Origin of the sequence: Pseudomonas brassicacearum subsp. brassicacearum, from assembly GCF_008801605.1 — a bacterium.
GTDB lineage: Bacteria > Pseudomonadota > Gammaproteobacteria > Pseudomonadales > Pseudomonadaceae > Aquipseudomonas > Aquipseudomonas brassicacearum.
This window is the reverse complement of sequence record NZ_VZPJ01000016.1, coordinates 1-55,788: the sequence shown is the minus strand read 5'-3', so window position 1 is coordinate 55,788 and position 55,788 is coordinate 1. Positions and strand designations below refer to the sequence as shown.

Here is a 55,788-nt window from a genome sequence, read left to right as displayed (position 1 = left end):
GGTCGATGCGCTGCAGGTGCAGTTCGGCGCCAATGCCGCGGCCAAGGGCCTGGACTTCAAGGTCGACGTGGCCCCGGGTTTGGCGGACCGGTTGCTCGGCGACAGCGGCAAACTGGCCCAGAGTCTGGAATGCCTGCTGGACAACGCCATCAAGTTCACCCGGGTTGGCGGCCTGGCCCTGCGAGTCAACGGCAGGCCGACGGCGCTTGATCGGCTGGTGCTGTCCTTTGCCGTCATCGACACCGGAATCGGTTTTACCGACCTGGGGGAAGCGACCTTGTACCAGCGCTTCTTCCAACTCGACGGCTCGATGACCCGCGAATACGGCGGCCTCGGCGTGGGGCTGGCTATCTGTCGGCAACTGGTGGAACTGCTGGGCGGACGCCTGACCCACACCTCCGAGCCCGGTCGCGGCAGCCGTTTCCAGTTGGACGTGGAGTTTGACGTGGCCTTGCCAGCGGCGGTCCCGACGCCGTTTTCCTTCGGTGGCCGCCAGGGTTCGCGCCAGCCGCAGGATTGCACGGTGCTACTGGCCGATGACAACAGCATCGATCAGTTGGTCATGCGCGGCATGTTGCTCAAGCTCGGTTATCGGGTGCGCACCGCCGACAGTGGCCGCGCTGCGCTGGATCTGCTGCACGGTGAGCGCTTTGATGCGGTGCTGCTCGATTGCCAGTTGCCGCCGCTGGACGGCGTGTCGCTCTGCTGCCAGATCCACACCTTGTCCGGCTGCGAGGAACTGCCGGTGCTGGTGGTCAGCCCGAACGTGGGGCGCGAGTGCTGTCCTGCGGGCGCGCCGGTCGATTACTTGAACAAGCCAGTGAAGTTCGAGGCGCTACAGGCGATGCTCCAGCGCCGGGTGCTTTGCCCAAGACAGGGTGAAAGCGCCGACATTTAGGCGCATATGACACTTTGTTCGGCCTGGAGGCGGTGCTTAACTGAATCCCTGGCCGATCGAGGAGCCCTGTCATGAACCTGCACCAGTTCGCTGAAACCCACGACGTCACCAATCAGCCGCCGTCCCTGGATGGCGCCAACCTGTACCGCATCGACCTGCCGCTGCAGCAGTGGTCGCAGCGCTTTGGGGCGGGCTGGGCACAGGCGCGGATCGATGCGTATGGGGCGCTGGCCGGCGGGCCGTTGATGGAAGCGGGCTTCCTGGCCAACCAGAACAAACCGGTGTTCTCCAGCCATGACCGTTACGGCCATCGCATCGACCTGGTGGAATTCCATCCGGCTTATCACCAGTTGATGCGCACTGCCGTCGAGCACGGCCTGCCCAGTTTGCCCTGGGCGCACCCGCAACCCGGCGCGCATGTCGCCCGGGCGTCGATGACCTATTTGCATAGTCAGGCCGAAGCCGGCACCGGCTGCCCCCTGACCATGACCTTCGCCAGTGTGCCGGCGCTGCGCTTGCAGCCGGACCTGGCCGAGCACTGGGTGCCCAAGGTGCTGGCCACCGAGTACGACCCGCGCAACGTCGGCATGGCCCACAAGGCCGGCGTGACCCTGGGCATGGCGATGACTGAAAAACAGGGCGGCACCGATGTGCGGGCCAACACCACCAAAGCCTATCCGGTGGGCGCCAGCGGCCCGGGCCAGGCCTATGAGCTGGTGGGCCACAAATGGTTCTGTTCGGCGCCGATGTGCGATGCCTTCCTCACCTTGGCCCAGACCGACAAGGGCCTGACCTGTTTCCTGTTGCCGCGCCATCGCCCCGACGACACCCGCAATCAGTTCTACATCCAGCGGCTGAAGAACAAGCTGGGCAACTGTTCCAACGCCTCCAGCGAAGTCGAGTTCCGTGGCGCACTGGCCTGGATGGTCGGTGAAGAAGGGCGGGGCGTGCCGACGATCATCGAGATGGTCGCCATGACCCGTTTCGATTGCATGGTCGGCTCCAGCGCCCTGATGCGCCAGGCGCTGACCCAGGCCAGCCATCACTGCGCGCACCGCAAGGTCGGTGGCAAGTTGTTGAGTGAACAGCCGCTGATGCAAAACGTCCTGGCTGACCTGGCGCTGGAAAGCGAGTCCGCACTGGCTTTGAGCCTGCGCATGGGCCGGGCGCTGGACCACTTGAATGACGAGCATGAGGCCAAGTTCGCCCGGTTGGTGACGGCAGTGGGCAAGTACTGGATCTGCAAGCGCGCCCCCGCGATGATCAATGAAGCCGCCGAATGCATGGGCGGTGCCGGCTACGTCGAAGACAGCATCCTGCCGCGCCTGTACCGCGAAGCGCCGGTCAATTCGACGTGGGAAGGCTCCGGCAACGTGCAATGCCTGGATGTGCTGCGCGCCTTGTCCAAGGAGCCCGGCATGCTGGAGGTATTGTTCCGCGAACTGGGCGATGGCCACGGCGACAAGCGCCTGGCTGGCCACATCCACCAATTGCACGCCGCGTTCAAGGACACCGACGACATCCAGTACCGCGCCCGGCAATTGACCGAAGACATCGCCGTTGGCCTGCAGGCCAAGCTGTTGCTCGAAGCCGGGAACAGTGAGGTCAGCGATGCCTTCATCGCCAGTCGCCTGGGTTCGGTCGGCCGGGTGTACGGTGCCTTGCCTCGGGGCTTGAATGTCGAGGCGATCGTGACGCGCTCCACCCCACACGGCTTTTAGACACGACACGTACCCTGTGGGAGCGAGCCTGCTCGCGAAGGCATCGGTACATCCAACATCTGTGGTGCCTGATACACCGCTATCGCGAGCAAGCTCAGCTCTCACAGAGCATCCCAGAGTCCATGTGGGAGCAAGGCTTGCCCGCGATGACGGAGGTACATCCAACATCTGTGGTGCCTGATACACCGCTATCGCGAGCAAGCTCAGCTCCCACAGAGCATCCCAGAGTCCATGTGGGAGCAAGGCTTGCCCGCGATGACGGAGGTACATCCAGCATCTGTGGTGCCTGATACACCGCTATCGCGAGCAAGCTCAGCTCCCACAGAGCATCCCAGAGTCCATGTGGGAGCAAGGCTTGCCCGCGATGACGGAGGTACATCCAGCATCTGTGGTGACTGATACACCGCTATCGCGAGCAAGCTCAGCTCCCACAGAACATCCCAGAGTCCATGTGGGAGCAAGGCTTGCCCGCGATGACGGAGGTACATCCAGCATCTGTGGTGACTGATACACCGCTATCGCGAGCAAGCTCAGCTCCCACAGAACATCCCAGAGTCCATGTGGGAGCAAGGCTTGCCCGCGATGACGGAGGTACATCCAGCATCTGTGGTGCCTGATACACCGCTATCGCGAGCAAGCTCAGCTCCCACAGAGCATCCCAGAGTCCATGTGGGAGCAAGGCTTGCCCGCGATGACGGAGGTACATCCAGCATCTGTGGTGACTGATACACCGCTATCGCGAGCAAGCTCAGCTCCCACAGAACATCCCAGAGTCCATGTGGGAGCAAGGCTTGCCCGCGATGACGGAGGTACATCCAGCATCTGTGGTGACTGATACACCGCTATCGCGAGCAAGCTCAGCTCCCACAGAACATCCCAGAGTCCATGTGGGAGCAAGGCTTGCCCGCGATGACGGAGGTACATCCAGCATCTGTGGTGCCTGATACACCGCTATCGCGAGCAAGCTCAGCTCCCACAGAGCATCCCGGAGTCCATGTGGGAGCAAGGCTTGCCCGCGATGACGGAGGTACATCCAGCATCTGTGGTGACTGATACACCGCTATCGCGAGCAAGCTCAGCTCCCACAGAACATCCCAGAGTCCATGTGGGAGCAAGGCTTGCCCGCGATGACGGAGGTACATCCAGCATCTGTGGTGCCTGATACACCGCTATCGCGAGCAAGCTCAGCTCCCACAGAACATCCCAGAGTCCATGTGGGAGCAAGGCTTGCCCGCGATGACGGAGGTACATCCAGCATCTGTGGTGCCTGATACACCGCTATCGCGAGCAAGCTCGCTCCCGCAGGGAATCGATCGAGTCCACTACGCCACTGTTCCCGTCGGGCGGCGATGCAGGCAAGATGAAGGCCTGCAAGTCAGAACACAGGAAGCTGATCGTGACCGAAGCGTTTATTGTCGTTCAAACCGCCGAACAAGCCGTGGATCGTCTGGCGGCCCTGCACGAGCGTGCGACCACCGCGTTGAACCAGGCGCTGATGCGTTATCTCAAGGACCGCGTCGAGCCGGATGCCGAACAGCGTGCGTTGTTTCGCTATCCGGCCTTGCGGCTGACTTATCACTGCCACGGCGAAGTCCCGCAAACCACGCGAGCCTATGCCAAGGTCCAGTTGCCCGGCACCTACAGCGTCACCGTCACCCATCCCGCCGCCTTCCGTAAGTACCTGCTGGAACAGCTGGTTCCATTGATGCACGACTTTACCGTCACCGTGGAAGTGGGCGTCAGCGAGCAGAACATTCCGTACCCGTACGTGGTGGAGCAGGGCGACGAACTGGCCGGCTCCGGCGTGACCGCCGCCGTGCTGGCGCGGGTGTTCCCCAGCACCGACCTGTCGGCGGCCACCGATGGCATTGCCGACGGCCTCTATGACTGGGAAAACACCGACCCACTGCCCTTGGCGCTGTTCGACGCCGCGCGGGTGGATTTTTCCCTGCGCCGGCTGGTGCACTACACCGGCAGCGACTGGCGCCATGTGCAGCCGTGGATCCTGTTGACCAACTATCACCGCTATGTCGACCAGTTCATCGTCCATGGCCTGGAGCAACTGCGCAGCGACCCGCGCTTTGTGCGCATGGTCTTGCCGGGCAACGTGATCATCGACAAGAACATGGAGCACAGCGAAGCATCGGCCATCGCCGCCGGTGTGGTCTGGCACCGCTACCAGATGCCGGCCTATCACCTGCAGACCAATGATGGCCATGGCGTGACCCTGGTGAACATCGGCGTCGGCCCTTCCAACGCCAAGAACATCACCGACCACCTGGCCGTGCTGCGCCCGCATTGCTGGCTGATGATCGGCCACTGCGGCGGGCTGCGGCAGTCCCAGACCATCGGTGACTACGTGCTGGCCCACGCCTACATGCGCCGCGATGGCATTCTCGATCGGGTGGTGCCGCCGAACATTCCGATTCCGGCCCTGGCCGAAGTGCAGATGGCGCTTCAACAGGCCGCGGCGAACATCACCGGCGAAAAGGGCGACGAGCTGAAAAAACGCCTGCGCACCGGTACCGTGCTGACTTATGACGACCGCAACTGGGAACTGCGCTGGGCCCAGGAGCGTCCGCTGATCAACCTGTCCCGCGCGGTGGCGGTGGACATGGAAAGCGGCACCATCGCCGCCCAGGGTTATCGCCTGCGGGTGCCTTACGGCACGTTGCTTTGTGTCTCGGACAAACCGTTGCACAGCGAAATCAAGCTGCCGGGCTCGGCCAACGCGTTCTATGAGCGAGCGGTCAACCAGCACCTGAAGATCGGCATCGAGGCGTTGGACCTGTTGCGCACCGAACTCAACTCGTTGCATTCGCGCAAGCTGCGCAGCTTCGACGAGCCGCCGTTCCGCTGATGCCCCGTTGAAGGGGGTGGTGGTTATTTAACGGTCGGGCCACTAGCATGGTGGGCCCGAACGTTAAATGTTGTATTCGCCATGCCCCGTCCTCCACGCCCTGCTTCCCGTCGCCCTGGCGCGAAGCTTCCAGCCTCCGCCCCGCGCCGTATGGCCAAGGCCCCGCCGGCCGAGCCGAAGCTGATCCTGTTCAATAAACCCTTCGATGTACTGACGCAATTCAGTGACGGTGAGGGGCGGGCGACGCTCAAGGATTTTATCGACGTACCGGGCATCTACCCGGCCGGACGACTGGACCGCGACAGCGAAGGCTTGCTGTTGCTGACCAACGATGGGCAGTTGCAGGCGCGGATTGCCGACCCCAAGCACAAGCTGGCCAAGACCTATTGGGTGCAGGTGGAGGGCGAGCCGAGTGCCGAACAGTTGCAGCGATTGCGCGATGGGGTGGAGTTGAACGACGGCATGACCCTGCCGGCCGAGGCGCGCTCATTGGATGAGCCGCAATTGTGGCCGCGCAACCCGCCGGTACGTTTTCGTAAAAGCGTGCCCACAAGCTGGGTGGAGCTGGTGATACGCGAGGGGCGCAATCGCCAGGTACGACGCATGACCGCCGCCGTGGGTTTGCCGACATTGCGCCTGGTGCGGGTCAGGATCGGCGACTGGACGATCGAAGGGCTCGATCAGGGCCAGTGGAAGGAAGTGCCAGCGCGCTTATAACGCTCCGGACTCGATCAGGCCGATCACCACGCTCTTGATGACGAACGCGGCCACACCGAGGCCCAGCACGAAAAACAGGATGAACGAGCCGAAACGTCCGGCCTTGGACTTCTTCGCCAAGTCCCAGACGATGAAACCCATGAAAATGATCAGGATGCTGACCAGGCCGGTCATCATCCACTCTTCGAAAACAGCAGGATCCATCAGGACACTCCGGCGTGCGCGGGGTTGAAAAGGCGCGGCGAGTATAAGGCATGGGGCGCGGGCGCGGGATTGGCCTGCGGCGGTGTGTCGCAGCTATTCATCGGCTGGGCTGACGCCATCGCGAGCAGGCTCGCTCCCACAGTGGATCTGTGTCAGGGCGCAATTCCTTGTGGGAGCGAGCTTGCTCGCGATGGGGGTTTCAGTTACGCAGGTGAGTCAACGGCAGTTCGGTGCTGTTGAGTACCTGGTTCAGCACAAAACTCGAACGCACGCTGGTGACGCCATCGATCCGGGTCAGGTGCCCCAGCAGCAGTTTCTGGTAGTGGTCCATGTCCGGCACCACCACCTTGAGCTGGTAGTCCGCGTCCATCCCGGTCACCAGGCTGCACTCCAGTACTTGCGGCAAGTTACGGATGGCGGCTTCGAAGTTCTCGAAACGCTCGGGGGTGTGGCGGTCCATGCCGATCAGCACATAAGCCGTCAGGCTCAGGCCCAGCAGCTTGCGGTCGAGCAGGGCGACCTGGCGGGTGATGTAGCCGTCATCCTCCAACTGCTTGACCCGTCGCGAGCAGGGGGAGGGCGACAGGCCGATGCGTTCGGCCAGTTCCTGGTTGGAGATGCGCGCGTCGCGCTGCAATTCCGCCAGAATGCTCAGGTCGTAACGGTCGAGTTTGCTCATCGGTCGGGCCTTTATCTTGATAATTGCGGCAGATTATCTATCCGAGGTTAAAAATTGCGCAAGTGGTGTTTATTTCCGCAATCTTCGCAATCATCTGTCGGCACCTCAGGTTTACTCTTATCACCAAGATCACTGCTCGGACAAACAGTCCAGTGCAGCCCGCCCAATCAGGCCGGCTGCGGTCGCAGTACCCACCGGTACTGGCAGACCCCCGAGCTGCACACTGTCCAGAAGACGGCGTGAGGTGAGCCGACGTCATAAGCGTCGGGCACGGACGAAATTCTCAAGGGGAGGCCGACGGGCCTCCCTTTTTTAATGCCTGCGAAATAAACCCCGTGGCTGATAACCTATCGCAGAACCGGCCTGGGCTTTTCCAGTCTTACTATCAGGCCCTGAACCGTTGTGAGGAATTTCATGAAGTCGCGCATCTGGCGTTTGGCAGGTGTTGGTCTGTTGTGGGCAAGTGTCAGTGCGCAGGGAATGGCCGACGATCAGCAAAACCGTGGCGGCCCCGACGGCGGTCGTGGTCAGGACGGACGCGGCGGCAACGGCCAGGGTTACTCGGGCCAGCCGCGGCCGCAGAGCAACGAAATCATTCGGGGCGACAACAGTCGTCAGTTCGAGGTCAAGCCACAGCCGCAATACCAGGGCGGCCAGCGCTATGATCGTGGCCCCCAAGACCCCAACGACCATGGTCGTCCGCAGCCGCAACCCGGCAACAACCTGCCGATCCAGGGCCGGCCCGACAGCGTGACCCAGACCCGCGAACCGCAACCAGGGTATTACCGCGATGTCCCGCGTCGCAACGACGGTTATCCAAACGGCGGGCCACGCCCAAGCCACGACAATCGTCCCGAGCAGCATTGGCCCGGTCGACCGGACGGCCATGGCAACGGCTGGGGGCCGGGGCCGCAGTATCGCCCGGGTTACGTGATCGACCGTTTCCCGGATCGCAACTACCGCGTGCCCTATCGCGGCCAGGATTATTTCTACTCGGGCGGCTACTGGTATCGCCCTCAAGGGCCGCGTTACATCGTGGTCGAGCCACCGCGGGGCATCCGTACCCGTTACCTGCCCGATTACGCCAGGGAAGTGTGGATCGGCAGCTCGCTGTTCTTTCTCGCTGCCGGCGCCTATTACATCTACGAAGCCAGCACCCAGGACTACGTCGTGGTCGAGCCGCCCGTGGCCAACCCGCAGCCACAACCGCAAGGCAACAGCTTTGACGTGGTGGCCTACCCGGCTAACGGTCAGTCGCCCGAGCAGGTCAACCAGGATGGCTACGACTGCTATCGCTGGGCGGTGCAGCAGAGCGGTTTCGACCCGCGCAATTACAGTTACCCACCGGCACCGGAAGTGGTGCAGACCTATCGCCAGGCCCAGGGCAGTTGCTTGAGCAGTCGTGGGTATCAGGTGACGTACTGAGATGCGGTAAAGATCGTGCGGACGCTGCTTCTTGTGGCGAGGGGATTTATCCCCGCTGGACTGAAGCAGTCCCAAAGCAGCCGACTCAACTTGTCTGGTGCTCCGAGTCGTGAGGTTTCAGGGCTGCTTCACGCAGCCCAGCGGGGATAAATCCCCTCGCCACAGGTTATGCGCTGACGCTTTTGACCACTTCCGACGGATCGGCATGCACCAGCACTTCGGCCTTCGGATAGGCATGATGGATCGCATCGGCGGCCTGGTCGCTGATGCCGTGGGCCACTGACAGGGTCAGTTCCCCCGGCAACTCCAGGTGCAGTTGCACGAACCAGTGGTTGCCGGAGATCCGCGTACGCAGGTCATGGGCACCGAGCACGCCGGGCACGGCGCAGGCCAGTTCCAGCATGTGCTGGCTGACGTCGGGCGGCAGTTCCTGATCCATCAGCACGGCGAAGCTTTCCCGGGCGATCTGGACGGCGCTCCACAGAATGTAAATGGCGATCCCCAGGCCGAACCAGGCGTCGAGTTGATACCAGCCAAACCCGGCCAGCACTAGCGCCACCAGGATGCTGCCGTTGAGCAACAGGTCGGAGCGATAGTGCAGCGAGTCGGCGCGCACGGCGTTGGAGCCAGTGGCGCGGATGACCCGATGCTGCAACGCCAGCAGCGCCAGGGTCAGCCCCAGGGAAAACACGATCACGCCGACGCTCAGCCAGGGGGCATCGACCGGCACCGGGTTTTTCAGCCGCTCGAAAGCCTGCAAGGCAATCAATACCGCACTGCCGCCGATAAACAGCGCCTGGGCCATGCCGGCCAGGGATTCGGCCTTGCCATGACCGTAGCGATGATCATCGTCGGCGGGGCGCAGCGCGTAATGCACCGCCAGCAGATTGAGCAGCGAGGTGACGCCGTCCAGTGCCGAGTCGGTCAGGCCGGCAAGCATGCTCACCGAGCCACTCAGCCACCAGGCCAGGGCCTTGGCGACGACCAGGGTAAGCGCCACGGCCACTGACGCCCGGGTGGCCAGGCGCAGCAGACGGGCGTGTTCGATGCTGGTGGTCATGGTGCGGTCGTTCCTTGGGCGGCGCCTGTCATGCGGAAGGTTTGAGGCCGAGGGCGGCCAGTTGTTGCGCGCTGCCCTTGTGCTGGATCAGCCGAGGATCGTCCAGCGGGAAGCTGCGGCCCAGTTCGCGTTCCAGGATCGCCTGCAACACGTGGTTATTGACGGTGCCGTCGGGGTTGATGGCTGGCTTGAGTTTCTCTGGTTCGATCTGGACGCTTTTGCCCGGCTCGAAGTAAATGGCACCGGTGGCAAAGTCCACGGCGAACGCGATCAGGCCGGGGATGATGTAGAACAGCAGGCCGACGGCGTCGAGCGCGGCAATCGCCGGGTCGATCTTGCCATCGATCTGGCCGCGACGGTCCGGGTAGAAGATTGAGCCACAGGCGCTGATTTGAGTCAGCAAGGAGGCGACCAGGACGCCACCGATCACGCGAAAGGGAATACGCATAGCAATCTCCTGAACAGGTAAAGGCGTTGCTGGTTGGAGTCCAGACCACGCTAAACAGTTCGCCGTTATACTCGGCCCTCTGTTTTGGAGCCAGCATGATTTCTTTGCCGATTGATGAAGTTTTACCCGCCCTGCGTCAAGCCTTGGCATCGCGCCACGAAGCCGTGCTCGAAGCGCCGCCCGGTGCCGGTAAAACCACCCGTGTTCCCCTGGCCTTGTTGCACGAGCCCTGGCTGGCCGGGCAGACCATCCTGATGCTCGAACCCCGGCGCCTGGCGGCACGGGCGGCGGCCGAGCGGCTGGCCAGTGAACTGGGGGAAAAGGTCGGTGAAACCGTCGGCTACCGGATTCGCCTCGACAGCAAGGTCGGCCCCAAGACCCGCATTGAAGTGGTCACCGAAGGCATCCTCACCCGGCGCTTGCAGGACGACCCGGCGCTGGAAGGCGTGGGGCTGCTGATTTTCGATGAATTCCATGAACGCAGTCTCGACGCCGACCTGGCCCTGGCCCTGAGCCTCAACGGTCGGGAGCTGTTTCGCGAAGACCAACCACTGAAGATCCTGCTGATGTCCGCCACCCTGGAAGGTGAGCGCCTGGCCGGGTTGCTGGACAACGCGCCGATCCTGCGCAGCGAAGGCCGCATGTTCCCGGTGACGGTGCGTTGGGGCCGGCCGTTCCAGCCCGGCGAGTTCATCGAGCCGCGGTTGGTGCAGACCGTATTGGATGCACTGGGGGATGAAACCGGCAGCGTCTTGGTGTTCTTGCCCGGGCAGGCCGAGATCCGCCGGGTCCATCAGCAACTGGCCGAGGCCTTGGGCGAGGGTGGCAATGTGTTGCTCTGTCCATTGCACGGCGAACTGGACCTCGCCGCCCAGCGCGCCGCCATCGACCCCGCGCCACTCGGCCAGCGCAAAGTGGTGCTGGCCACCAACATCGCTGAAACCAGCCTGACCATCAATGGCGTGCGGGTGGTGATCGACGCCGGACTGGCCCGGGTGCCGCGTTTCGACCCGGGCAGCGGCATGACCCGACTCGACACCCAGCGCATTTCCCGAGCCAGCGCTACCCAGCGGGCTGGTCGGGCCGGGCGTCTGGAGCCTGGTGTCTGCTATCGATTGTGGTCCGAAGACCAGCATGAACAATTGGCCGCCTACGGCAGCGCGGAGATTCTGTCGGCGGACCTGGCTGGATTGGCCCTGCAGTTGGGACGCTGGGGCGTGACGCCGCAGCAATTGGTCTGGCTCGACATTCCGCCCACCGCTGCGTATGCCCAGGCCCAGGACCTGCTGCAACGCCTGGGCGCGTTGGAAGGCGAGCAACTGACTCGCCATGGTCAGGCCATGGCCGAGCTGCCGGCCCACCCGCGTATCGCTCATTTGCTGTTGCGCGGTCAGGCGCTGGGGCTGGCGGACATGGCCTGCAACGTCGCCGCACTGTTGGGCGAGCGCGATATTCTGCGTGGCGCCGGCGCGGATCTGCACAGTCGCCTGGCCTTGCTGTCCGGCGAAGAACGCGCAGCGCGCGGCGCCCAGGGCGGGGTGCAGCGGGCGCGACAACTGGCCCGGCAATATCGCGGTTACCTGCGAGGTAAAGCCGAAGAAGCCGTGGCCGATCCCGATCATCCGCGCTGGCTTGGTGCGTTGCTGGCGCTGGCCTACCCGGACCGCGTCGCCCAGCAACGCCGGCCCGGCGGCGCCGAATATCGTTTGGCCAACGGCCGTGCGGCGCTGTTTGCCGAGGCTGACAGCCTGATGAAACAAGCGTGGCTGGTGATCGCCGACCTAGGCAGCCGTCAGGGCCAGCGCGAAGAGCGGATCTACCTGGCGACGGATTTCGACCCGGCGCTGTTCGATTCGGTATTGGCCGAACAAGTCCGTGTTGTGGATCAACTGGATTGGGACGAGCGCGAAGGCGTGCTGCGCGCCGAGCGCCAGCGCAAGGTTGGCGAACTGGTGCTCAGCCGTGAACCGCTGACCGGCCTGGATGAGTCGGCCCGTAGCCAGGCCCTGGTGAACCTGGTGCGGCGCAAGGGCCTGGAGTTATTGCCCTGGACCCCGGAACTGCGGCAATGGCAGGCGCGGGTGGCGCTGCTGCGTCGCCTGGACCTGGACGCCAAGGGCGAGAGCGAATGGCCGGATGTCAGCGATGGCGCATTGCTGGGCAGCCTAGAGCATTGGTTGATGCCGTATCTGGGCCGAGTCTCGCGCCTCAGCCATTTTGCCAACCTGGATTTGTCGAGCATCGTTCACAACCTGTTGCCCTGGCCCCTGCCGCAACGCTTGGATGAATTGGCGCCGCACCATTTGAGCGTGCCCTCGGGGTCGTCGATCCGCCTGGACTACAGCGAGCATCCGCCGATCCTGGCGGTGCGCTTGCAGGAGCTCTTCGGCCTGGCCGACACCCCGCGCATCGCTGGCGGGCGCCAGGTGGTCAAGTTGCACCTGCTGTCACCGGCGCGCCGGCCGGTGCAGGTCACCCAGGATCTGGCGAACTTCTGGCGCAGCACCTACGCCGAGGTGAAGAAGGACCTCAAGGGGCGCTATCCCAAGCATTACTGGCCGGACGATCCGCTGGTGGCGGAGGCGACGGCGCGGGTCAAGCCGCGTAAGTGAGCTGAGGATATTCAGGATATGAAATACAAACTCTGTGGGAGTCGAGCTTGCTCGCGATAGCGGTGTGTCAGTCAATGACCGTGCTGCTGATCCACCGCAATCGCGAGCAAGCTCGGCTCCCACAAAGGGCTAAGGCGCTGCCGGCAACAGGAACCGCGCAATCACCGGCAAGTGATCGGAGATACGCAAGGTGTCGTCCTGCCTTACCTGGGCTTCGACCCGTTTGAGGCGCGGACTGTAGAAGAGGTAGTCGACGGTGCGGTCGGGGCCGTTGAGGCCGGGGTCGTTCGGGTAGTGGGTCAGCCAGTGTTCGCGGTCGATGCCGCTGGCCTCGTTGTTGGTGGGGATCATCGGGTATTTGTCCCACAGCAGGTGCAGAGGGCTGTCGGCGGAGTAGGGCGTGCGTTGCTCGGCCGGCAGGCGCCGGTACTGGCCCAGGGGCAACAGGTTGAAGTCGCCGCCGATCAGCCAGGGTGTGCCAGCGGATTCGAATTTATCCAGGGCCTTGGCCACGGCGGTGATTTGTCTGGGCAGGGTTTCGTCCGGCTCGGTGGCCCGTTCCAGGTGGGTGTTGAGCACCGCCAGTTGGCCGCCGCCGCTCAGCGGCAGATAGCTCACCAACAAGGCATTTTTCGGCTGGAACTGACGGCTGATGATGTTGGTGTCGGCCACCGGCAGTTGTACCCGTTCGGCATGGTCGATGCGGTAGCGACTCAGGGTCGCCAGTTGTCGGCCGACGCTGCCGAAGATGTGCGGATCGGGGACGAAATCGGCCTTCCAGTCGAAGGCACTGGTGCCGCACGGATAGAGGTCGGCCAGCCGCTCCTGCAACAGCTTGAGCTGGTCCTGGTAATCGCTGGCCTTGGCGCCCTTGTCCAGTTCCTGGAGCAGCACGACGTCTGGTTGCTCGTCGCGGATGACCCGTGCCACTTCGTCGAGGCTGAAGGCCATGTCTTCCAGGGTCGGGCTTTCGTCGTTGCCCTGGGCCAGGTCGTGCCAGAACACGTAGCGTTTGCCGGCGAGGAACTGGACGTTCCAGGTCATCACCTTCAAGGCCTGGCCGGGCGCCAGCGGTGCTGCGTTGGCGGTGCAACTGACCGGCAAGGTTTCCCGGGGCTGTGGCCGCCAGGTCAGGCCGTAGATCGACAGGGCGGCCAGGCTGAGGATCAACAGCAGGCCCAGCAAGGTGTAGCGCAGTAGACGGGTCATGGCTCGGCTTATGGGCGAAACGCGAAAGTGATCCCGAGCATAACCGAGAGCGGTTCTCAAGCCCAAGCCCAGGGCCTTCGCAGTGTGCGATCAGCGGTTGTCAGGCTTGGCTTCGATCAGCATGAACATGCGGAACAGCACCACGCTGGTGAACAGCTGCAAGAAGCTGTGGACGCTGTCGATCAGCAGGCTGAGCACAGGGTTCTGAGGCGGTGGATACACCGAGACGCTGACGCCCTTGAGCAGCCACAGCGGGCCCATCACACAGAGAATACACAGCAGGACCCGCCAGAAGTTGCCGCGGGACATGTTCAGGCTTTCCTTCATCGCCGCCAGGGGTGTCAGGCCCCTGAGGACCAACAGGTATTCACTGAAGGCCAGGGTCACCATCAGCCACAGGCCCGGCAGGAAGTACAACGACAGCCCCACCAGGATCAACAGTGTGTTGAGGGCCGTCAGCAAGGCAAAGCGTGGCCACAGGGTGAGGGCCGTTGCGAGCAGGTCACGGGTGCGTGGTGCTTCACCGCGGCTGCGGGCGTCGAGAAACAGGATCAACGCGGCGGTGTACAACGGGTACACCAAGAGCCCGACGATCACGCTGTAGCCGGGGAAACCCTCGGGGCCGACGGCGCTGTCCACGCCTTGCTGCAGCAAGGCCTCGAGTATGACCAGCGGCAGGCACAGCTGGGCGATCCGGCCCAGATGGCGCTTGAAGAAATACAAAGAGTCGCGCAGCACGTCAAACGGATTCATGAGTCGGTATCGCAGTTCAAAAGCGGTCCGACACTTTAACCGATCAAGCGCCCGCACAAGCAAACGTAAACATCAGGTAAAGACCATTGAAACCTTTGCGGCGAGCCCCATTACTGGTGGGCACCGGTCTTCTGGACCGGAATGGTTTCTACCCGGCAATCTAATGAGGTCGCCATGAACAGCGAAGAACAAACCCTGATCGATGGACTGTTTTCACGGCTGCAACAGGCCGAAAAGGATTCAGCCCCGCGCGACGTCCAGGCCGAGGCGCGGATCAAGGAACACCTGGCCAGCCAGCCAGCGGCGGGCTATTTCATGGCCCAGGCGATTCTGGTGCAGGAGGCCGCGATCAAGCGCCTCGATGAACAGAACAAGCAACTCGCCCAGCAGGTCGAGCAATTGCAGGCCGAGCTGCAACGGGCCCGTTCCCAGCCATCGGCACCCAGCGGTGGCGGAGGCTTTCTGTCGAGCATTTTTGGTGGCAGCGCCCGGGATTCACGCCCGGCAAGCACACCGACGTCCAGTGGGGGAGGCTGGCGCGAACCGGCACAGCCGTCCTTCAATGCCCAGCCCCAACAGGGCTTCGGCGCGCCGCCCGGCAATTATGGCGCACCGCAACAGCAGGCCCCGGCTGCGGGCAGCTTCCTCGGCGGCGCCCTGAAAACCGCGGCAGGCGTGGCCGGCGGTGTGATGCTGGCCCAAGGCATCAGCAGCCTGTTCCACAGTAACCAGCAACCCCAGGAAATCGTCGAGGTCATCAAGGAGGAGCCGGCTCAACCGGTCAACGACACCGCCAACAGCGGCGACAACGGTTGGGGCGATGACCAACGGGTGGCCGATAACGACGGCTATGGTAATGACCCGGGCGGTTTCAGCGACGCGGACTACAGCGACGATTCATCTTCCTTCGGCGACGACGACTCCTTCGTCTGAGCTGCCATTCGTCCGGGGCGCACAGGCGCCTCGGGGCGATTATTCGCGGAACAATCCTTCGGGCTGGCATACTGGGCGACTTTTCGGCCCAGGTGGTCTGCGTGCGTGTGCATCCAAGAGGAAACGCGGTGAAAAAAATTGCAGTGTTCGCCGATGTCCAGAACCTCTACTACACCGTGCGCCAAGCCTACGGTTGCCATTTCAACTATGCCGCGCTGTGGGCTGATGTCAGCAAGCAGGGGCGGATCGTCGAGGCCTATGCCTACGCGATCGATCGCGGTGACAGCAAGCAGCAGCAGTTCCAGCAGATCCTGCGCAACCTGGGCTTTATCGTGAAGCTCAAGCCCTACATCCAGCGCAGCGACGGCTCGGCCAAGGGCGACTGGGACGTGGGCATCACGCTGGACATCATGGACGCCGCCGACCACGTCGACGAAGTGGTGCTGGCCTCCGGCGACGGCGATTTCGACATGCTGCTCGAACGCATCATCCAAAAACACGGCGTACAGGCCGTGGCCTATGGTGTGCCGGGGTTGACCGCCAACTCGCTGATCCGCGCTGCCAGCCGCTACGTGCCCATCGAAGGCGCGTTGTTGCTCAAGAATTGATTTTCACGGAGTTCAAAAGGTTTGGAACGCATCGCAGTCATCGACTTTGAAACCACCGGGATCACCCCGAGCAGCAGTTGCCGGGCTACTGAAATCGCGGTGGTGATGCTTGAGCAAGGCCGGATCGTCGACCGCTACCAGAGCCTGATGAATGCCGGTGTGCGCGTCCCTGCGTTTATCGAGCAACTGACCGGCATCAGCAACGCCATGCTGCGCAGCGCCCCGTCGGCGGAAAAGGTGATGAACGAGGTCAACGAGTTCGTCGGCATCACGCCGCTGCTGGCGCACAACGCTGCGTTCGACCAGAAGTTCTGGGATTTCGAACTGGGGCGAATCAAGCGCACCCGCCTGCAGAATTTTGCCTGCTCACTGTTGCTGGCCCGGCGCCTGATGCCAGCGGCGCCGAACCACAAGCTCGGCACGCTCAACACGTTCGCCGGCCTGCCCCATACCGGCCAGGCTCACCGGGCCATGGCCGACGCCGAAATGGCCGCCAACCTCACCGCGCACCTGGCTTCGCAATTGCGGCAAAAGCATGGGCTGCGGGAGTTGTCCCATGATCTGTTGTGCAGTTTGCAGAAAGTGCCGGCGGCGAAGATCAACGAGCACCTCAAGCGGCATCGCGGGTTCTAAACACACCACAAAGCAACTGTGGGAGTGATGTGTCAGACAGGCCGCTTTCGCGAGCAAGCTCGCTCCCACACCAGATCCCGGCAACACCCAGACCCTGTGCCCACTGAAGATCCAATGTGGGAGCGAGCTTGCTCGCGATAGCGGTGTGTCAGTCGACATTGAGGTTGGCTGATCCAAAGCTATCGCGAGCAAGCTCGCTCCCACAGTTTCGATCAGTGTTACTTCCCGTTGCCTTCCAACTGCCCCAGCGGCACGCGCTTTTCAATGGCGCTGGACAGCACGATCGAGGTCTTGCTGAAGCCGAACTTGGCGATGCGGTTGATCAGCTCTTCCAGTTCCGGCATCGAGCCAACCGCCGCTTGCATGATCACGCACGGGTCTCCGGTGACCCGGTGGCACTCGGTCAGTTGCGGGATCTTGCACAGTTCGTCGTAGGTCTTCTGGTTGCCATGCTGGTTCATCCGCAATTCGATGACGCACTGCACCGGCAGGCCGATCTTCGCCATGTCGACTTTGGCTTGATAACCGGTGATGACGCCGCTGGCTTCCAGTTTGCTGACCCGCTCGGCTACGGCCGGGGCTGACAGGTTCACTTTGCGGGCCAGTTCGGCGTAAGACGCACGACCGTTTTCCAACAGGGCGCTGAGCAGCATGCGGTCGTATTTATCCACGGTATGGCTTCCTGTTGGTGTGACTTTCGAAAACACGATTTATAGCGTTGATATCCGTGTTTTGAAAAGTGTACGGCTCGGATAAACAGGTTTTGTAACTTATTTTCCGTCTGTCGCCTTTCTAGAATAACGTCTCTCATTGTCCTGACTTCGAGCTGAACATGCCCGGCCCACGCCGTTTTCCCTTGCCATTGATTGCTGCCTTTTTTGCCTTGTACGTCATCTGGGGTTCGACCTACCTGGTGATTCGCATCGGTGTGGAGCATTGGCCGCCGCTGTTGCTGGCCGGGATTCGTTTTGTGCTGGCCGGTTCGCTGATGTATGGCTTCCTGCGCTGGCGCGGGGCACCGGCGCCGACCTGGGCGCAATGGAAGGCCGGGGCCATCATCGGTGTGTTGTTGCTCAGTTTCGGCAACGGCGCGGTCAGTGTGGCCGAGCACACGGGCGTGGCGTCCGGGGTGGCGGCGTTGGCGGTGGCGACGGTGCCTTTGTTTACCTTGCTCTGCGGATATTTCTGGGGGGCGCGTAATACCCGTCTGGAATGGGCGGGGATTGTGCTGGGGTTGATTGGCATCGCGATGCTCAACCTGGGCTCCAACCTGCAGTCCAGCCCGTTGGGTGCGACCTTGCTGGTATTCGCGGCGGCGTCCTGGGCCTTCGGTTCGGTGCTGAGCAAACACGTGCCGTTGCCGGCAGGGGCGATGGCCAGTGCCGTGGAAATGCTGGTAGGCGGCGTGGTGCTGTTGATCGGCAGCGTGGCCAGCGGCGAGCACCTGGACAGCATGCCGCCGCTGGAAGGTTGGTTTGCCTTGGCTTACCTGACCTGCTTCGGCTCGATCGTCGCCTTCAATGCCTACATGTACCTGCTCAAGCATGTGCGCCCGGCGGCGGCCACCAGTTATGCCTACGTCAACCCGGCAGTGGCGGTGTTGCTGGGGATCGTGTTCGCGGGTGAAACCATTGGCGCTGAAGAAAGTCTGGCGATGCTGGTGATCATCAGTGCCGTGGTGCTGATCGGTTTGCCGCAGTGGCGCAAACCCAAGCCTGCGCCGGCCGCTTCCTGATTTAGGGTAAACTGCCGCGCATTGCACACCTTGCGCTGATTTTTCCTACGGTACTTCCATGACTTTCGCCACCCTTGGCCTGATCGAACCCTTGCTGCGCGCCCTCGAGACGCTCGGTTACCAGACCCCGACCCCAGTGCAGGCCCAAGCCATGCCGGCGGTGCTGGCCGGTCGTGACCTGATGGCCGCGGCCCAGACCGGCACCGGCAAGACCGCCGGTTTCGCCGTGCCGCTGTTGCAGTTGCTGACCACCGAAGGGCCGAAGGTCGCGGCCAACTCGGTGCGAGCGCTGATCCTGGTGCCGACCCGTGAGCTGGCTGAGCAGGTCCATGAAAGCGTGCGTCAGTACGCGCAAAACCTGCCGCTGAGCACCTACGCTGTGTACGGCGGTGTCAGCATCAACCCGCAAATGATGAAGTTGCGCAAAGGCGTCGACCTGTTGGTCGCCACGCCAGGGCGTCTGCTCGATTTGTTCCGCCAGAACGCGCTGAAGTTCAATCAGCTGCAGACCCTGGTGCTGGACGAAGCCGATCGCATGCTCGACCTGGGCTTCTCCGAGGAACTGGCGAATATCTACAAGGCACTGCCGAAGAAGCGCCAGACGCTGCTGTTCTCGGCGACCTTCTCCGACGCGATCCGCCTGCTGGCCGGGCAGATGCTCAACGATCCGCTGAGCATTGAAGTGAGCCCGCGCAACGTCGCCGCCAACACCGTCAAGCAATGGGTGGTGACGGTGGACAAGAAGCGCAAGCCGGAATTGTTCGTGCACCTGATGCGCAAGAACAAGTGGAAGCAGGTGCTGGTCTTTGCCAAGACCCGCAATGGCGTTGATGCGCTGGTGGAGAAACTCCAGGGCCTGGGCGTCAACGCCGACGGCATCCACGGTGACAAACCCCAGGCCACCCGCCAGCGCGCGCTGGACCGCTTCAAGGCCAGCGAAGTGCAGATCCTCGTGGCGACCGACGTCGCCGCCCGTGGCTTGGATATCGAGGATTTGCCGTTGGTGGTGAACTTCGACCTGCCGATCGTCGCCGAGGACTACATCCACCGCATCGGCCGTACCGGTCGGGCGGGCTCGACCGGGGAAGCGATTTCCCTGGTCTGCGCCGACGAAGTGAACCTGCTGTCGGCCATCGAGATGCTGACGCGCCAGACGCTGACTCGTCAGATGGAACAGGATTTCGAGCCTGAGCATCGGGTTCCGGACACCGACGCCAGTGGCCAGGTGATCAAGAAACCGAAAAAGCCGAAGAAACCGAAAACCTCCGGTGGCGGCGGCAAGCGCAACCTGGGCAAGTGGGTGGACAGCGGCGACTCCTCGCCTGTGGAACCTTCGGTCAAGCCTGTGCGCAAAGTACCGGTGTTCAATACCGGGCCGCGTAAGCGTAAGCCTTGATGATCTGCTGCGCCTGATACACCGCTATCGCGAGCAAGCTCGCTCCCACAGGAGATCTGTGGTGGACACCGGATCTGTGAACACCTGAAAACCACTGTGGGAGCGAGCTTGCTCGCGATGGGGGCGCCTAAGCTTGTAACCACTCCAGCATCCCCAACCCCGCTGCGCGGCCACTGGCAAAGCACGCCGTGAGCAGGTAGCCGCCGGTCGGTGCTTCCCAATCGAGCATTTCCCCGGCGCAGAACACGCCGGGCAATTGCTTGAGCATCAGGCGTTCATCCAGGGCCTCGAAGGTCACGCCACCGGCGCTGCTGATGGCTTCGTCCAAGGGGCGGGTCTTCACCAGGGTGAGTGGCAGGGTCTTGATCGCCTGGGCCAGCCGCGCTGGGTCAGTGAAGCACTCGGCCGGTGTGAGCTCGCGCAATAGCGCGGCCTTGACGCCGTCGATCCCCAACTGGCTGTGCAAGTGCTTGGCCATCGAGCGGGAGCCGCGTGGCTTGCTCAGGGCTTGCTGGATCTTATCCACAGGCCGGCCCGGCAGCAGGTCCAGATGGATCGTCGCGCTGCCGTGTTGGTTGATAGCTTCGCGAATCGCTGCCGACAGGGCGTAGATCAGACTGCCTTCGATGCCGGTGGTGGTGATCACACATTCGCCGAGGCGCGGTACATCGTCGTTCAGGCCGATGGCGATGTTCTTCAGCGGGGCGCCAGCGAATTTGCTGATCATCAGGTCGCTCCAGGCCTCTACCTCGAACCCGCAGTTGCTCGGTTGCAATGGCGCCAGGGTCACACCGCGTTGTTCCAGCGGCAGCATCCAGGCGCCGTCGGAGCCCAGGCGCGACCAACTGCCGCCGCCCAGGGCCAGCAGTGTCGCGTCGGGGCGTAGCGTTTTCTCACCTTCCGGACTCGCTATGCGCATGCTGCCATCGGGGTTCCAGCCGAGCCAGCGGTGGCGCGTGTGGATCGCCACGCCGGCATCGCGCAGGCGCTTGAGCCAGGCGCGCAGCAGTGGCGCGGCTTTCATGTCGGTAGGAAATACCCGCCCGGAGCTGCCGACAAAAGTGTCGATGCCCAGCCCGTGAATCCATTCGCACAATTGCTCGGCGCCGAATGCCCGCAGCAGCGGGGCAATGTTCGGCGCACGTTCGCCGTAGCGAGAGAGGAAGGCCGGGAAGGCTTCGGAGTGGGTGATGTTCATGCCGCCCACGCCGGCCAGCAGGAATTTGCGGCCCACCGAGGGCATGCCGTCGTACAGGTCGACTTGAAGGCCTGCCTGGCTTAGCACCTCGGCCGCCATCAGACCGGCGGGGCCGCCGCCGATGATGGCGACGTTTGGGGCGGAAGGCTTGGCGGTCGAGGTCATGATTTGAACTGGGGGCTGGGGTAGGCGGGGCATTCTACCAGCACAATTCTTTGTGGGAGCGAGCTTGCTCGCGATAGCGGTGTGTCAGTGACATTCATGTAGCTGACCCTCCGCTATCGCGAGCAAGCTCGCTCCCACAGGGGGTGGGTGGTGCTTTCAAAGAGGTGATCAAAAAACAGCCAAGCCTCTGTACGCTACAGGCAGCATAGCCTGTAGGTCGTTTCGCTCAGGTTATCCACAGGCCGCTCCACAGGCATTGTGGGTAAAGCCCAGGTTTCAGTGACAACCTGATGATGTCCAGACCCTTTGTGCGCTGTGGTGCAGGATTCCGTGGCGGCGGGCGAGGGCCTGGCGGTCCTTGCTGTAGCCGCCACCGATCACGCCGACCACCGGGATATCGCGCCCCAGGCAATGGCGCATGACGCTCTCGTCCCGGGCGGCGAGGCCTTCGTCGGTCAGTTTCAGGTAGCCGAGGGCGTCATCCTTGTGTACGTCTACGCCGGCGTCATACAACACCAGGTCCGGCTGATAGAGCGGCAGCAAGTAGTTGAGCGCATCGTCCACCACCTTCAGATAAGCCGCGTCTTCCATGCCCATCGGCAGGGGGATGTCCCAGTCGCTTTGCGCCTTGCGTGCAGGAAAATTCTTTTCGCAGTGCAAGGAAACTGTCACGGCGTCCGGGGTGTCATGGAGTATTCGGGCGGTGCCGTCGCCCTGGTGCACATCACAGTCGAAAATCAGCACCCGCGAGACTCGGCCGCTGGCCAGGAAATAGCGGCTGATCACCGCCAGGTCGTTGAAGATGCAGAACCCGGCCGGGTGGTCGTAGTGGGCGTGATGGGTGCCGCCGGCCAGGTGGCAGGCCAGCCCATGCTCAAGGGCTTGTTCGGCGGCCAGGAGCGAGCCGCCCACGGCGCGCACCGTTCGGCGGGCCAGGGCTTCGCTCCAGGGCAGGCCAAGTCGCCGTTGGTCCTCACGGGACAACTCGCCGCCCATGTAGCGTTCGATATACGCACGGTCGTGGGCCAGGGCGAGGATGTCCGGCGGACACAGCGACGGGCGCAACAGGTCGGCGTCGCGGGTCAGCCCGCTGTCCACCAGGTGATCGCGCAACAGGCGAAACTTGTCCATGGGGAAACGGTGTTCCGCCGGGAAGTCAGGGCTGTAGTCTTCGTGATAGATAAGCGGCAGCGACATGGTGTTTTCAGTAGTGATTGAGTGACGGATCCTACCAGCGATGTAGACTCTGGGGCATGGAAGGGGAGTGAAAATGGAGCCGATACTGGAACTGGAAAGCGCGCGGCTGCTATTGCGGCAGTGGCACGATGATGACTTGCCGGAATTTGCCGCCATGTGCGCAGACCCGCAGGTGATGCGTTATTTCCCGGCGCGCCTGAGCCGCCTGGAAAGCGCTGCCCTGATCGGTCGCGTGCGGGGGCATTTCGCCGAGCATGGTTTTGGTTTGTGGGCCCTGGAACGCAAGGACACTGGCGCCTTCATTGGCTTTACCGGGCTGGGTGTGGTCGGGTTCGATGCGCCTTTCACACCGGCTATCGAGATCGGTTGGCGCCTGGCCCGGGAACACTGGGGCCTGGGGTATGCCAGCGAAGCGGCCTGGACCGCCCTGCGTTGTGCTTTCGACCAGTTGACGCTGGACGAAGTGGTGGCGTTCACCGCCGTCGACAACCTGCCATCGCAAAAGGTCATGCAGGCCATTGGCATGCAGCACGACCCGGCTGACGATTTCGAACACCCGACACTCGCCGTCGGTCATCCATTGCGTCACCATGTGCTCTATCGCATCAATCGTGAGCAGTGGTTGCAGACCCTGCACGGTTAGCCGACACGGACGTTTACAATGCCCGCCAAAATGGCCCGGGCCACTATCGATCCGCCGCCGCAGCATAGACTGCGCGGTTTTTGCGCTGTGTGAGGAAAGTCTGAATGAGCCACGTGTTGGAAGATCTGGTCGACCTGCTGACCCTGGAACCGATCGAAGAGAACCTGTTTCGCGGGCGTAGCCAGGACCTGGGATTTCGCCAGTTGTTCGGCGGCCAGGTCCTGGGCCAGTCGTTGTCGGCGGCCAGCCAGACCGTGGAAGAGGCGCGCCATGTGCATTCGATGCACGGTTACTTCCTGCGTCCGGGCGACGCCGCGCTGCCGGTGGTCTACCAGGTGGACCGGGTGCGCGACGGTGGCAGCTTCAGTACTCGCCGGGTGACGGCGATCCAGAAGGGCAACCCGATTTTCACTTGCAGTGCGTCATTCCAGTACGACGAAGAGGGCTTTGAGCACCAGAGCAGCATGCCGCAAGTCGTCGGGCCGGAGAATCTGCCATCCGAGCTGGAACTGACCCAGCAACGTGCGCACCTGCTGCCTGAGCACATGCGCGAAAAACTGCTGTGCCCCAAGCCGATCGAGGTGCGCCCGGTCACCGAAAAAGACCCTTACAACCCGCAGCCGGCCGATCCGGTCAAATATGTATGGTTCCGCGCCGATGGCGCCCTGGCGGATTCGCCGGCCCTGCACAAATACCTGCTGGCCTACGCGTCGGACTTCGGCCTGTTGACCACTTCGTTGCTGCCCCACGGCAAATCGGTCTGGCACAAAGACATGCAGGTCGCCAGCCTCGACCACGCCTTGTGGTTCCATGCCGACCTGCGCGCCGATGACTGGTTGCTCTACGCCATGGACAGCCCGTGGGCCGGAAATTCCCGCGGGTTTTCCCGTGGCAGCGTGTTCAACCGCGCCGGGCAACTGGTGGCCTCGGTGACCCAGGAAGGCTTGATCCGCCATCGCAAGGACTGGGCATGAGCCTGGCCGAGGTTCGTCACTGGGTATTCGACATGGACGGCACGCTGACGATTGCCGTGCATGACTTCGCGGCGATCCGCGTGGCCCTGGCGATTCCGGCCGAAGACGACATCCTCACCCACCTGGCGGCGTTGCCGGCTGATGAAGCTGCGGCCAAGCATGCCTGGCTGCTGGAGCATGAACGGGACCTGGCGCTGGGCTCCAGGCCCGCGCCGGGGGCGGTTGAACTGGTGCGAGAGCTGGCCGGGCGCGGTTATCGCCTGGGCATCCTCACCCGCAACGCCCGCGAGCTGGCCCACGTCACCCTCGAAGCCATCCGCCTGGCGGACTGCTTCGCCGTGGAGGATGTACTGGGCCGCGACGAAGCACCGCCCAAACCCCACCCCGGTGGCCTGTTGAAGCTGGCCGAGGCCTGGAACGTGGCGCCCGAGACGATGGTGATGGTGGGCGATTACCGCTTTGACCTGGACTGCGGGCGCGCGGCGGGTGCACGGACGGTGCTGGTGAACCTGCCGGACAACCCGTGGCCGGAGCTGACGGATTGGCATGCGCGCGATTGTGGGGAGTTGCGGCGGATGCTGTTGGCTTGAGCGCTGGGTTGACTGATCGATCGCTATCGCGAGCAAGCTCGCTCCCACAGTGAATTTGTGTCGAGCACAGATTTTGTAATCGACAGAGACCCCCTGTGGGAGCGAGCTTGCTCGCGATAGGTCCCTGTCATTCGCTACAAAACTCACTGACCAAACAACACCTTCAACCCCTCGGGCGAAGTCAACATCCCATCCCCGTTATGCCCCACCCCCGGCACTTCGATCAGCCGCTGGTTCAACCCCACGGGATGGCGCCGGGTCAGGTAGTCGAAAAAGAAATGCCCGCGCAGTAACCGATACGGCCCCTGGGTTTGTGCTTCACAGCTTTTATCCAGCGCCGGATGTTCCGGGTCGGTGTCTTGTTGTCCGAGCAAATAGACGATGTCGCGCTTGGCGTAGTTATCTTCCAGTTGCGCGGGTGTTTGCCCCGCCGCGTAGGCTGGCAAGTTCTGTAGGCCGTACTTCCAATGATTGAAGCCAGGGCAACTGGCAGGGTCGAAAGCCATGGGCCGTTGCGCATCGAAGTAGGCATAGGACGACGGGTTGGCGATGACAAAGCGTGGGTTGATCCGGTACTGGCCGTGGGCGAGCAGGGCATAGCGCTGCACGACCTGGGCGCCGCCGGAATGGCCGGCGATGACGATCTCCTTCACTTCGGGAAACTGTTGCCGGTCACTGACTCGCGCAACGATGTCGTCGAGTACCTGGTAGGAACTGACCGGGTTCGGCCCTGTGGATAAACCACCGGCCATCCAGTCGTTGCCTTGCCAGCGCAGGATGTCATTGGGCAATTGATGGCGCGCCACGTCCTGTTCATTGAGGAACTGCGGGGCGATGATCAGGGTGGTGCCCAGTTGCCCGGCCTGCCCGGCAGCCTTTTCGGCGCTGTGCAGGTAGGTGTCGGCATTGCGCAGCCGACCGTGGAGGATGATCAACACGCGCTGGATGGACGCCGGCGGTGGGCTTACGCCGACGGCCAGGGCACCACCCTTGAACTGCAGTCGCCCTTGGGCGACCACGTTGACGCCGTGTTCCTCGGCCTGGGCAACGGCGCAGCACAGCACCAGCCCGATCAACGCCCCCCACTTCATCTACAGGGTTTTCGCCGCGAACGTGTCGCACTGGCTGACCTGGCCCTGGGCGAACCCGGTCTTGAACCAGCGCACTCGCTGCGCCGAAGTGCCGTGGGTGAACGAGTCCGGCACCACGCGGCCCTGGCCTTGTTGCTGCAAGCGGTCATCGCCGATGGCATTGGCGGCATTCAAGGCCTCTTCGATGTCTCCCGGCTCCAACCAGTTCAGGCGTTTTTGCGCATGGTTGGCCCACACACCCGCCAGGCAATCGGCCTGCAACTCCTGGCGTACCAACAAGCCGCCATCGCCCTCCATCTGCCGCCCTTGCTGGCGTGCTTCCTGGATTTTCGCCGACACGCCGAGCAGCGTCTGCACATGGTGTCCGACTTCGTGGGCAATGACGTAGGCCTGGGCGAAGTCTCCGGCGGCGGCGAAGCGTTGGGACATTTCCTTGAAGAAACTCATGTCCAGATAGACTTGCCGGTCTGCCGGGCAATAGAACGGACCGGTCGCCGACGAGGCAAGGCCGCAGGCCGAGTTGACCCGGCCGCTGAACAACACCAGTTTCGGTTGCTGGTATTGGCGTCCGGCCTGTTGGAAAACCTGGCCCCAGGTGTCTTCGGTATCGCCAAGGATCGAGCGCACGAACTCGGCCTGTTCATCGTTGGCCGGTGGCGCCTGGCGGGTCTGTGAAGAGGTGGGTGCGGATTGATCCATCTGCCCGGCCAGTTGGCCGAGAATCTGCATCGGGTCCTGGCCGGTGATCCAGCCGATGCCGACGATCAGGAGGACGGCCGTCAGGCTCAAGCCCTTGCCGCCGCCGAAACGCATCCCGCCACCGCCCCCACCGTCACCGCGAGCGTCCACCACGTTGTCACTGCGGCGACCTTTTTTCCATAACATGTGGGCGTTCCTCTGATTGGCCGGGGTGTCACTGTATTGTCGTTGCGGTGAGTCTAGCTTTTGGGGCGTCAGGATGCGCGTGATGCCTGAGCTTTCAGGCAACCGTCGCGGGGTTTGGTTCATCAGCGCATGAATGAATGGCGCATCGGTTCCAGAATTTGCATTACACTTTGCATATTCTAGAATCGACGAACTTACCTTTGGATCGCTCATGGCCGGCAGTCAAATCGAACGGGTTTTCAATGTGCTGGAAAGCCTCGCCAGCGACCCTCGCGGCTGGCCGCTGCTAGGCTTGGCCGAACAGTTGCAGATTCCCAAGAGTGCCACCCACCGTTTGCTCGCCGAACTGATGCGCCTGGGCTATGTGCGCCAGAGTCCCGAGAACCTGCGTTATCACTTGTCGACTCGCCTGGTCGCCATGGGCTTTCGTTATCTGTCGCGAAGTGGAGCCGACATCGTCCAGCCAGTGCTCGATCGCCTTGCACAGCAAACGGGTGAACTGGTGCGCCTGGGTGTCATCGAAGGGGAGTGCCAGACCTGGATCGCCAAGTCTCAGGGGGCCCGTTCCGGCTTGCGCTACGACCCGGACATGGGGCGTGAGACGCCGTTGTCCTATACCGCGTCGGGCCATGCCTGGCTGGCTTGCATGAGTGACGCCGAGGCGTTGGCACTGGTGGCGCGCCAGGCTGTGCAAGTGCCGGCGGACGCCGGGCCAAACGCACCACGCAGCCCGGCTGAACTGCTCCAGTACCTGCACCAGGCCCGCGAGCAAGGCTATGCCTGTGTCGAGGAAAGCTCGGCGATCGGCACGTCGGCCATTGCCGCTGTGGTCCGTCATCCATTGGATGGCCGAGTCATCGGCGTATTGAGTGTTGCCGGCCCCAGCGCACGGATGACGCGGGCGCGGTTGCATGAGCTGGCACCGACCTTGCTGGCGTTTGCCGAGGAGCTATCGCAAGCCAGTCAGGCCTCGGAGTTGTTCAGCTGAATGCGGTCTCATCCGTCACAGGCAAGCCTTGCTCCCTACATCACGCAACGCAGGATTCCTACATGACCGTCAGCACTCCGCTTTCCGGCGTCAATCAGGCTTTCAAGGGCATCCTGCTTATTCTGGTGGCGACGTTTCTGTTCTCCAGTCATGACGCCTTGTCGAAATATCTCTCGGGTTTCTACCCTATCATCATGGTGGTCTGGGCACGTTACGTGGTGCACACGTTGTTGATGGCGGGTATTTTCCTGCCGCGCTCGGGGTTGCGGGTCCTGCGGACCAAGCGTCCTTTGTGGCAACTGGCCCGGGCGCTGTGCCTGCTGGGCACCAGCCTGTTCTTCACCACGGCGCTGTTGTATATCCCGCTGGCCGAGGCGACGGCGGTCAACTTCCTCGCGCCCGTGCTGGTCACCGCGTTGTCGGTGCCATTGCTGGGCGAACACGTGACACGCGGCCAATGGATCGCGGTGATCTTCGGCTTTATCGGGGTGTTGATCATCGTCCATCCGGGTGGGGATCTGTTCACCCCGGCGGTGATATTGCCGTTCTGTTCGGCGCTGTTCTTCTGTTTCTACCAACTGCTCACACGCAAGCTCAGCGAGATCGACAGCCCGACCACCAGCAACTTCTTCGCTGGCCTGTGCAATACGTTGGTGATGAGTGCGCTGGTGCCGTTCTTCTGGCAAGTGCCGAGCCTGTTGCACGGTGCGATGATGCTGGCGCTGGGTGCCTGCGGGATGACGGCGCACCTGATGCTGACCCAGGCCTTCCGCTTTGCCGCCCCGGCGCTGCTCGCGCCATTCGGGTACTGCCAGATCGTGTTTGCCGGGCTGCTGGGCTGGTTGTTGTTCAACCACACGCCGACGCTGACCACCGTGGTGGGCATCACCTTGATCTGCTTGAGTGGGTTGGCGGCGGCGTGGCAGCAGCGGCGGGCTTAACACCGATTGTGAAGGGGGCAATTGTGGGAGCAAGCCTTGCTCCCACAGTGGGATAAATAATCCCGGGCTGACTGGAATCAGTTTTCCAGCGTAGGCACCTTGCGCGGTGCCATGAAGTACAACCAGGTCAGGGCAATGAAGTACATCGCCGGGATCAGGGTGAACAGCACGGTGTAGTTGTTATTGGTGATCGTGAGGATGTGGCCCACCAGTTGAGTCATGAACATCCCGCCGATGGCCGCGCACATGCCGCCGAAGCCGAACACCGTGCTCATCATGTGCTTGGGCGTGTAGTCCATCACCAGGCTCCAGATGTTGGCGGTCCAGGCCTGGTGCGCGCCGATGGCCAGGGAAATGGCGAATACCGCCATCCACAGGCTGCTGGAGCCCGCGGCCATGATCACGCCGATGATGCAGCAGGCGAACAGCAGCATGGACACCAGTCGCGCCTTGATCGGATTGAGACCACGGCCAATCAGGAACGAAGACAGGATGCCGCCGCCCACGCTGCCGAAGTCGGCGGTGAGGTAGATGATGATCAGCGGGATGCCCATCTGGGTCACGTTGATGCCCAGGTTGTATTGCTGGTTCAGAAACGGCGGCAGCCAATAGAGGTAGAACCAGAACACCGGGGCGGTAATCGAGTAGGCCAGGGCGAACGCCCAGGTGCCGCGCATGCGCAGGATGCGTGAGAACGGCACGCGGACCTGGTCCGGTTCCTCCTGGGCCTGGATGTAGTCCAGTTCCGACTGTTTGACGCTGGGATGGTCTTCGGGGTTGAAGTATTTCAGGCCCCAGAACAGCAGCCAGATCCCGCCCAATGCCGACATGCACAGGAACGCCGCCTGCCAGCCCCACACGTGCAGGACCAGTGGCAGCAGCATCGGGGTGAACATCGCGCCGACGTTGGTCCCGGCGTTGAAAATGCCAGTCGCCACGGCCCGTTCACCGGCCGGGAACCACAGCCGCGTAGTCTTCACGCAGGCCGGGTAGTTGGCGGCTTCGGTCAGGCCGAGGATGAAGCGGCAGACCATGAAGCCCACCGCCGAGGTGGCCAGGCCGTGGGCGCCGGTCGCCAGGCTCCAGAGCAGCACCGCGCAGAAGAACACGCGCTTGACGCCGATCCGGTCGATCAGCCGTCCTTGCAACACGAAGCCGACGGCATAACCGACCTGGAACCAGAAGTTGATGTTGGCGTAGTCCATCGCCGTCCAGCTCATTTCCTTGGCCAGGATAGGCTGCATGACGCCCAGGGCGGCACGGTCGATGTAATTCAGGGTCGTGGCAAAAAACACCAGGGCGAGCATGCCCCAACGGGTCTTGCCCACGGCCATGGCGCCGCGGATCTTGTCGCCGATGCCGCTGGAGGAGACTCCCAGGCTGGGGGCCAGGCGGGAACTTTGGGAAGGGATCATAGCGTGTACCCGTTTTTGAAATTCTTATGGTTGGTCTGGGTCTGTCCATCGAGGTCGGCAGGGCCGGCGTCAATGTGGGAGCGATGGTGCGCAGTGAGCAAAAAATCGTCAATTCGGCAATGGCCATTTTGTTCGATAATCGCCCAAAAAACTAACTGGATGGTACATATTAAATTGCTGAAAGAAACCGGCAGCTCAATAATCGGCTGACTCTTTAAAAAGCGGCGCACCTTTTGTAGCCGATGCCTGTCCCGGGAGCCGAAGTCATGCAGCGTTCCATTGCCACCGTGTCCTTGAGCGGTACCTTGCCGGAAAAACTCGAAGCCATTGCCGCCGCCGGGTTTGACGGGGTGGAAATTTTCGAGAACGACCTTCTCTACTACGATGGCAGCCCTCGGGAAATCAGGCAGATGTGCGCCGACCTGGGCATCGCCATCACCTTATTCCAACCGTTTCGCGACTTCGAAGGCTGCCGCCGCGATCGCCTGTCGCGCAACCTGGAGCGGGCCGAGCGCAAGTTCGACCTGATGCAGGAACTGGGCACCGACCTGGTGCTGGTGTGCAGCAACGCCTCGGCCGACAGTGTCGGCGATGAACGGATTCTCATCGATGACCTGCGCCTGCTGGCCGAACGCGCCGGTGCGCGCGGCTTGCGGATCGGTTATGAAGCGCTGGCCTGGGGCCGGCACGTGAATACTTATCAACAGGTCTGGAACATTGTGCGCCAGGCCGATCACCCCAGCCTCGGCGTGTTGCTCGACAGCTTCCATACCTTGTCCCTCAAGGGCGATCCGAGTGCGATCGCCGAGATTCCCGGCGACAAGATCTTCTTCGTGCAAATGGCCGACGCGCCGATCCTGGCCATGGATGTCCTGGAATGGAGCCGGCATTTCCGTTGTTTCCCGGGGCAGGGCGAGTTCGACTTGCCGGGTTTCCTGGCGCCGATCATCAAGAGTGGCTACACCGGACCGCTGTCGCTGGAAATCTTCAACGACGGTTTCCGCGCCGCGCCGCCACGGGCCAATGCCGCCGACGGCCTGCGCTCGCTGCTGTACCTGGAAGAAAAAACCCGTCAGCGGCTGGCTGAAGAAGTGCCCTCCATGGGCAATGCCGACATCCTGTTCGCCACGCCGCCGGCCAGCGAATACAACGGCATCGAATTCCTCGAGTTCGCCGTGGACGATAACCTCGGCGCCAAGCTGTCCCATTGGCTGGAACGGCTGGGGTTCGTCAAGGCCGGCCAGCATCGTTCCAAGAATGTCAGCCTGCTGCGCCAGGGTGATATCAACCTGATCCTCAATAGCGAGCCGTACTCGTTCGCCCACAGTTTTTTCGAAGCCCACGGACCTTCGTTGTGCGCCACCGCCGTGCGCGTGAAAAACAGTGCCAGCGCCCTGGAGCGGGCTGTTGCCTACAAAGGCCAGCCTTATCGGGGGTTGGTGGGCCCCAATGAGCTGGAGCTGGCCGCGGTGCGGGCACCGGACGGTAGCCTGATTTACCTGGTGGACCAGCAGGCCGATGTCTATGGCACCGATTTCAACCTGCAGCCGGGTGCGGTCATTGGGGCCGGGCTCAAGCGCATCGACCACATGGCGATGGCGCTGCCGGCCGACAGCCTCGACAGTTGGGTGCTGTTCTACAAGAGCCTGCTGGATTTCGAGGCTGACGACGAAGTGGTCTTGCCCGACCCTTATGGCCTGGTAAAAAGCCGTGCGTTGCGTAGCCGCTGCAGTTCGATCCGCTTGCCGCTGAACATTTCCGAGAACCGCAACACTGCGATCTCACACGCGCTGTCGAGTTATCGTGGCTCCGGCGTGCATCACATCGCCTTCGACTGCGACGACATCTTCGCCCAGGTCAGTCGTGCCAAAGAGGCGGGTGTGCCGTTGCTGGACATCCCGCTCAATTACTACGACGACCTGGCGGCGCGTTTCGATTTCGACGACGAGTTCCTTAGCGAACTGGCCTACTTCAACGTGTTGTACGACCGTGACGCCCAGGGTGGCGAGCTGTTCCACGTCTACACCGAGCCGTTCGAAGGGCGGTTTTTCTTCGAAATCATCCAGCGCAAGAATGGTTACGCCGGTTACGGCGCAGCCAATGTCGCGGTGCGGCTGGCGGCCATGGCCAAGTCCCGCAGCGGTGGTTTGCGGCACGCCAAGTTGTAGGAAAATCGTAAACGTGGCGGTAATGGGCCGTGTCCTGGCTTCCTTCAGTGCACGGTGCGGCCCATAATCGCCAGCCTGTGCAGTGATGGCCGTGAGCCCCGCAATGACTATGAATCCAGAGCTTTCCGCAGCGCTCGACGAACCCGTCGCCGCGCCGCGCAAGAGTCGCAAGAACAACCCGGAGAAGACCCGGGAAAACATTCTTCAGGAAGCCATCGTCGAGTTCGTCCAGCAAGGCCTGGCCGGTGCCCGGGTCGACGCCATCGCCGAGCGCATCCACACCTCCAAGCGCATGATCTACTACTACTTCGGCAGCAAGGAGCAGTTGTACGTCGAGGTGCTGGAGAAACTCTACGGTGACATCCGCACCACCGAGAGCCGCCTGCACCTGGCGGAACTGACCCCGGTCGATGCGATCCGGCGCCTGGTGGAGTTCACCTTCGACCACCATGATCGCAATGTGGATTTCGTGCGCATCGTCTGCATCGAGAACATCCACAACGCCGAGTACGTGAAGCAGTCAGGTGCGATCAAGGCGATGACCAATACCATCCTCGATTCCCTGGGCGTGATCCTGCGGCGCGGTGCTGAAGAGGGCGTGTTCCGTGCCGGCCTCGAGCCGCTGGATGTGCATCTGCTGATCAGTTCGTTCTGTTTTTACCGGGTGTCCAATCGCCAGACGTTCGGTGAGATCTTTCAGATCGACCTGTCGGATGAAGCTATCAAGCAGCGGCATCGTGAGATGGTCTGTGAGTCGGTGTTGCGCTATCTGCAAGTCTGACCTCGACCCCTTGTGGGAGCGAGCTTGCTCGCGATAGCGGTCGATCAGCCAGCATCGATTGCGACTGACACACCGCCATCGCGAGCAAGCTCGCTCCCACAAGGGCTTATCACCAGGCTTTAGTGATTCATGCTTTGGAAATGCGCGAGCATCCGCTGCGCATCTGGTGCCACGCCGCTGAACAGTTCGAACGCCTTCACCGCCTGGAACACGGCCATGTTGCCGCCATCCAGTGTGCGGCAGCCGACCGCGCGGGCGTTGCGCAGCAGTTCGGTTTCCAGTGGGAAATAGACGATTTCCGCGACCCACAAAGTGCCGCGCAACAGCTCGACCGGCACCGGCATGCCCGGTAGTTTTGCCATGCCCATGGGCGTGGTGTTCACCAGGCCATCGGCCTCGGCCATGGCGGTGGGCAGGTCATGCCCGGCGCGGGCGCGGCCAGCGCCGAAGTGTTGATTCAAGTTGTTGGCCAGCGCCTCGGCACGGCTGACCTCGACGTCAAAAATGCTCAGGGTTTCTACGCCTTCCATCAACAGCGCGTGGGCCACCGCCGCGCCAGCGCCACCGGCGCCCATCTGGACCACGCGCTTGCGCGCCACATCCCCCAGGCCGCGACGAAAACCTTCGGCGAACCCGAGGCAGTCGGTGTTGTGGCCGATGCGCTTGCCGTCCTTGAGCACCACGGTATTGACCGCGCCGATACCACGGGCCTCGGGTGACAACTCATCGAGTAGCGGGATGATCGCCTGCTTGCAGGGGAAGGTGATGTTCAGGCCGGTGAAGTCCATGCGCTCGGCGGCCACCAGTAGATCGGCCAGGGCGCCGCTGTCGAGTTTCAGCGCATCGAGGTCGATCAGCCGATAGAGGTAACGCATGCCTTGGGCATCGCCCTCATGTTCATGCAGCGCAGGCGTGCGAGAGGCTTGGATGCCCGCGCCGATCAGGCCGGCCAGCACAGTGATATTCGACATGCTCATCAACCCTTCAACCGCTGACTGAAATGTTCAAGGGCCAGGCGATAACCATGGCTGCCAAACCCGCACATCACGCCAATGGCGACGGATGAGACGAAGGAGTGATGACGGAAGGTTTCACGGGCGTGGACGTTGGACAGGTGGACTTCGATGACCGGTACTTCGCTGGCCACCAGGGCATCGCGGATCGCCACGGAGGTGTGGGTCCAGGCCGCCGGGTTGATGACGATACCGGCGCATCGGCCACGGGCGCCGTGAATCCAGTCCAGCAGCTCACCTTCCTGGTTGGTCTGGCGAAACTCCACCGCCAGGCCGAACTCTTCAGCGGCGCGGCCGCACAGTGCCGAGATGTCAGCCAGGGTTTCATGGCCATAGGTCGCCGGCTCGCGGGTGCCGAGCAGGTTCAGGTTCGGGCCGTTGAGCACCAGAACGATCGGAGGCATCGCAATTTCTCCACATTTTTATTGTTGGTGTCGGCCAGGTTTCAGCCGCTGGAGATAAATTGTACTAGATGGTTAATTTGGTCAAATAAAGCAGCCGACATCGGCCAATAAGTGTTCGATGATCGAACATGGCCTTTGCCAAGAGAGGAGGGAGGGCTCTTGTGGCGAGGGCATTTATTTGTGGGAGCAAGGCTTGCCCGCGATACAGGCGATGCGGTCTTTCAGAAATTGAGTCGCCTGTATCGCGGGCAAGCCTTGCTCCCACAGAGCTTTGCCTAGTCCAGCCCGGTGGGAGATCGCCCCAGCGTTTAGCGCCGAGTCAACAACACCCCGGACTCCATGTGATGGGTCCAGGGAAATTGATCGAACAACGCACAGCGCGTGATGCGGTGGGTGTCGTTCAGTTGCGCGATATTCGCGGCGAGGGTGTCAGGGTTGCAGGAGATGTACAGGATGTTGTCGAAGCGTCGGGTCAGCTCGCAGGTGTCCGGGTCCATGCCGGCGCGAGGCGGGTCGACGAAGACGCTGCCGAATTCGTAGCTTTTCAGGTCGATGCCATGCAGACGACGGAACGGCCGGACTTCGTTCAGGGCTTCGGTCAGTTCTTCGGCCGACAGGCGCACCAACGTGACGTTATCCACCGCGTTTTCGCTGAGGTTGCTCAGCGCGGCGTTCACCGAGGTCTTGCTGATCTCGGTGGCCAGCACTTTGCGCACGCGGGTGGCCAGGGGCAGGGTGAAGTTGCCGTTGCCGCAGTACAACTCCAGCAGATCGTCGCTGCGATCGCCCAGCGCGTCATAAGCCCAGTTGAGCATCTTCTGGTTCACCGTGCCGTTGGGCTGGGTGAAGGCGCCTTCGGGCTGGCGATAGCTGAAGGTACGACCGCCCACTTCGAGTTTCTCCACCACGTAGTCATGGCCGATCACTTCGCGCTTGCCCTTGGAGCGGCCAATGATGCTCACGCCCAGGTCCGCCGCCAGCTTCGAGGCGGCAGCGTGCCAGTGCTCGTCCAGCGGGCGGTGATAACACAGGGTGATCATCGCATCGCCCGCCAGGGTGGTCAGGAACTCCACCTGGAACAGCTTGTGGCTCAGGGGTGCGCTGGCTTGCCAGGCGGCCTTGAGTTGCGGCATCAACTGGTTGATGCGCAGGCTGGCGATGGGAAATTCCTCGATGAGGATCGGTGTGCGCTTGTCGTCCTGGGAGAACATTGCGTAGTGCCGTTCGCCGGCCTCGCGCCACAGACGGAATTCGGCGCGCAGGCGGAAGTTCTTCAGGGGCGAATCGAACACCGCAGGTTCTGGTGCATCGAACGGCGCCAGCAGGTCACGCAAGCGGGTGACCTTGTCCTGGAGCTGAGCGGTGTAGGCCTGGGAATCAAAAGTCATGCGTTGTACCAACCCAACTTGATCACGAACAGGATCGACAGGATGACCAGCGCCGAGTTCAGCTCACGACCACGGCCAGATACCAGTTTGATGGCGGTCCAGGCGATGAAACCGAAAGCGATGCCGTTGGCGATGGAATAGGTGAACGGCATTGCCAGGGCGGTCACCACCACTGGTGCGGCGACGGTGATGTCGTCCCAGTCGATTTCCGCCAGGCCCGAGGTCATCAGTACGGCGACGAACAACAGGGCTGGGGCAGTGGCGAAGGGCGGGACGCTGGCGGCCAGTGGCGAGAAGAACAGCGCCAGCAGGAACAGGATCGCCACGACGACGGCGGTCAGGCCGGTGCGGCCGCCGGCACTGACGCCCGCCGCCGATTCGATGTAGCTGGTGGTGGTGGAGGTGCCCAGCAGCGAACCGGCCATGGCGGCGGTGCTGTCGGCGATCAGCGCACGGCCCATCTTCGGCATGTGGCCGTCCTTGCCCATCAGCCCGGCGCGCTTGGCGACGCCGATCAGGGTGCCGGAGTTGTCGAACAGGTCGACGAACAGGAAGGCGAAGATCACGCTCACCAGGCCGATGTCCAGGGCGCCCTTGATGTCCAGTTGCAGGAAGGTCGGGGCCAGGGACGGCGGCATGGACATCACGCCGCCGAACGGCGTGAAGCCCATCAGGATCGAGACGATGGTGACCGCCAGGATGCCGATCAGTACCGCGCCGCGTACTTTCAAGGCTTCAAGGGCGACGATCAGGACAAAACCGAGGGTCGCGAGGATCGGCGCCGGTTGTTTCAAGTCGCCTAGGCCGACCATGGTCGCCGGGTTTTTCACCACGATGCCGGCGTTATTCAGGGCGATCAGCGCCAGGAACAGGCCGATACCGGCGGCAATGGCCGAGCGCAGCGGCAGCGGGATGCTGTTGATGATCCATTCGCGGATGCGAAAGATCGACAACATGAAGAACAGTACGGCGGAAATGAACACTGCGCCCAGCGCCACTTGCCAGGTGTGGCCCATGTGCAGGACCACGGTGTAGGTAAAGAAGGCATTCAGGCCCATGCCCGGTGCGAGGGCGATCGGGTAGTTGGCGATCAGGCCCATGACCGTGGAGCCAATGGCCGCTGCCAGGCAGGTGGCGACGAATACCGCGCCCTTGTCCATGCCTGTTTCGCCGAGGATGCTTGGGTTGACGAACAGAATGTAGGCCATGGCCAGGAACGTTGTGACGCCCGCCAGGATCTCGGTCCGCACGTTGGTGTTATGTGCCTTGAGTTGAAACAGCCTTTCCAGCATGTCTGCTCCCCGTGGCGCGCCCGGCGCCGTGAATGTATCGACCTCAACAGCAAAGCACAGGTCGCCAGCGGCGCCCGGGAATTTTCTGTGGGTCGGAAAAAGCCGCGCATCATACCAGCAGCGTAGCGTTGTGGCTGCGATCGTCGTCGATGTTTTGCCAACGCGCCAAGTGGGCCATACTGCGCGCGGTTCCGGGAGGTCTCTATGTATTGCATGAATAAAAAGCTGCTGGCGGCGGTGGGTTGCATGCTGGGTTGGTGGTTGTCCGGCCAGGCCGCCAATGCCGCGTCGGCACCGCCCTTGAGCGAGGTCAAGGTGCTCAAGGTCGAGTCGCCGGCCTGTGGTTTCGAGGACATCGTCCCGGGGCAGGCGCAGACGCGTTGCGATCACAGCGGCCCGAATATCAAGGTCTACGTGCTGGAGGTCGGTTATGGCCGCCAGCCCCATGTCACCCTGGACGGCTTTGAAGTCGACGGCACCCGCTCGCCCGTGTGTGCGTACAGTAATGGCAACCTTAACGACTGTTCCGTGCGAACCAAAGTCGTCGGCTATGTGTACATCTTCGACCTGAAGGGCAAGCAAGAGGGCACCTTCAGCTTCAGCAACATCTCGATCAACGCACCGGGCAACCGGATGTCGACCCAGCTGTATATCAAGTAGCCCGCCAACCTGTGTAGGAGCTGTCGAGCGAAGCGAGGCTGCGATCTTTCCCTCTGACGCTTGAATTTCAAGCGCCTATCAAAAGATCGCAGCCTTCGGCAGCTCCTACACTACAAGCATCACCCAGCGGAGAGCGCCCATGATTCCTGGAACCAAGATCCCCCGAGCCCTGATAGCCGTCGCCGAGGGTGTCGACGACTTGCAGACGGTCACCCTGATCGATGTGTTGCGTCGAGCGCAGATCGAAACCGTGGTGGCGAGCATCGAAGGGCGGCGGATGCTCACTTGCGCCCGCGGCACGCGCCTGACGGCCGATGGCATGCTGGTGGACGTGCTCGTGCAGGATTTCGACCTGATCGTCCTGCCGGGCGGCATCATCGGCGCCCAACACCTGGCGGCCCATCAGCCGCTGCAACAACTGATCAAGGGCCAGGCCGCCACCGGACGGTTTTTCGCCGCCATCGCCGAAGCCCCGGCCCTGGCGCTACAGGCATTCGGCGTCCTGCGCCAGCGACGCATGACCTGCCTGCCCGCCGTGAGCCAGCAACTGTCCGGTTGCAGCTTCGTCGATCAACCCGTGGTGGTGGATGGCAACTGCATCACGGCCCAGGGTTCAGCCGCCGCCCTGGCGTTTGCCTTGACGCTGGTGGAACAACTCAGTGGCAAGGGCGTGAGGAGTGTGGTGGCGGCGGAGTTGTTGGCCTGACAGGCATCAAGCGTGTTGTGGGAACGGTTCAATCACAGGCTGCACGCGCTGCTCGGCTTGCCACAAATCGTAATCGGTCTGGACGCCCAGCCAGACCCTGGCCTTGCCGATCCCGGCACGCTCCAGACGCACGGCCAGATCAGGGCTGATGGGCGCATGACCATGCAGGACCCGGGAAAAATGAGGCCGGGCGAAACCCAGGTGTCGCGCCAGTTCGGTGACCGTGATGCCCAGTTCGGGCAGCACGTCCAACCGCAAGGTTTCGCCAGGGTGTGGCGGATTGTGCATGGGCATGTTCCAGCCTCCTGATCAGTGGTAGTCCAGATAATCGACCAGTTCGATATCGGACCCGATGAAACGAAAAATAACCCGCCAGTTTCCCGAAACCTCAAGCGACCAGTATCCATCCAGCTCACCCTTGAGCGGATGCAATCGCCATCCGGGGATATCTAAGTCGTTGGCGACCTGAGCCCTGTCCAGGAACTGGAGCATGCGGGCCAGGCGTTTCCCGTGGTCCGCCCGGATACCACGGGTCGACCCCGTCTCATAAAAGAGCCTGAGGCTTTGTGCTGAAAAGATTTAATCATGGAATGGAGTGTAAGGCGATACATTACACTCGGGGCGGTACATATATACCGCACAGCCCCGTTAAAACCGTGCCTCTTGCGTTACCACGGCATCGCAAATTGCCTTGAACGCTCCACCCCACCCTGAAGTCGTACCCCTTATGACGGCGGTTTCCCAAAACGCCGCGAGTACGACCAACCGTGAGGTGTTCCATGAGCGCGACCCTGTCCGAAGCGACGCCGGTGTCCTTCGTCCGTCATCCGATCCGCCTGACACTCAATGGCCAGGTGCGTGAGTTGCAAGTGCTGGCCTGGACCACGTTGCTGGACCTGCTGCGTGAGCAACTGGACCTGGTGGGCAGCAAGAAAGGCTGCGACCACGGCCAGTGCGGCGCCTGTACGGTGCTGCGCGATGGCAAGCGGATCAATGCCTGCCTGACCCTGGCGGTGATGTGCGACGGCGCCGAATTGACCACTATCGAAGGCCTGGCCGGTGATGACGCATTGCATCCCATGCAGCAGGCTTTCATCACCCATGACGCGTTCCAGTGTGGTTACTGCACGCCGGGGCAGATCTGTTCAGCGGTGGGGCTGGCCAACGAGGGCAGGGCGCAGACCCGCGCGCAAATCAGTGAACTGATGAGCGGCAACCTGTGCCGCTGCGGGGCCTATACCCACATTTGCGATGCCATCGAAGAGGCGTTGCCGCTCTGCCGGCAACCGGGAGGTGATCAATGAATCCCTTCCAGTACAGCAAGCCCGATACCGTGCAGGCGGCCGTCGATTTGTCGAGCCCGGTTTCCCGCTTCATCGCCGGTGGCACCAACCTGCTGGACCTGATGAAAGAGAACCTGACCCGCCCCGAGCACCTGATCGACATTACCGGGCTGCCCCTGGCGGACCTCAGTGAAACGCCGTCCGGCGGGGTGATGATCGGGGCATTGGTGAGCAATGCCGACCTGGCCTGGCACCCGTGGATCGAGCGCCGCTATCCGCTGCTGGCCCAGGCCATCCTGGCGGGCGCCTCACCGCAACTGCGCAACATGGCCAGTACCGGCGGCAACCTGCTGCAACGCACACGCTGCTATTACTTCTATGACGCGAGCGTACCGTGCAACAAACGCCGGCCCGGCAGCGGTTGCCCGGCCCGGAACGGTTTGAACCGGATCCATGCGATTTTCGGTGCCAGCGATCAATGTGTCGCCACCCATCCCTCCGACATGTGCGTGGCCTTGGCCGCTCTGGAGGCGGTGGTCCATGTCCTGGGTCGGGGCGGTGCGCGGACCATCGAATTCGCCGACTTCCATCGCCTGCCCGGCGATGCCCCGGAGCGCGATAACCAATTGGCCGACGATGAGCTGATCACCGCCATCGAGTTGCCTGCCGCCGGTTTTGCCGAGCATAGCCACTACTTGAAGATCCGTGACCGCGCCTCCTACGCGTTTGCGCTGGTCTCGGTGGCGGCGGCGCTGGAACTGGATGGGCCGGTGATTCGCCAGGCGCGCCTGGCCCTCGGTGGCGTGGCGCACAAACCGTGGCGCGACCGGGCCGTGGAGAGCTGGCTGGTCGGACAGACCGTCAGTCGCGAAGCCTTTGCCGTCGCCGCCGATGCACTGCTGCAAGACGCCGAGCCGTTGGAACACAACGGTTTCAAGATCCGATTGGCGCGCCGGGCAATTATCCGCGCCTTGAGCGATGCCGCGTTGGGTCGCGCACCGCAGGGAGGACAAGCCTGATGAACGCTCCGAGCAAATCCATAGGGCAACCACTCGACCGGGTCGATGGCCTGCTCAAGGTGACGGGCCAGGCCCGTTATGCCGGTGAATACCCCGAGGACGGCTTGCTGCACGGCAGCGTCGTGTCCGGTACGGTCGCCCGTGGTCGCGTGCTGCGCATCGATGCTTCCCGCGCCCTGGCGCTACCCGGCGTGGTCGCGGTGATCGACCACACCAACCGGCCGAGGATCGCCAGCTACGACGAACCCTACCAGGATGCCGATGCGGCGGACGGCTCGCCGTTCCGGCCGCTGTACAACGACCAGGTCCTCTACAGCGGCCAGCCCCTGGCCTTGGTGGTGGCGGAAAATCTCGAGTTGGCCCGGTATGCCGGTTCGCTGATAGACATCGAATACGCGACTGAGGAGCATCAGACCGATCTGATAATCCTGCAAAACGACGCCCATCCAGCGCCGGCTGAATTACCCAAGCCCCGTGGGAATTTTCAGGGCGAGTACACCAGCTCCGCGCTCAGCGTGGATGTGTCCTACAGCACGCCGATTGAACACCACAACCCCATGGAGCCACACGCCTCCACCGTGCTGTATCAGCCTGATGGCAGCCTGCACATCCACGACAAGACCCAAGGCACGCAAAACGGCCAGGCCTATGTGCAAAAAGTCTTCGGGCTCGAGAAAGAGCAAGTGCGAGTGTTTGCCGCGTTTGTCGGCGGCGCCTTCGGTTCCGGGCTGCGTCCGCAATATCAACTGCCGTTGGCCGTGATGGCGGCACTGGCCCTCAAGCGTTCCGTGCGGGTCAGCCTGACGCGCCAGCAGATGTTTACCTTTGGCTATCGGCCGCGAACTCTCCAGCGCGTGCAACTGGGGGCGGCGGCCAACGGTCGCTTGCTCGCCGTGGCGCACAGCGCCGTCGGCCAGACCTCGCGCTTCGAGGATTTCACCGAGCATGTGGTGGAGTGGAGCGGCATGCTCTATCACTGCGACAACGTCGAGTTGACTTACAAACTGGTACCACTGGACGTCTACACGCCTTTGGACATGCGCGCACCCGGTGCGGCCCTCGGCTTGATTGGCCTGGAGTGCGCCATGGATGAACTGGCCTGTGCCCTGGCGATCGATCCGGTCCAATTGCGGTTGATCAACTACGCCGAGCGCAACGAGAACGAAGGCAAGCCGTATTCCAGCAAGGAACTGCGTGAGTGCTATGCCCAAGGCGCCCGTCGTTTCGGCTGGGACAAGCGCAACCCGGAACCGCGCAGCATGCGTGAAGGCCGGCAACTGGTGGGCTGGGGCATGGCCGGTGGTGTGTGGGAGGCCATGCAGCAGAAGGCCAGCGCCCAGGCGTCGCTGGATACCAATGGCAAGTTGACCGTCAGCAGCGCCACCACTGACATCGGCACCGGGACCTACACGGTCATGACCCAGATCGCCGCCGAGGCGTCAGGCGTTTCCCTTGAGGACATCACGTTTGTCCTGGGGGATTCATCGCTGCCCACCGCGCCGCTGCAGGGCGGCTCGTTCACCGTATCGTCGGTAGGCACCGCTGTGCAGCAGGCCTGTGAAGCACTGAAGGAAAAACTCCTGGCCGTGGCCCGCCAGGCGTGTCCGGCCTTCAGCGGCGCGACCCTTGAGCAAGTGACGTTTGTCGATGGTCAGCTGCGACTGGGCGAAGCGAGCGTTGCGCTCGCGGAGCTGGCGCAGAAAAGCGGCGAGACGCCGTTGCAGGCCCAGGTCACTGCCGAGCCGGATGCAAAACGCCAGGCCTACGCCACGGCCACTCACTCGGCGGTGTTCGTCGAAGTGCTGGTGGACGAAGACCTGGGGACGGTGAAGGTCAATCGCGTGGTCAGCGCCATCGCCGCTGGCCGGGTCGTGAACCCGAAAACCGCCCGCAGCCAGATTCTTGGTGGCGTGGTGTGGGGCGTCGGCATGGCCTTGCATGAAGAAACCCTGACGGACCACGCCCTGGGGCGCCACATGAACCACAACCTGGCCGAGTATCACCTGCCGGTCAACGCCGACATCGGCGACATTGAGGTGATTTTCGTCGAGGAACAGGACGAGATCGTCAATGCGCTCGGGTCCAAGGGCGTGGGTGAAATCGGTATCGTCGGGGTGGCAGCGGCGGTGGCCAATGCGATTTACCATGCCACCGGCAAGCGGGTGCGGGACTTTCCCATCACCCTCGACAAGTTAATCTAGTGGCCTGTGTGGCTAATTCGCGCACTCAAATTAACCGTACAGGCCACTAGGCTTTTGCTTCTTCCACCAGTTCGTGCATCCGGTCACGGTTGGCCAGGGTCGGGAACAGTTTGATCCAGGCCCCGGTCACCAGCAGCGTGCCGACGCCGCCCATGACCACCGCCGGCACGGTGCCGAACCAGTGGGCGGTGAGGCCGGACTCGAACTCGCCCAACTGGTTCGAGGCGCCGATGAACAACCCGTTCACCGCGCTGACCCGGCCGCGCATTTCATCCGGTGTTTCCAGTTGTACGAAGGAGGCGCGGATCACCATGCTGATCATGTCCGCCGCGCCCAGCACTACCAGCACCGCCAGGGAAAACCAGAACGAGGTGGAGAGGCCGAATGCAATGGTGGCGACGCCGAACACGCCCACCGCTGTGAACATCACCCGGCCGACTTTGCGCTCCACGGCAAACCGCGCCAGCCACAGCGACATCAGCAAGGCCCCGACCGCCGGTGCCGACCGCAACAGGCCCAGGCCCCAGGGACCGGTGAGCAGGATGTCCTTGGCAAACACCGGCAGCAGCGCCGTCGCGCCGCCGAGCAACACCGCGAACAGGTCCAGGGAGATCGCCCCGAGAATGTCCGGGCGACTGCGAATGAAGCGAATCCCGGCCAGCAACGAATCCAGCGTCGCCTTGCCTTTGTTCAGCGGTGTCTGTCGGGCGGGCAGGTTGAGCATCAGGCCGCACGCGATGAGGTAAAGCAGTACCGTCGGCCCGTAGACCCAGACACTGCCAAAGGCGTAGAGCAAGCCGCCGAGTGCCGGGGCGACGATGGTGGCCGACTGCTGGGCCGATTGCGCGGCGGCCACGGCACGGGGAAACAGCGCAGCCGGCACGATGCTCGGCAGCAGCGCCTGGGTGGTCGGCATTTCGAAGGAGCGGGCGGCGCCCAGCAGGAAGGCGAGGATGAAGATCATCTCCCGCGTGACGTTGTCAGTGGCGCTGCCGATCACCAGCGCCAGGGCAATCATGGCCTGCATTGACTGGCAGATGGCCGCCACCTTGCGGCGGTCATAGCGGTCGGCCACATGCCCGGTGTGGAGCATGAACAGCACGCGCGGGGCAAACTCCACCAACCCCACCAGGCCGAGGTCCAGGACGTTGCCGGTCAGTTGATAGAGGTTCCAGCCGATAGCCACGGTGAGCATCTGGAAGCCGCTGGCGGTGAATATCCGGGCCAGCCAGAAGGCTATGAAAGGACGATGGTGACGGAGCAGCAGCGGCGCTTGGCTGGGCATCTATGACGGGTCCGGTGATGAAGGCATCGAGATTATCACCGAGCTGTAACTGGAAGTTGCGGTGGCGGAAAAAATAGTTAGCCAAGCATCGATCTTCCACATCGCACCTTTTTTTGTGGCGAGGGGATTTATCTGTGGGAGCAAGGCTTGCCCGCGATGGACGCGACTCGATTTCTGAAAGACCGCATCGCCTTCATCGCGGGCAAGCCTTGCTCCCACATATCCCCTCGCCTCAGTCAGCACTGAGACAACCTGTCACGCGACAAACGACCACGCCGTTCATCGACGAGAATGCGGCTACTCTTTGATCATTGCTTGATCCAGATCAATACCTTTCGGGGTGTTGGGCTGGCGGCCATCCGGCCAGAGTCCTGCGTTGTGACGGTTATAAAAAGAACGATTCGAAAAGCATTGCACTCCATATCCCTGGGGATTGTGATGCAGGCCCCGCCCGCAGCCGGTTTTACCTGACAGAGGAAGACTTATGTTCGGTTTGGAGGCGCTTGATCTCGCCCGAATCCAGTTCGCGTTCACCATCTCGTTCCACATCCTGTTCCCGGCCATCACCATTGGCCTGGCGAGTTACCTGGCGGTACTCGAAGGCTTGTGGCTCAAGACCCGCGATGACACCTACCGCGACCTGTACCACTTCTGGTCGAAGATCTTTGCCGTCAACTTCGGCATGGGGGTGGTGTCCGGGTTGGTCATGGCCTATCAGTTCGGGACCAACTGGAGCCGTTTCTCGGACTTCGCCGGTGCGGTGACCGGGCCGTTGCTGACCTACGAGGTGCTCACGGCGTTTTTCCTCGAGGCGGGTTTCCTGGGCGTGATGCTGTTCGGCTGGAATCGCGTTGGCCGCGGCCTGCATTTCTTTTCCACGGTCATGGTGGCGATCGGCACCCTGATCTCGACCTTCTGGATCCTGTCCTCCAACAGCTGGATGCAAACCCCCCAGGGTTACGAAATCATCGACGGCCGGGTGATCCCGGTGGACTGGCTGGCGGTGGTGTTCAACCCCTCGTTCCCTTATCGATTGCTGCACATGTCCACCGCAGCGTTTGTCGCCACGGCGTTCTTCGTCGGCTCGTCGGCGGCCTGGCATTTGCTGCGCGGCCGCGATAACCCGGCCATCCGCCGGATGCTGTCGATGGCGATGTGGATGGCCTTGCTGGTAGCGCCGATACAAGCGGTCATCGGCGACTTCCATGGCCTGAACACCCTCAAGCATCAACCGGCGAAAATCGCCGCCATCGAAGGCCACTGGGAAAACGTCGGCAATGAACCGACCCCGCTGATCCTGTTCGGTCTGCCAGACATGAAGGCGGAAAAGACCAAATACGCCGTGGAAATTCCTTACCTGGGCAGCCTGATCCTGACCCACAGCCTGGACAAGCAGGTGCCGGCCCTCAAGGAGTTCCCGCCGGAGGACCGACCGAACTCGACCATCGTGTTCTGGTCGTTCCGGGTCATGGTCGGCCTTGGGTTGCTGATGATTTTCACCGGCCTGTGCAGCCTGTGGCTGCGCCGTAACGATCGGATCTATCAGTCCCGGCCGTTCCTCTACATGGTGCTGTGGATGGGGCCGTCCGGCCTGGTCGCGATCCTGGCCGGCTGGTTTACCACGGAGATCGGCCGCCAGCCGTGGGTGGTCTATGGCTTGATGCGCACGGCCGATGCGTCGTCCGGCCACAGCTTCGCCCAGATGAGCATCACCCTGGTGTTGTTCGTCGTGGTGTATTTCGCGCTGTTCGGCGCCGGCCTGAGCTACATGATGCGTCTGGTGCGCAAGGGGCCGGAGGCCCACGAAGCCGAGCCGAGCGATGGTGGCCCGGGCCAGAAACGTACGCCGGCCCGGCCATTGTCGGCCGCCGATGACGGCGACGACATGGACCATAACGAACGCTCGAACAAGGGGAATTGAATCATGGGTATTGATCTTCCGCTGATCTGGGCCGTGGTCATCATCTTCGGCATCATGATGTACGTGGTCATGGACGGCTTCGACCTGGGGATCGGCATTCTCTTCCCCTTCGTCAAGGGCGAGCGCGACCGCGACGTGATGATGAACACCGTGGCACCGGTCTGGGACGGTAACGAAACCTGGCTGGTGCTGGGCGGTGCCGGGCTGTTCGGGGCGTTTCCGCTGGCTTATTCGGTGGTGCTTTCGGCGCTGTACCTGCCATTGATCCTGATGCTCATCGGCTTGATCTTCCGCGGCGTGGCCTTCGAGTTCCGCTTCAAGGCCAAGGCTGAGAAGCGCCACCTCTGGGACAAGGCATTCATTGGCGGTTCGCTGACGGCCACCTTCTTCCAGGGTGTGGCGCTGGGGGCGTTCATCGACGGCTTCGAGGTGGTCAATCGCCAGTTCGCCGGTGGCTCCCTGGACTGGTTCACGCCATTCACGATGTTCTGTGGCCTGGCGTTGATCGCGGCCTACGCGTTGCTCGGCTGCACCTGGTTGATCATGAAGACCGAGGGCAAGCTGCAAGAGCAGATGCATGACCTGGCCCGGCCGCTGGCGTTCGTGGTGCTGGCGGTGATCGGCATTGTCAGCATCTGGACACCGCTGGCCCATGCAGACATCGCGGCCCGCTGGTTCACCTTGCCGAACCTGTTCTGGTTTCTGCCGGTGCCGATCCTGGTGCTGGTGACCATGTACGGATTGTTCCGCGCCGTGGCGCGCAACGCCAACTACACGCCCTTCATCCTGACTCTGGTGCTGATCTTCCTCGGCTACAGCGGCTTGGGCATCAGCCTGTGGCCGAACATCGTGCCGCCGTCCATCTCGATCTGGGACGCCTCGTCACCGCCCCAGAGCCAGGGCTTCATGTTGGTCGGCACGCTGTTCATCATTCCGTTGATCCTGGTGTACACCTTCTGGAGCTACTACGTGTTCCGCGGCAAGGTGACCCATGACGACGGCTACCATTGAGGGCGTCGAGCATGGCCAAACCTGACTTGAAAGACATCGAGGCCGCCGAACGCAAGCCACTCTGGCAGCGGCTCGGCTGGCTGGCGCTGATCTGGGCCGGCAGTGTGCTGGCGCTGTTCATTGTTGCCAGCCTGATGCGGATGTTCATGAATGCCGCAGGGCTGACCACCCACTGATTTCTCTGTGGGGGCAAGCTTTGCTCCCACAGGGGACGATTTATTTGCGGGCTTTGAGGATCACGAATTTCGGCGTGGCGGCCACTTGCTCGACACCGCGGAACAACCGCGCCAATTTGCTGTGGTAACCCAGGTGCCGGTTGCCGACGATGTACAGCGCGCCGCCCACCACCAGCGCTTCGCGAGCCTGCTGGAACATCCGCCAGGCGAGGAAATCGCCCACCACTTGCTGCTGGTGGAAGGGCGGATTGCACAGCACCACGTCCAGTGACTGCGCCTCTTGTCCGGCCAGGCCATCACCGGCCCGCAGGGTCACTTCGCGTTCGCCCAGGGCCGCACGCCAATTCTCGGCGGCCGATTGCACGGCCATATACGACTCGTCCACCAGGGTGTAGTGGGCCTCGGGGTTTTGCAGGGCACTGGCGATGGCCAGCACGCCGTTGCCGCACCCCAGGTCCGCGACCCGTGCCGTCCCGAGGTTTTTCGGCAGATGTGGCAGGAACGCGCGGGTGCCGATGTCCAGGCCTTCGCGGCAGAACACATTGGCGTGGTTGAGCAGCTCGATCTTCGGCTCGTCCAGCCAGTAACGCGTGGGGTAGGGCGATACGATCGGCGCACTGCCTTGTGAAGAGCCAGGTTGTGGCGTGGCAATCAACAGCCGGGCTTTTTTCACCGCCAGGGAGGCTTGCACCGGGCCGATATACCGCTCCAGCAAATCGCCAGCGGCCCGGGGCAGGTGCTTGATCATGGCCCCGGCAATCACTTGGGCGCCTGGCGCTAGTTGGCCTTGCAGGCGAATCAGCTGTTCCTCCAGCAAGGCCAGGGTTTTCGGTACTTTGACCAGGACGCGATCGAACGGGCCGGTCAGCGGCTCGCTGGCAGGTAGCGTCGGCACCGCATCGAAGGAGCGGCCGTTGCGCACCAGGTTTTTCTCCAGCGCCTGCAATGCCAGGAAGGAGTCACCGCTGCTGGTCACCAGGACGTTGCCCGCCAGGCTGGCGGCCAGGGCGCCGAAGCTGTCATTGAGCACCAGGACCCGAGTCTGCGCGCTCGGCTGTTGTTCGGCCAGGTACGCGAGCAGGTATTCATCGGCCGCATCGAAGGCTTGCAGCGGTTCGTTCTGCTGTTCGGGTTGGCGGATCAGGTCGAGTTGGGCGAAGGAGCTGTCGAGCAGGGGCATGGCTGGGGACTCTGGAGATCAACGAATGTCCCGCTGCCTGGAGATAGGTGTCTGTGCGGGACCGCCTGAATGAACTGCGTCGCGTGCAAGAAGCGGCATCATCCAAGTGGAACCGTAAATGGTACGTTTTTTTGTTGCACATTACTCGCGGGTTTTTCAGCCCGGCGCTGTCACTCCACTGTTCAGATCACATGGATCTGGGCGGCTTTTGCCACCGCTGAAATTTTATTGCTGACGTTCAGTTTTCGCATGCAACTGCACACATGGAAATTCACGGTCCGTTCGGAAAGACAGAGAATCCTGCCCACTTCCGACGCCGTCTTGCCTTCGGCAGACCACCTCAACACTTCGATCTCTCTGGGTGACAGGTGGCATTTGGGCTGGATTGCGAGGGCGTCAGACAATTTTTTGCTGGCGAGTGCATGCAGCCTTTGACTGGCGAAGATGGCATAGCCGAGATTTGCATAGTGCTCCTCGATATCGATGGGACAGTGGCTCCGTGCGAGGCTGAACAGGCTGCAATGTGCGCCCTGTTCATCATGAACGGACTGGGTCCAGCCATACTTGAGTCCTTGTCGATTAAGTTCTCGCCATAACTTGGGGGCATGAGCAAAGACAGTCTCGTCCCACAAGATGGGGAGTGATGATTGATTGCAATGTGCTACTAATGGGTCGTTCGACGCATAGCCATTTTGTTCATAAAGTCTGTCCCATCCATAAGGGTAGTTATTCAGGTTCACCTTGCTGGTGTGTTTGTCGGGGCTTCCTAGATAGGCTGCAAATGCGCAATATTCAAATCCCTGATTATTAAAGAAATTCAGGACCAGACGATAGGCCGTTTGCAGGTCCTTTTCGCAGGATAGCTTCCTCAATAACAAGTCTTTCCACTTGTCCATCGCTCTCTCCTGGGTTTGATTCGTTCATGCGGATCCAATCCATGATGCGGAATTTGAGTGTAGGACTATTCTTAATTTGTAGTGAGTTTTTTTTAGTTTGCTTACATTTTGCGATGTTTAAGGAACTAAACTTTTTAGTTAACTATTTTTACAGTTCTGTGAGGTTTGTATAAGTTAGGTAAAAGATTTTGTTGGTCAGACGTTGTTTGTGGCTAAAGTGCCATTACTCGTCATCGGTGGTGAAGACGCTCGCTTTGCGGGACACTGCAAGTCTCGTCCCATTGGAGTGGCTCATGACCGACAGCGCAGAGAAGTTCAGCCGCCAAACCCTGCTCGATGTCCAGCCGTTGACGCCTCATTTGTTTACTTTGCGCACGACCCGGGATCGCGGTTTTCGTTTTCGGGCGGGTCAGTTTGCCCGGCTGGGGGTCGTCAAGGCGGACGGGACCGCCGTCTGGCGGGCGTACTCCATGGTGTCTTCGCCGTTCGACGAGTTCCTCGAGTTCTTTTCCATCGTGGTTCCCGATGGCGAGTTCACCAGTGAGCTTAGCCGCCTGCGACCGGGTGACGAACTGTTGGTGGATCGCCAGGCTTTCGGCTATCTGACGCTGGATCGCTTTGTCGATGGTCGGGATTTGTGGCTGTTGTCCACCGGGACGGGGGTGGCGCCGTTTCTTTCTATCCTCCAGGATTTTGAGGCCTGGGAAAAATTCGAGCGGATCATCCTGGTGTACAGCGTGCGCGAGGCGCAGGAGCTGGCGTATCAGGCGCTGATCAAGGAGCTGCCCCAGCGCGACTACCTGGCCGAGTACGCTCATAAGTTTCATTTCATTGCGACCGTCACCCGTGAGCAGCATCCGGGGGCGCTCAGTGGGCGGATCACCACGCTGATCGAAAATGGCGAGCTGGAGCGGGCGGCCGGCGTAGCGCTGACGCCGGAGCATTCGCGAGTGATGCTGTGCGGCAATCCGCAAATGATCGATGACACGCGCAAGCTGCTCAAGGCCAGGGGGCTGCAACTGAGCCTGACCCGTCGGCCGGGGCAGGTGGCGGTGGAAAACTACTGGTAGGACTGTGGCGAGGGGATGAATCCCCTCGCCACAAGAGGCGTCAGTGACTGACTGCCTCAGGGCCGCTCGTTCTGGGCCTTGAGTAGATCGCGAATCTCACTCAGCAGCAGTTCTTCCTTGGTCGGAACAGGAGGCGCGCTGGGGGCTACGGCTTCTTCGCGCTTGAGGCGGTTGATCGCCTTGACGCCCATGAAAATGGCGAACGCCACGATGATGAAGTCGATGGTGCTCTGGATGAATTTACCGTAGGCCAGTACCACGGCAGGCGCATCACCCTGGGCGGCCTTGAGGGTGATGGCCAGGTCACTGAAGTCCACTCCACCAATCAGCAGGCCGATGGGAGGCATGACCACGTCGCCAACGAATGACGAAACGATTTTGCCGAAAGCGGCACCGATGATGATCCCGACGGCCATGTCGACGACATTGCCTTTGACCGCGAAGGCCTTGAACTCGCTTAGCACGCCCATGAGCTATTCCTTGTAACAAATGAAAGATGAGTGGCAGTGTAAATCAGCCCAACGAGTCCTGCTCGAAACGCCTGCTTACAAAGCTTCAGTTATCGACCTGGCCTTGGGTGAAAAGTTTTCAAAGTGCCATCAATCGCGCGTGATACGCGGTTTCGGCCGGGCGCCCCACAACGTTTTTTCTATCGATGCGGTACGGCATTTCTATTTAGGTTTTCCTTTTTCGAGCACTAGCCTCTGGATGGCGCACATGGATGCGCTCTATAACATCAGAGGAACACGCCTATGAACACTTCCCTTGGCCACGGGGCTTATTCCCATCGCCGCGCTTTTTTTGTGCTGACCGCGAGCCTTTTGTCCTTGTCTGTCAACGCGGCCACCCTGACCCGGGACAATGGTGCGGCTGTCGGCGACAACCAGAACTCGCAAACGGCAGGCCCCAATGGCCCGACCTTGTTGCAAGACGTGCAGTTGATCCAGAAGCTCCAGCGCTTTGACCGTGAACGCATCCCCGAGCGCGTGGTGCATGCACGTGGGACCGGCGCCCACGGCACCTTCACGGTTTCCGACGATCTCAGCGACCTGACCAAGGCCAAAGTCTTTGCCGCAGGCCAGGTCACACCAGTGTTCGTGCGTTTTTCTGCCGTGGTGCACGGCAATCATTCGCCGGAAACCCTGCGCGACCCCCGTGGTTTCGCCACGAAGTTCTACACCGCCGACGGTAATTGGGACTTGGTGGGTAACAACTTCCCGACCTTCTTCATCCGCGATGCCATCAAGTTTCCGGACATGGTCCACGCCTTCAAACCCGACCCGCGGACCAACCTGGACGATGATTCACGCCGCTTCGATTTCTTCTCCCATGTTCCAGAATCGACCCGCACCCTGACCGAGTTGTATTCCAACTCCGGGACACCGGCCAGTTACCGTGAGATGGACGGTAACGGTGTACATGCCTACAAACTGGTTAACGCCAAGGGTGAAGTTCATTACGTGAAGTTTCATTGGAAAAGTTTGCAGGGGCTGAAAAATCTCGATCCGAAAGAAGTTGTGAAAGTTCAAGGCCAAGATTACAGCCATATGACAAATGATCTGGTGAATCATATTAATAAGGGCGACTTCCCGAAATGGGACTTGTACATCCAGGTGCTGAATCCACAGGACCTTGCCAAGTTTGACTTCGACCCACTGGACGCGACCAAGATCTGGCCGGGTGTGCCTGAGCGAAAAGTCGGGCAAATGGTCTTGAACCGCAATCCGGCGAATGTTTTCCAGGAAACCGAGCAGGTCGCCATGGCACCGGCCAATCTTGTACCGGGTATCGAACCTTCCGAGGATCGTTTGCTTCAGGGGCGAGTATTTTCCTACGCTGACACGCAGATGTACCGCCTGGGTGCCAATGTCCTGCAACTGCCGATCAACGCCCCCAAGGTGGCGGTGAACAACGGTAACCAGGACGGTGCGATGAATCCAGGCAGCACCAGCACCGGCGTGAACTATCAGCCGAGTCGCCTGACGCCGCGTGAAGAACCGCAAGCGGCACGCTACAGCCAGACCGCGCTGAGCGGCAGCACCCAGCAGGCGAAGATCCAGCGCGAGCAGAACTTCAAGCAGGCCGGTGATTTGTATCGTTCGTTCAGCAAGAAAGAGCGTGATGACCTGATCGACAGCTTCGGCGGCTCTTTGGCGACCACCGATGACGAGAGCAAGCACATCATCCTGTCGTTCCTCTACAAGGCTGACCCTGAGTACGGTACTGGCGTGGCCCGTGTCGCCAAAGGTGACTTGGCCCGGGTCAAGGCCCTGGCGGAAAAACTGACTGACTGATCCACAGCCAGGCAGGTGTATGACCTGTGGGAGCAAAGCTTGCTCGCGATACAGGCGCTGGGGTCTGAAACCAGACTGAGTCGTCTGCATCGCGGGCAAGCCGTGCTCCCACAACCATGCCCCCACAGTCATCTGCCAGAGGAGACGTCATGATGCGCAGATTTCTTTTATTGATGCTTGCGACCTGGTCACTGGGCGTACTGGCCGATCAGCCAATACCCACCGAACCGGCCGCCGTACAAGAACAGTTGCAAAACTACTACTTCGACGCCGCTCGCCGCGGCGATGTGCCGATGCTCGAGACTTTTATCGAGGCCGGTTACTCGCTCAATACCCAGGATGAAAAGGGCTACACCGCACTGATTTTGGCGGCTTATCACGGCCACGGCCCGGCGGTGGAGCGGCTGCTGGCCGCTGGCGCCGATGCCTGTGCCCAGGACAAACGCGGTAACACGGCGCTGATGGGCGCCATTTTCAAGGGCGAAGTGCAGATCGCCCGTCGTTTGCTGTCCACCGATTGCAGCCCGGACCAACGCAACGGCGCCGGGCAGACCGCGGCGATGTATGCCGGCCTGTTCAAACGGGATGAATTGCTCGATGCCTTGAAGGCCAAGGGCGCCGATCTGCAGGCCCAGGACCCGTTGGGCAACACTGCGGTGGATCTGGCGAGGGGTGAAATCAGAATGCCGGCCCCGCGTTGACCTCCGCGTGGGCTATCATCGCGGTTTTTACCCGGAGTTCAGATGGCCAAGGCAAAGCGCATGTACGGCTGCACCGAGTGCGGCTCGACCTTTCCCAAATGGGCCGGCCAGTGCAGCGAATGCGGGGCCTGGAACACCCTGACTGAAACCATGGTGGAAAGCGGCGGCGCGGCGGCACCCACCGGTCGCACGGGCTGGGCCGGTCAGCAGGCGCAGATCAAGACCCTGGCCGAAGTCAGTGTCGAAGAAATCCCGCGTTTCTCCACCGCATCCGGTGAACTGGACCGCGTGCTGGGCGGCGGCCTGGTGGACGGTTCGGTGGTGCTGATCGGCGGCGATCCGGGCATCGGCAAATCCACCATCTTGTTGCAAACCTTGTGCAACCTCGCCACCCGCATGCCGGCGCTGTACGTCACTGGCGAAGAATCCCAGCAGCAGGTCGCCATGCGCGCCCGGCGCCTGGGCTTGCCCCAGGACCAGTTGCGGGTCATGACCGAAACCTGCATCGAGACCATCATCGCCACGGCGCGCCTGGAAAAACCCAAGGTGATGGTGATCGACTCGATCCAGACGATTTTCACCGAACAACTGCAATCGGCCCCGGGCGGCGTGTCCCAGGTGCGCGAAAGCGCGGCGTTGCTGGTGCGCTACGCCAAGCAGAGCGGCACGGCGATTTTCCTGGTGGGCCACGTCACCAAGGAAGGCGCACTGGCGGGGCCGCGGGTGTTGGAGCACATGGTCGATACCGTGTTGTATTTCGAAGGCGAATCCGATGGGCGCCTGCGTTTGCTGCGGGCGGTGAAGAACCGCTTTGGCGCTGTCAACGAACTGGGTGTGTTCGGCATGACCGATAGAGGCTTGAAAGAAGTCTCAAACCCTTCGGCGATCTTTCTGACGCGTGCCCAGGAAGAAGTCCCCGGTAGCGTGGTCATGGCAACGTGGGAAGGCACTCGGCCGATGCTGGTCGAAGTGCAAGCGCTGGTGGACGACAGCCACCTGGCGAACCCGCGCCGGGTCACCCTGGGCCTGGATCAGAATCGGTTGGCCATGTTGTTGGCGGTGTTGCATCGACACGGCGGGATTCCGACTCACGACCAGGACGTGTTCCTCAACGTCGTGGGTGGGGTCAAGGTGCTGGAAACCGCGTCCGACCTGGCGTTGATGGCGGCGGTCATGTCCAGCCTGCGCAACCGGCCGCTGCCCCACGACCTGTTGGTATTCGGCGAAGTCGGGCTGTCGGGCGAAGTGCGGCCGGTGCCCAGTGGCCAGGAGCGGCTCAAGGAGGCGGCCAAGCACGGCTTCAAGCGCGCCATCGTGCCCAAGGGCAACGCGCCGAAGGAAGCCCCGCCGGGGTTGCAGATCATTGCCGTGACACGCCTGGAACAGGCGTTGGATGCGTTGTTCGAATAACCCTGGCAATTGCGCAAGGACTGTATGTGGGAGCAAAGCTTGCTCGCGATGCAGGCGACTCGATTTTGAAGGACCGCATCGCAGCCATCGCGGGCAAGCCTTGCTCCCACATGGATTCCCTCGCCAAGGGGGTAGCTCAGATCTGGATCAACGCCGCCAACTCCCGCTCCAACTCGTCATGGTCGCCCACGTTCAGCTCTACCAGCCGGCGTAGGTGTGCGATGGAGTCCAGGTCAATGTGCTCGCAGGCGAAGCCCAGGTGACCATGGTCATCATGGGCCAAACGAACTTCCATTTTGATCTCGGCATCAGGGCTCAAATGAATATCGGCCATGAAGGGGCGCTCGATATCGCCAAGCCAGGGTTCGGGTTTCTTGATCAGCAACCCCTTGAGGGACAGATCCAGCAACTCTACCGGCCAGATGAACGGGCCCTGGCTCAGCTCGGTCCTGGCATTGAAGTCAACTCGTACGAAGCGGCGACGTTCGCTCATTACGCATTCCCTCTGGAGATTCACTGACTATAGACCCAACTGACGGGGCATCGTCACCGTTCGGCTGCTGACAAACGAACGTCGAGTATGGCCTTTGCCCGGGTTAGCGCTAAACTCCAGTGGCTGTCTTTCTTGTCACCCTGGCTGGAATATAAAAATGAAAAACAATAATAGCCTGCTGCGCCATCTACCCTGGCTACTGCTGGCCGTCGTGGGAGCGTGCGCCCTGGGCGTCGTGGCATTGCGTCGAGGCGAGGCGATCAACGCCTTATGGATCGTCGTCGCAGCCGTGGCCATCTACCTGGTCGCCTACCGCTACTACAGCCTCTTTATCGCCAACAACGTGATGCAACTCGATGCGCGCCGGGCTACTCCCGCCGTGCTCAACAACGATGGCCTGGACTACGTCCCGACCAACAAACACATTCTTTTCGGCCACCACTTCGCGGCCATTGCCG

Annotated in this window: 53 protein-coding genes and 1 pseudogene (1 of these 54 only partly in view); 31 read left to right on the top strand and 23 right to left on the bottom strand. The window is 62.0% G+C overall.

Translation table 11 applies throughout. The features are described from left to right. The 4 genes from F7R20_RS26875 to F7R20_RS26835 all read left to right on the top strand — a co-directional run. Positions 1–898, top strand: the 3' portion of a protein-coding gene (locus tag F7R20_RS26875) for a hybrid sensor histidine kinase/response regulator (protein WP_003205857.1). 1,487 nt of this gene lie to the left of the window's left edge; only the last 898 of its 2,385 coding nucleotides appear in the window; the start codon falls outside the window, past its left edge; the stop codon is at positions 896–898. A 71-nt stretch (positions 899–969) separates the two neighbouring features. Continuing rightward, on the top strand, positions 970–2,619 hold the full coding sequence (locus F7R20_RS26870) for an acyl-CoA dehydrogenase family protein (protein ID WP_003205856.1): 1,650 nt from the start codon (positions 970–972) through the stop codon (positions 2,617–2,619). A gap of 1,360 nt (positions 2,620–3,979) precedes the next feature. Then, a complete protein-coding gene (gene amn / locus F7R20_RS26840; RefSeq protein ID WP_161796662.1) occupies positions 3,980–5,479 on the top strand; it encodes an AMP nucleosidase in 1,500 nt (499 codons plus the stop codon). A gap of 150 nt (positions 5,480–5,629) precedes the next feature. Then, on the top strand, positions 5,630–6,196 hold the full coding sequence (locus F7R20_RS26835; protein WP_161796661.1) for a pseudouridine synthase: 567 nt from the start codon (positions 5,630–5,632) through the stop codon (positions 6,194–6,196). On the opposite strand, the gene F7R20_RS26830 is transcribed toward F7R20_RS26835, so the two are convergent. Together F7R20_RS26830 and F7R20_RS26820 are read right to left on the bottom strand one after the other, a co-directional pair. Beyond that, positions 6,191–6,400: a DUF2788 domain-containing protein gene (locus F7R20_RS26830; RefSeq protein ID WP_003185724.1), complete on the bottom strand. Its 210-nt coding sequence runs from the start codon at positions 6,398–6,400 to the stop codon at positions 6,191–6,193. The genes F7R20_RS26835 and F7R20_RS26830 overlap by 6 nt on opposite strands. 199 nt (positions 6,401–6,599) lie before the next feature. After that, positions 6,600–7,079 (bottom strand): Lrp/AsnC family transcriptional regulator, encoded by a 480-nt coding sequence (locus tag F7R20_RS26820; protein ID WP_003205850.1) that lies wholly within the window; start codon positions 7,077–7,079, stop codon positions 6,600–6,602. 414 nt (positions 7,080–7,493) lie between these two features. Here F7R20_RS26820 and F7R20_RS26815 point away from each other — a divergent pair, with 414 nt between their 5' ends. Next, the gene (locus F7R20_RS26815) at positions 7,494–8,504 is read left to right on the top strand and encodes a DUF6515 family protein (protein ID WP_003205849.1); all 1,011 of its coding nucleotides are present in this window, start codon (positions 7,494–7,496) and stop codon (positions 8,502–8,504) included. 166 nt (positions 8,505–8,670) lie between these two features. On the opposite strand, the gene F7R20_RS26810 is transcribed toward F7R20_RS26815, so the two are convergent. Then, complete coding sequence (locus F7R20_RS26810; protein WP_003205848.1) at positions 8,671–9,564, bottom strand: cation diffusion facilitator family transporter; 894 nt, start codon at positions 9,562–9,564, stop codon at positions 8,671–8,673. Positions 9,565–9,592: 28 nt separating this feature from the next. Further along, positions 9,593–10,012 (bottom strand): hypothetical protein, encoded by a 420-nt coding sequence (locus F7R20_RS26805; protein WP_003205846.1) that lies wholly within the window; start codon positions 10,010–10,012, stop codon positions 9,593–9,595. A 95-nt stretch (positions 10,013–10,107) separates the two neighbouring features. On the opposite strand from F7R20_RS26805, the gene hrpB reads away from it, so the two are divergent. Then, complete coding sequence (gene hrpB, locus F7R20_RS26800; RefSeq protein WP_003205845.1) at positions 10,108–12,624, top strand: ATP-dependent helicase HrpB; 2,517 nt, start codon at positions 10,108–10,110, stop codon at positions 12,622–12,624. Positions 12,625–12,753: 129 nt separating this feature from the next. On the opposite strand, the gene F7R20_RS26795 is transcribed toward hrpB, so the two are convergent. Both F7R20_RS26795 and F7R20_RS26790 read right to left on the bottom strand, forming a co-directional pair. After that, positions 12,754–13,833, bottom strand: coding sequence for an endonuclease/exonuclease/phosphatase family protein (locus F7R20_RS26795; protein WP_003205843.1), 1,080 nt, complete (start codon positions 13,831–13,833; stop codon positions 12,754–12,756). Positions 13,834–13,923: 90 nt separating this feature from the next. Then, positions 13,924–14,586 (bottom strand): YciC family protein, encoded by a 663-nt coding sequence (locus tag F7R20_RS26790; protein ID WP_003205840.1) that lies wholly within the window; start codon positions 14,584–14,586, stop codon positions 13,924–13,926. Between the two features lie 174 nt (positions 14,587–14,760). Here F7R20_RS26790 and F7R20_RS26785 point away from each other — a divergent pair, with 174 nt between their 5' ends. The 3 genes from F7R20_RS26785 (at position 14,761) to F7R20_RS26775 (ending at position 16,760) form a co-directional block, all read left to right on the top strand. Beyond that, the gene (locus F7R20_RS26785) at positions 14,761–15,519 is read left to right on the top strand and encodes a DUF2076 domain-containing protein (RefSeq protein ID WP_003205839.1); all 759 of its coding nucleotides are present in this window, start codon (positions 14,761–14,763) and stop codon (positions 15,517–15,519) included. A gap of 128 nt (positions 15,520–15,647) precedes the next feature. After that, positions 15,648–16,127 carry a LabA-like NYN domain-containing protein gene (locus F7R20_RS26780; protein ID WP_003205838.1) on the top strand — a complete coding sequence of 160 codons (480 nt, stop codon included), beginning with the start codon at positions 15,648–15,650 and terminating at the stop codon, positions 16,125–16,127. Positions 16,128–16,148: 21 nt separating this feature from the next. Then, a complete protein-coding gene (locus F7R20_RS26775; protein ID WP_003205836.1) occupies positions 16,149–16,760 on the top strand; it encodes a 3'-5' exonuclease in 612 nt (203 codons plus the stop codon). A gap of 218 nt (positions 16,761–16,978) precedes the next feature. Here F7R20_RS26775 and F7R20_RS26765 read toward each other — a convergent pair whose 3' ends face one another. After that, positions 16,979–17,431: an Lrp/AsnC family transcriptional regulator gene (locus F7R20_RS26765; protein WP_003205835.1), complete on the bottom strand. Its 453-nt coding sequence runs from the start codon at positions 17,429–17,431 to the stop codon at positions 16,979–16,981. Between the two features lie 161 nt (positions 17,432–17,592). Here F7R20_RS26765 and yedA point away from each other — a divergent pair, with 161 nt between their 5' ends. Both yedA and F7R20_RS26755 read left to right on the top strand, forming a co-directional pair. After that, entirely contained in the window at positions 17,593–18,495 is a 903-nt protein-coding gene (gene yedA / locus F7R20_RS26760; protein WP_003205832.1) for a drug/metabolite exporter YedA, read from the top strand. Between the two features lie 58 nt (positions 18,496–18,553). After that, entirely contained in the window at positions 18,554–19,891 is a 1,338-nt protein-coding gene (locus tag F7R20_RS26755) for a DEAD/DEAH box helicase (RefSeq protein ID WP_003205830.1), read from the top strand. Positions 19,892–20,018: 127 nt separating this feature from the next. Here the strand turns inward: F7R20_RS26755 and F7R20_RS26750 are convergent, their stop codons facing one another. Together F7R20_RS26750 and F7R20_RS26745 are read right to left on the bottom strand one after the other, a co-directional pair. Further along, a complete protein-coding gene (locus F7R20_RS26750; protein WP_003205828.1) occupies positions 20,019–21,254 on the bottom strand; it encodes a TIGR03862 family flavoprotein in 1,236 nt (411 codons plus the stop codon). Positions 21,255–21,530: 276 nt separating this feature from the next. After that, on the bottom strand, positions 21,531–22,451 hold the full coding sequence (locus F7R20_RS26745; protein WP_003205826.1) for a histone deacetylase family protein: 921 nt from the start codon (positions 22,449–22,451) through the stop codon (positions 21,531–21,533). 73 nt (positions 22,452–22,524) lie between these two features. On the opposite strand from F7R20_RS26745, the gene F7R20_RS26740 reads away from it, so the two are divergent. The 3 genes from F7R20_RS26740 (at position 22,525) to F7R20_RS26730 (ending at position 24,658) form a co-directional block, all read left to right on the top strand. Then, complete coding sequence (locus F7R20_RS26740; protein WP_003205825.1) at positions 22,525–23,094, top strand: GNAT family N-acetyltransferase; 570 nt, start codon at positions 22,525–22,527, stop codon at positions 23,092–23,094. Between the two features lie 104 nt (positions 23,095–23,198). Beyond that, positions 23,199–24,068 carry an acyl-CoA thioesterase II gene (gene tesB, locus F7R20_RS26735; protein WP_003205823.1) on the top strand — a complete coding sequence of 290 codons (870 nt, stop codon included), beginning with the start codon at positions 23,199–23,201 and terminating at the stop codon, positions 24,066–24,068. Then, the gene (locus F7R20_RS26730; protein ID WP_003205821.1) at positions 24,065–24,658 is read left to right on the top strand and encodes an HAD family hydrolase; all 594 of its coding nucleotides are present in this window, start codon (positions 24,065–24,067) and stop codon (positions 24,656–24,658) included. Before tesB ends, F7R20_RS26730 begins: the two co-directional genes overlap by 4 nt. A gap of 143 nt (positions 24,659–24,801) precedes the next feature. Here the strand turns inward: F7R20_RS26730 and F7R20_RS26725 are convergent, their stop codons facing one another. Both F7R20_RS26725 and ypfJ read right to left on the bottom strand, forming a co-directional pair. Further along, positions 24,802–25,749: an alpha/beta hydrolase gene (locus tag F7R20_RS26725; RefSeq protein WP_003205819.1), complete on the bottom strand. Its 948-nt coding sequence runs from the start codon at positions 25,747–25,749 to the stop codon at positions 24,802–24,804. Continuing rightward, entirely contained in the window at positions 25,750–26,634 is an 885-nt protein-coding gene (ypfJ, locus tag F7R20_RS26720) for a KPN_02809 family neutral zinc metallopeptidase (RefSeq protein WP_003205817.1), read from the bottom strand. A 211-nt stretch (positions 26,635–26,845) separates the two neighbouring features. Here ypfJ and F7R20_RS26715 point away from each other — a divergent pair, with 211 nt between their 5' ends. Together F7R20_RS26715 and F7R20_RS26710 are read left to right on the top strand one after the other, a co-directional pair. Further along, a complete protein-coding gene (locus tag F7R20_RS26715) occupies positions 26,846–27,622 on the top strand; it encodes an IclR family transcriptional regulator (protein ID WP_003205815.1) in 777 nt (258 codons plus the stop codon). 62 nt (positions 27,623–27,684) lie between these two features. Beyond that, the gene (locus F7R20_RS26710) at positions 27,685–28,563 is read left to right on the top strand and encodes a DMT family transporter (RefSeq protein WP_003205814.1); all 879 of its coding nucleotides are present in this window, start codon (positions 27,685–27,687) and stop codon (positions 28,561–28,563) included. 77 nt (positions 28,564–28,640) lie between these two features. On the opposite strand, the gene F7R20_RS26705 is transcribed toward F7R20_RS26710, so the two are convergent. Next, on the bottom strand, positions 28,641–29,978 hold the full coding sequence (locus F7R20_RS26705) for an MFS transporter (RefSeq protein ID WP_003205813.1): 1,338 nt from the start codon (positions 29,976–29,978) through the stop codon (positions 28,641–28,643). A 266-nt stretch (positions 29,979–30,244) separates the two neighbouring features. Here F7R20_RS26705 and quiC point away from each other — a divergent pair, with 266 nt between their 5' ends. Both quiC and F7R20_RS26695 read left to right on the top strand, forming a co-directional pair. Beyond that, positions 30,245–32,146: a 3-dehydroshikimate dehydratase QuiC gene (quiC, locus tag F7R20_RS26700; RefSeq protein ID WP_003205811.1), complete on the top strand. Its 1,902-nt coding sequence runs from the start codon at positions 30,245–30,247 to the stop codon at positions 32,144–32,146. 103 nt (positions 32,147–32,249) lie between these two features. Next, positions 32,250–32,927 carry a TetR/AcrR family transcriptional regulator gene (locus F7R20_RS26695; protein ID WP_003205809.1) on the top strand — a complete coding sequence of 226 codons (678 nt, stop codon included), beginning with the start codon at positions 32,250–32,252 and terminating at the stop codon, positions 32,925–32,927. A gap of 119 nt (positions 32,928–33,046) precedes the next feature. Here F7R20_RS26695 and F7R20_RS26690 read toward each other — a convergent pair whose 3' ends face one another. The 4 genes from F7R20_RS26690 to F7R20_RS26670 all read right to left on the bottom strand — a co-directional run bounded on the left by F7R20_RS26690 (position 33,047) and on the right by F7R20_RS26670 (position 37,024). Beyond that, positions 33,047–33,898: a shikimate dehydrogenase gene (locus tag F7R20_RS26690; RefSeq protein WP_013694252.1), complete on the bottom strand. Its 852-nt coding sequence runs from the start codon at positions 33,896–33,898 to the stop codon at positions 33,047–33,049. A 5-nt stretch (positions 33,899–33,903) separates the two neighbouring features. Next, positions 33,904–34,344 (bottom strand): type II 3-dehydroquinate dehydratase, encoded by a 441-nt coding sequence (gene aroQ / locus F7R20_RS26685; RefSeq protein ID WP_003205806.1) that lies wholly within the window; start codon positions 34,342–34,344, stop codon positions 33,904–33,906. Between the two features lie 308 nt (positions 34,345–34,652). After that, positions 34,653–35,732 carry a tRNA (uridine(54)-C5)-methyltransferase TrmA gene (gene trmA, locus F7R20_RS26675; protein WP_003205805.1) on the bottom strand — a complete coding sequence of 360 codons (1,080 nt, stop codon included), beginning with the start codon at positions 35,730–35,732 and terminating at the stop codon, positions 34,653–34,655. Further along, positions 35,729–37,024, bottom strand: coding sequence for an NCS2 family permease (locus tag F7R20_RS26670; RefSeq protein ID WP_003205804.1), 1,296 nt, complete (start codon positions 37,022–37,024; stop codon positions 35,729–35,731). Before F7R20_RS26670 ends, trmA begins: the two co-directional genes overlap by 4 nt. Before the next feature lie 204 nt (positions 37,025–37,228). Here F7R20_RS26670 and F7R20_RS26665 point away from each other — a divergent pair, with 204 nt between their 5' ends. Together F7R20_RS26665 and F7R20_RS26660 are read left to right on the top strand one after the other, a co-directional pair. Continuing rightward, positions 37,229–37,684, top strand: coding sequence for a DUF4879 domain-containing protein (locus tag F7R20_RS26665; protein ID WP_003205802.1), 456 nt, complete (start codon positions 37,229–37,231; stop codon positions 37,682–37,684). Between the two features lie 139 nt (positions 37,685–37,823). Further along, positions 37,824–38,390: a DJ-1 family glyoxalase III gene (locus F7R20_RS26660; protein ID WP_003205801.1), complete on the top strand. Its 567-nt coding sequence runs from the start codon at positions 37,824–37,826 to the stop codon at positions 38,388–38,390. Positions 38,391–38,396: 6 nt separating this feature from the next. Here F7R20_RS26660 and F7R20_RS26655 read toward each other — a convergent pair whose 3' ends face one another. Further along, positions 38,397–38,684: a HigA family addiction module antitoxin gene (locus F7R20_RS26655; protein ID WP_003205799.1), complete on the bottom strand. Its 288-nt coding sequence runs from the start codon at positions 38,682–38,684 to the stop codon at positions 38,397–38,399. A gap of 15 nt (positions 38,685–38,699) precedes the next feature. Beyond that, positions 38,700–38,977, bottom strand: a pseudogene (locus F7R20_RS26650) (type II toxin-antitoxin system RelE/ParE family toxin). Between the two features lie 192 nt (positions 38,978–39,169). On the opposite strand from F7R20_RS26650, the gene F7R20_RS26645 reads away from it, so the two are divergent. The 3 genes from F7R20_RS26645 to F7R20_RS26635 are packed head-to-tail and all read left to right on the top strand — an operon-like array spanning position 39,170 to position 42,893. Next, entirely contained in the window at positions 39,170–39,694 is a 525-nt protein-coding gene (locus F7R20_RS26645) for a (2Fe-2S)-binding protein (RefSeq protein WP_003205795.1), read from the top strand. Next, positions 39,691–40,692 (top strand): FAD binding domain-containing protein, encoded by a 1,002-nt coding sequence (locus F7R20_RS26640; RefSeq protein WP_003205794.1) that lies wholly within the window; start codon positions 39,691–39,693, stop codon positions 40,690–40,692. Before F7R20_RS26645 ends, F7R20_RS26640 begins: the two co-directional genes overlap by 4 nt. Next, positions 40,692–42,893, top strand: coding sequence for a xanthine dehydrogenase family protein molybdopterin-binding subunit (locus tag F7R20_RS26635; protein ID WP_003205792.1), 2,202 nt, complete (start codon positions 40,692–40,694; stop codon positions 42,891–42,893). The genes F7R20_RS26640 and F7R20_RS26635 overlap by 1 nt, the downstream gene beginning before the upstream one ends. A 46-nt stretch (positions 42,894–42,939) precedes the next feature. Here F7R20_RS26635 and F7R20_RS26630 read toward each other — a convergent pair whose 3' ends face one another. Beyond that, complete coding sequence (locus F7R20_RS26630) at positions 42,940–44,178, bottom strand: MFS transporter (RefSeq protein ID WP_003205791.1); 1,239 nt, start codon at positions 44,176–44,178, stop codon at positions 42,940–42,942. 484 nt (positions 44,179–44,662) lie between these two features. Between F7R20_RS26630 and F7R20_RS26620 the strand changes: the two genes are divergently transcribed. Genes F7R20_RS26620 through F7R20_RS26610 form a run of 3 tightly spaced genes read left to right on the top strand, consistent with a single transcriptional unit; the run spans position 44,663 to position 47,286 of the window. Further along, positions 44,663–46,099: a cytochrome ubiquinol oxidase subunit I gene (locus tag F7R20_RS26620; RefSeq protein WP_003205789.1), complete on the top strand. Its 1,437-nt coding sequence runs from the start codon at positions 44,663–44,665 to the stop codon at positions 46,097–46,099. 3 nt (positions 46,100–46,102) lie between these two features. Beyond that, a complete protein-coding gene (gene cydB, locus F7R20_RS26615) occupies positions 46,103–47,110 on the top strand; it encodes a cytochrome d ubiquinol oxidase subunit II (protein ID WP_003205787.1) in 1,008 nt (335 codons plus the stop codon). 11 nt (positions 47,111–47,121) lie between these two features. Further along, complete coding sequence (locus tag F7R20_RS26610; protein ID WP_003205785.1) at positions 47,122–47,286, top strand: DUF2474 domain-containing protein; 165 nt, start codon at positions 47,122–47,124, stop codon at positions 47,284–47,286. 40 nt (positions 47,287–47,326) lie between these two features. Here F7R20_RS26610 and F7R20_RS26605 read toward each other — a convergent pair whose 3' ends face one another. Together F7R20_RS26605 and F7R20_RS26600 are read right to left on the bottom strand one after the other, a co-directional pair. After that, a complete protein-coding gene (locus tag F7R20_RS26605) occupies positions 47,327–48,466 on the bottom strand; it encodes a methyltransferase (protein WP_003205783.1) in 1,140 nt (379 codons plus the stop codon). 182 nt (positions 48,467–48,648) lie between these two features. Then, a complete protein-coding gene (locus F7R20_RS26600; RefSeq protein WP_003205782.1) occupies positions 48,649–49,362 on the bottom strand; it encodes an autoinducer binding domain-containing protein in 714 nt (237 codons plus the stop codon). 293 nt (positions 49,363–49,655) lie between these two features. On the opposite strand from F7R20_RS26600, the gene F7R20_RS26595 reads away from it, so the two are divergent. Then, complete coding sequence (locus F7R20_RS26595; protein ID WP_003205780.1) at positions 49,656–50,432, top strand: ferredoxin--NADP reductase; 777 nt, start codon at positions 49,656–49,658, stop codon at positions 50,430–50,432. A gap of 56 nt (positions 50,433–50,488) precedes the next feature. Here F7R20_RS26595 and mscL read toward each other — a convergent pair whose 3' ends face one another. After that, entirely contained in the window at positions 50,489–50,902 is a 414-nt protein-coding gene (mscL, locus tag F7R20_RS26590; RefSeq protein ID WP_003205779.1) for a large-conductance mechanosensitive channel protein MscL, read from the bottom strand. 282 nt (positions 50,903–51,184) lie between these two features. Here mscL and katB point away from each other — a divergent pair, with 282 nt between their 5' ends. The 3 genes from katB (at position 51,185) to radA (ending at position 54,837) form a co-directional block, all read left to right on the top strand. Next, a complete protein-coding gene (gene katB, locus F7R20_RS26585) occupies positions 51,185–52,726 on the top strand; it encodes a catalase KatB (protein WP_003205777.1) in 1,542 nt (513 codons plus the stop codon). Between the two features lie 152 nt (positions 52,727–52,878). Beyond that, positions 52,879–53,427 carry an ankyrin repeat domain-containing protein gene (locus F7R20_RS26580; protein ID WP_003205776.1) on the top strand — a complete coding sequence of 183 codons (549 nt, stop codon included), beginning with the start codon at positions 52,879–52,881 and terminating at the stop codon, positions 53,425–53,427. Positions 53,428–53,469: 42 nt separating this feature from the next. After that, entirely contained in the window at positions 53,470–54,837 is a 1,368-nt protein-coding gene (radA, locus tag F7R20_RS26575; RefSeq protein WP_003185644.1) for a DNA repair protein RadA, read from the top strand. A gap of 136 nt (positions 54,838–54,973) precedes the next feature. Here the strand turns inward: radA and F7R20_RS26570 are convergent, their stop codons facing one another. Next, positions 54,974–55,330, bottom strand: coding sequence for a PilZ domain-containing protein (locus F7R20_RS26570; RefSeq protein ID WP_003205774.1), 357 nt, complete (start codon positions 55,328–55,330; stop codon positions 54,974–54,976). 157 nt (positions 55,331–55,487) lie between these two features. Between F7R20_RS26570 and F7R20_RS26565 the strand changes: the two genes are divergently transcribed. Continuing rightward, positions 55,488–55,788 (top strand): carbon starvation CstA family protein (locus tag F7R20_RS26565; protein WP_282961123.1); only part of this gene is annotated, 301 nt, incomplete at its 3' end.

Excerpts from the sequence above, each read along its gene's own strand:
- F7R20_RS26870 (WP_003205856.1), top strand. The coding sequence starts at position 970 with ATGAACCTGCACCAGTTCGCTGAAACCCACGACGTCACCAATCAGCCG.
- amn (WP_161796662.1), top strand. The coding sequence starts at position 3,980 with ATGAAGGCCTGCAAGTCAGAACACAGGAAGCTGATCGTGACCGAAGCG.
- F7R20_RS26835 (WP_161796661.1), top strand. The coding sequence starts at position 5,630 with ATGGCCAAGGCCCCGCCGGCCGAGCCGAAGCTGATCCTGTTCAATAAA.
- F7R20_RS26830 (WP_003185724.1), bottom strand. The coding sequence starts at position 6,400 with ATGGATCCTGCTGTTTTCGAAGAGTGGATGATGACCGGCCTGGTCAGC.
- F7R20_RS26820 (WP_003205850.1), bottom strand. The coding sequence starts at position 7,079 with ATGAGCAAACTCGACCGTTACGACCTGAGCATTCTGGCGGAATTGCAG.
- F7R20_RS26815 (WP_003205849.1), top strand. The coding sequence starts at position 7,494 with ATGAAGTCGCGCATCTGGCGTTTGGCAGGTGTTGGTCTGTTGTGGGCA.
- F7R20_RS26810 (WP_003205848.1), bottom strand. The coding sequence starts at position 9,564 with ATGACCACCAGCATCGAACACGCCCGTCTGCTGCGCCTGGCCACCCGG.
- F7R20_RS26805 (WP_003205846.1), bottom strand. The coding sequence starts at position 10,012 with ATGCGTATTCCCTTTCGCGTGATCGGTGGCGTCCTGGTCGCCTCCTTG.
- hrpB (WP_003205845.1), top strand. The coding sequence starts at position 10,108 with ATGATTTCTTTGCCGATTGATGAAGTTTTACCCGCCCTGCGTCAAGCC.
- F7R20_RS26795 (WP_003205843.1), bottom strand. The coding sequence starts at position 13,833 with ATGACCCGTCTACTGCGCTACACCTTGCTGGGCCTGCTGTTGATCCTC.
- F7R20_RS26790 (WP_003205840.1), bottom strand. The coding sequence starts at position 14,586 with ATGAATCCGTTTGACGTGCTGCGCGACTCTTTGTATTTCTTCAAGCGC.
- F7R20_RS26785 (WP_003205839.1), top strand. The coding sequence starts at position 14,761 with ATGAACAGCGAAGAACAAACCCTGATCGATGGACTGTTTTCACGGCTG.
- yedA (WP_003205832.1), top strand. The coding sequence starts at position 17,593 with ATGCCCGGCCCACGCCGTTTTCCCTTGCCATTGATTGCTGCCTTTTTT.
- F7R20_RS26755 (WP_003205830.1), top strand. The coding sequence starts at position 18,554 with ATGACTTTCGCCACCCTTGGCCTGATCGAACCCTTGCTGCGCGCCCTC.
- F7R20_RS26750 (WP_003205828.1), bottom strand. The coding sequence starts at position 21,254 with ATGACCTCGACCGCCAAGCCTTCCGCCCCAAACGTCGCCATCATCGGC.
- F7R20_RS26745 (WP_003205826.1), bottom strand. The coding sequence starts at position 22,451 with ATGTCGCTGCCGCTTATCTATCACGAAGACTACAGCCCTGACTTCCCG.
- F7R20_RS26740 (WP_003205825.1), top strand. The coding sequence starts at position 22,525 with ATGGAGCCGATACTGGAACTGGAAAGCGCGCGGCTGCTATTGCGGCAG.
- tesB (WP_003205823.1), top strand. The coding sequence starts at position 23,199 with ATGAGCCACGTGTTGGAAGATCTGGTCGACCTGCTGACCCTGGAACCG.
- F7R20_RS26730 (WP_003205821.1), top strand. The coding sequence starts at position 24,065 with ATGAGCCTGGCCGAGGTTCGTCACTGGGTATTCGACATGGACGGCACG.
- F7R20_RS26725 (WP_003205819.1), bottom strand. The coding sequence starts at position 25,749 with ATGAAGTGGGGGGCGTTGATCGGGCTGGTGCTGTGCTGCGCCGTTGCC.
- ypfJ (WP_003205817.1), bottom strand. The coding sequence starts at position 26,634 with ATGTTATGGAAAAAAGGTCGCCGCAGTGACAACGTGGTGGACGCTCGC.
- F7R20_RS26715 (WP_003205815.1), top strand. The coding sequence starts at position 26,846 with ATGGCCGGCAGTCAAATCGAACGGGTTTTCAATGTGCTGGAAAGCCTC.
- F7R20_RS26710 (WP_003205814.1), top strand. The coding sequence starts at position 27,685 with ATGACCGTCAGCACTCCGCTTTCCGGCGTCAATCAGGCTTTCAAGGGC.
- F7R20_RS26705 (WP_003205813.1), bottom strand. The coding sequence starts at position 29,978 with ATGATCCCTTCCCAAAGTTCCCGCCTGGCCCCCAGCCTGGGAGTCTCC.
- quiC (WP_003205811.1), top strand. The coding sequence starts at position 30,245 with ATGCAGCGTTCCATTGCCACCGTGTCCTTGAGCGGTACCTTGCCGGAA.
- F7R20_RS26695 (WP_003205809.1), top strand. The coding sequence starts at position 32,250 with ATGACTATGAATCCAGAGCTTTCCGCAGCGCTCGACGAACCCGTCGCC.
- F7R20_RS26690 (WP_013694252.1), bottom strand. The coding sequence starts at position 33,898 with ATGTCGAATATCACTGTGCTGGCCGGCCTGATCGGCGCGGGCATCCAA.
- aroQ (WP_003205806.1), bottom strand. The coding sequence starts at position 34,344 with ATGCCTCCGATCGTTCTGGTGCTCAACGGCCCGAACCTGAACCTGCTC.
- trmA (WP_003205805.1), bottom strand. The coding sequence starts at position 35,732 with ATGACTTTTGATTCCCAGGCCTACACCGCTCAGCTCCAGGACAAGGTC.
- F7R20_RS26670 (WP_003205804.1), bottom strand. The coding sequence starts at position 37,024 with ATGCTGGAAAGGCTGTTTCAACTCAAGGCACATAACACCAACGTGCGG.
- F7R20_RS26665 (WP_003205802.1), top strand. The coding sequence starts at position 37,229 with ATGTATTGCATGAATAAAAAGCTGCTGGCGGCGGTGGGTTGCATGCTG.
- F7R20_RS26660 (WP_003205801.1), top strand. The coding sequence starts at position 37,824 with ATGATTCCTGGAACCAAGATCCCCCGAGCCCTGATAGCCGTCGCCGAG.
- F7R20_RS26655 (WP_003205799.1), bottom strand. The coding sequence starts at position 38,684 with ATGCCCATGCACAATCCGCCACACCCTGGCGAAACCTTGCGGTTGGAC.
- F7R20_RS26645 (WP_003205795.1), top strand. The coding sequence starts at position 39,170 with ATGAGCGCGACCCTGTCCGAAGCGACGCCGGTGTCCTTCGTCCGTCAT.
- F7R20_RS26640 (WP_003205794.1), top strand. The coding sequence starts at position 39,691 with ATGAATCCCTTCCAGTACAGCAAGCCCGATACCGTGCAGGCGGCCGTC.
- F7R20_RS26635 (WP_003205792.1), top strand. The coding sequence starts at position 40,692 with ATGAACGCTCCGAGCAAATCCATAGGGCAACCACTCGACCGGGTCGAT.
- F7R20_RS26630 (WP_003205791.1), bottom strand. The coding sequence starts at position 44,178 with ATGCCCAGCCAAGCGCCGCTGCTGCTCCGTCACCATCGTCCTTTCATA.
- F7R20_RS26620 (WP_003205789.1), top strand. The coding sequence starts at position 44,663 with ATGTTCGGTTTGGAGGCGCTTGATCTCGCCCGAATCCAGTTCGCGTTC.
- cydB (WP_003205787.1), top strand. The coding sequence starts at position 46,103 with ATGGGTATTGATCTTCCGCTGATCTGGGCCGTGGTCATCATCTTCGGC.
- F7R20_RS26610 (WP_003205785.1), top strand. The coding sequence starts at position 47,122 with ATGGCCAAACCTGACTTGAAAGACATCGAGGCCGCCGAACGCAAGCCA.
- F7R20_RS26605 (WP_003205783.1), bottom strand. The coding sequence starts at position 48,466 with ATGCCCCTGCTCGACAGCTCCTTCGCCCAACTCGACCTGATCCGCCAA.
- F7R20_RS26600 (WP_003205782.1), bottom strand. The coding sequence starts at position 49,362 with ATGGACAAGTGGAAAGACTTGTTATTGAGGAAGCTATCCTGCGAAAAG.
- F7R20_RS26595 (WP_003205780.1), top strand. The coding sequence starts at position 49,656 with ATGACCGACAGCGCAGAGAAGTTCAGCCGCCAAACCCTGCTCGATGTC.
- mscL (WP_003205779.1), bottom strand. The coding sequence starts at position 50,902 with ATGGGCGTGCTAAGCGAGTTCAAGGCCTTCGCGGTCAAAGGCAATGTC.
- katB (WP_003205777.1), top strand. The coding sequence starts at position 51,185 with ATGAACACTTCCCTTGGCCACGGGGCTTATTCCCATCGCCGCGCTTTT.
- F7R20_RS26580 (WP_003205776.1), top strand. The coding sequence starts at position 52,879 with ATGCGCAGATTTCTTTTATTGATGCTTGCGACCTGGTCACTGGGCGTA.
- radA (WP_003185644.1), top strand. The coding sequence starts at position 53,470 with ATGGCCAAGGCAAAGCGCATGTACGGCTGCACCGAGTGCGGCTCGACC.
- F7R20_RS26570 (WP_003205774.1), bottom strand. The coding sequence starts at position 55,330 with ATGAGCGAACGTCGCCGCTTCGTACGAGTTGACTTCAATGCCAGGACC.